The organism is Pedococcus soli, from assembly GCF_054782575.1.
On the sequence record NZ_BAAGSF010000006.1, the window covers coordinates 1 to 57,671 of the forward strand.

54 protein-coding genes (1 of these 54 running past the window's edge) are annotated in these 57,671 nt (G+C 72.4%); 46 read left to right on the plus strand and 8 right to left on the minus strand.

Annotation, left to right across the window (positions count from 1 at the left end; genetic code table 11):
* The first annotated feature begins 678 nt into the window (after positions 1–678).
* The 17 genes from ACYVKF_RS15295 (at position 679) to aspS (ending at position 18,483) form a co-directional block, all read left to right on the plus strand.
* On the plus strand, positions 679–1,554 hold the full coding sequence (locus ACYVKF_RS15295; RefSeq protein ID WP_460967539.1) for a tetratricopeptide repeat protein: 876 nt from the start codon (positions 679–681) through the stop codon (positions 1,552–1,554).
* Positions 1,555–2,568, plus strand: coding sequence for an HAD-IIA family hydrolase (locus ACYVKF_RS15300; RefSeq protein WP_460967540.1), 1,014 nt, complete (start codon positions 1,555–1,557; stop codon positions 2,566–2,568).
* 49 nt (positions 2,569–2,617) lie between these two features.
* The gene (locus ACYVKF_RS15305) at positions 2,618–3,328 is read left to right on the plus strand and encodes a hypothetical protein (RefSeq protein WP_460967541.1); all 711 of its coding nucleotides are present in this window, start codon (positions 2,618–2,620) and stop codon (positions 3,326–3,328) included.
* 122 nt (positions 3,329–3,450) lie between these two features.
* On the plus strand, positions 3,451–3,624 hold the full coding sequence (locus ACYVKF_RS15310; RefSeq protein ID WP_460967543.1) for a hypothetical protein: 174 nt from the start codon (positions 3,451–3,453) through the stop codon (positions 3,622–3,624).
* The gene (locus ACYVKF_RS15315; RefSeq protein ID WP_460967544.1) at positions 3,621–4,436 is read left to right on the plus strand and encodes a TlyA family RNA methyltransferase; all 816 of its coding nucleotides are present in this window, start codon (positions 3,621–3,623) and stop codon (positions 4,434–4,436) included. Before ACYVKF_RS15310 ends, ACYVKF_RS15315 begins: the two co-directional genes overlap by 4 nt.
* A complete protein-coding gene (locus tag ACYVKF_RS15320; RefSeq protein ID WP_460967546.1) occupies positions 4,433–5,386 on the plus strand; it encodes an NAD kinase in 954 nt (317 codons plus the stop codon). Before ACYVKF_RS15315 ends, ACYVKF_RS15320 begins: the two co-directional genes overlap by 4 nt.
* A gap of 9 nt (positions 5,387–5,395) precedes the next feature.
* Positions 5,396–6,115, plus strand: coding sequence for a VOC family protein (locus ACYVKF_RS15325; protein WP_460967547.1), 720 nt, complete (start codon positions 5,396–5,398; stop codon positions 6,113–6,115).
* Between the two features lie 61 nt (positions 6,116–6,176).
* A complete protein-coding gene (recN, locus tag ACYVKF_RS15330; protein ID WP_460967548.1) occupies positions 6,177–7,898 on the plus strand; it encodes a DNA repair protein RecN in 1,722 nt (573 codons plus the stop codon).
* An 84-nt stretch (positions 7,899–7,982) separates the two neighbouring features.
* Positions 7,983–9,167, plus strand: coding sequence for a putative cytokinetic ring protein SteA (steA, locus tag ACYVKF_RS15335; protein ID WP_056918886.1), 1,185 nt, complete (start codon positions 7,983–7,985; stop codon positions 9,165–9,167).
* Complete coding sequence (locus ACYVKF_RS15340) at positions 9,164–10,102, plus strand: copper transporter (protein WP_056914215.1); 939 nt, start codon at positions 9,164–9,166, stop codon at positions 10,100–10,102. Before steA ends, ACYVKF_RS15340 begins: the two co-directional genes overlap by 4 nt.
* Before the next feature lie 8 nt (positions 10,103–10,110).
* Positions 10,111–10,941 (plus strand): hypothetical protein, encoded by an 831-nt coding sequence (locus tag ACYVKF_RS15345; RefSeq protein WP_460967551.1) that lies wholly within the window; start codon positions 10,111–10,113, stop codon positions 10,939–10,941.
* Positions 10,938–12,653: a murein biosynthesis integral membrane protein MurJ gene (gene murJ, locus ACYVKF_RS15350; RefSeq protein WP_460967553.1), complete on the plus strand. Its 1,716-nt coding sequence runs from the start codon at positions 10,938–10,940 to the stop codon at positions 12,651–12,653. The genes ACYVKF_RS15345 and murJ overlap by 4 nt, the downstream gene beginning before the upstream one ends.
* Complete coding sequence (locus ACYVKF_RS15355; RefSeq protein ID WP_460967555.1) at positions 12,650–13,759, plus strand: glycosyltransferase family 4 protein; 1,110 nt, start codon at positions 12,650–12,652, stop codon at positions 13,757–13,759. The genes murJ and ACYVKF_RS15355 overlap by 4 nt, the downstream gene beginning before the upstream one ends.
* 11 nt (positions 13,760–13,770) lie before the next feature.
* On the plus strand, positions 13,771–15,483 hold the full coding sequence (locus ACYVKF_RS15360; RefSeq protein WP_460967557.1) for a CTP synthase: 1,713 nt from the start codon (positions 13,771–13,773) through the stop codon (positions 15,481–15,483).
* The gene (locus tag ACYVKF_RS15365) at positions 15,480–16,139 is read left to right on the plus strand and encodes an NUDIX domain-containing protein (RefSeq protein ID WP_056914220.1); all 660 of its coding nucleotides are present in this window, start codon (positions 15,480–15,482) and stop codon (positions 16,137–16,139) included. The genes ACYVKF_RS15360 and ACYVKF_RS15365 overlap by 4 nt, the downstream gene beginning before the upstream one ends.
* A 1-nt stretch (position 16,140) precedes the next feature.
* Positions 16,141–16,551 carry a YchJ family protein gene (locus tag ACYVKF_RS15370; RefSeq protein WP_056914221.1) on the plus strand — a complete coding sequence of 137 codons (411 nt, stop codon included), beginning with the start codon at positions 16,141–16,143 and terminating at the stop codon, positions 16,549–16,551.
* 108 nt (positions 16,552–16,659) lie between these two features.
* Positions 16,660–18,483: an aspartate--tRNA ligase gene (gene aspS, locus ACYVKF_RS15375; protein WP_460967560.1), complete on the plus strand. Its 1,824-nt coding sequence runs from the start codon at positions 16,660–16,662 to the stop codon at positions 18,481–18,483.
* A 75-nt stretch (positions 18,484–18,558) separates the two neighbouring features.
* Here the strand turns inward: aspS and ACYVKF_RS15380 are convergent, their stop codons facing one another.
* The 4 genes from ACYVKF_RS15380 to ACYVKF_RS15395 form a co-directional block, all read right to left on the minus strand.
* Positions 18,559–19,395 carry an alpha/beta fold hydrolase gene (locus tag ACYVKF_RS15380; protein WP_460967562.1) on the minus strand — a complete coding sequence of 279 codons (837 nt, stop codon included), beginning with the start codon at positions 19,393–19,395 and terminating at the stop codon, positions 18,559–18,561.
* Between the two features lie 97 nt (positions 19,396–19,492).
* On the minus strand, positions 19,493–20,335 hold the full coding sequence (locus tag ACYVKF_RS15385) for a DUF427 domain-containing protein (protein ID WP_460967565.1): 843 nt from the start codon (positions 20,333–20,335) through the stop codon (positions 19,493–19,495).
* Positions 20,336–20,390: 55 nt separating this feature from the next.
* Positions 20,391–21,176 (minus strand): GNAT family N-acetyltransferase, encoded by a 786-nt coding sequence (locus tag ACYVKF_RS15390; protein ID WP_460967567.1) that lies wholly within the window; start codon positions 21,174–21,176, stop codon positions 20,391–20,393.
* Positions 21,173–23,377, minus strand: a complete 2,205-nt coding sequence (locus tag ACYVKF_RS15395) for an MMPL family transporter (RefSeq protein ID WP_460967569.1) — start codon at positions 23,375–23,377, stop codon at positions 21,173–21,175. Before ACYVKF_RS15395 ends, ACYVKF_RS15390 begins: the two co-directional genes overlap by 4 nt.
* A gap of 142 nt (positions 23,378–23,519) precedes the next feature.
* On the opposite strand from ACYVKF_RS15395, the gene ACYVKF_RS15400 reads away from it, so the two are divergent.
* Positions 23,520–24,815: a replication-associated recombination protein A gene (locus ACYVKF_RS15400; RefSeq protein WP_460968764.1), complete on the plus strand. Its 1,296-nt coding sequence runs from the start codon at positions 23,520–23,522 to the stop codon at positions 24,813–24,815.
* 83 nt (positions 24,816–24,898) lie between these two features.
* On the opposite strand, the gene ACYVKF_RS15405 is transcribed toward ACYVKF_RS15400, so the two are convergent.
* Positions 24,899–25,834, minus strand: coding sequence for a type IV toxin-antitoxin system AbiEi family antitoxin domain-containing protein (locus ACYVKF_RS15405; RefSeq protein ID WP_460967571.1), 936 nt, complete (start codon positions 25,832–25,834; stop codon positions 24,899–24,901).
* Positions 25,835–26,022: 188 nt separating this feature from the next.
* Here ACYVKF_RS15405 and ACYVKF_RS15410 point away from each other — a divergent pair, with 188 nt between their 5' ends.
* The 10 genes from ACYVKF_RS15410 to aroB all read left to right on the plus strand — a co-directional run bounded on the left by ACYVKF_RS15410 (position 26,023) and on the right by aroB (position 35,727).
* Positions 26,023–26,406 carry a DUF948 domain-containing protein gene (locus ACYVKF_RS15410; RefSeq protein ID WP_056917035.1) on the plus strand — a complete coding sequence of 128 codons (384 nt, stop codon included), beginning with the start codon at positions 26,023–26,025 and terminating at the stop codon, positions 26,404–26,406.
* Positions 26,407–26,411: 5 nt separating this feature from the next.
* Positions 26,412–26,735 (plus strand): DUF6167 family protein, encoded by a 324-nt coding sequence (locus tag ACYVKF_RS15415; RefSeq protein ID WP_056914227.1) that lies wholly within the window; start codon positions 26,412–26,414, stop codon positions 26,733–26,735.
* Between the two features lie 108 nt (positions 26,736–26,843).
* Positions 26,844–29,546: an alanine--tRNA ligase gene (alaS, locus tag ACYVKF_RS15420; RefSeq protein ID WP_056918893.1), complete on the plus strand. Its 2,703-nt coding sequence runs from the start codon at positions 26,844–26,846 to the stop codon at positions 29,544–29,546.
* Between the two features lie 14 nt (positions 29,547–29,560).
* Complete coding sequence (gene ruvX, locus ACYVKF_RS15425) at positions 29,561–30,088, plus strand: Holliday junction resolvase RuvX (RefSeq protein ID WP_082553073.1); 528 nt, start codon at positions 29,561–29,563, stop codon at positions 30,086–30,088.
* Positions 30,085–31,275, plus strand: coding sequence for an endolytic transglycosylase MltG (gene mltG, locus ACYVKF_RS15430; RefSeq protein WP_460967573.1), 1,191 nt, complete (start codon positions 30,085–30,087; stop codon positions 31,273–31,275). The genes ruvX and mltG overlap by 4 nt, the downstream gene beginning before the upstream one ends.
* Positions 31,245–32,084 carry a shikimate dehydrogenase gene (locus tag ACYVKF_RS15435; protein WP_460967575.1) on the plus strand — a complete coding sequence of 280 codons (840 nt, stop codon included), beginning with the start codon at positions 31,245–31,247 and terminating at the stop codon, positions 32,082–32,084. The genes mltG and ACYVKF_RS15435 overlap by 31 nt, the downstream gene beginning before the upstream one ends.
* Positions 32,081–32,776, plus strand: a complete 696-nt coding sequence (locus ACYVKF_RS15440) for a prepilin peptidase (RefSeq protein WP_460967577.1) — start codon at positions 32,081–32,083, stop codon at positions 32,774–32,776. Before ACYVKF_RS15435 ends, ACYVKF_RS15440 begins: the two co-directional genes overlap by 4 nt.
* Before the next feature lie 37 nt (positions 32,777–32,813).
* Positions 32,814–34,037, plus strand: a complete 1,224-nt coding sequence (gene aroC / locus ACYVKF_RS15445) for a chorismate synthase (RefSeq protein WP_460967579.1) — start codon at positions 32,814–32,816, stop codon at positions 34,035–34,037.
* Positions 34,034–34,627: a shikimate kinase gene (locus ACYVKF_RS15450; protein ID WP_460967581.1), complete on the plus strand. Its 594-nt coding sequence runs from the start codon at positions 34,034–34,036 to the stop codon at positions 34,625–34,627. Before aroC ends, ACYVKF_RS15450 begins: the two co-directional genes overlap by 4 nt.
* On the plus strand, positions 34,624–35,727 hold the full coding sequence (aroB, locus tag ACYVKF_RS15455; protein WP_460967583.1) for a 3-dehydroquinate synthase: 1,104 nt from the start codon (positions 34,624–34,626) through the stop codon (positions 35,725–35,727). Before ACYVKF_RS15450 ends, aroB begins: the two co-directional genes overlap by 4 nt.
* A gap of 12 nt (positions 35,728–35,739) precedes the next feature.
* Here the strand turns inward: aroB and ACYVKF_RS15460 are convergent, their stop codons facing one another.
* Positions 35,740–37,068, minus strand: coding sequence for a lamin tail domain-containing protein (locus tag ACYVKF_RS15460; RefSeq protein WP_460967585.1), 1,329 nt, complete (start codon positions 37,066–37,068; stop codon positions 35,740–35,742).
* A gap of 184 nt (positions 37,069–37,252) precedes the next feature.
* Here ACYVKF_RS15460 and ACYVKF_RS15465 point away from each other — a divergent pair, with 184 nt between their 5' ends.
* On the plus strand, positions 37,253–38,143 hold the full coding sequence (locus tag ACYVKF_RS15465; RefSeq protein WP_460967587.1) for a peptidase associated/transthyretin-like domain-containing protein: 891 nt from the start codon (positions 37,253–37,255) through the stop codon (positions 38,141–38,143).
* Here the strand turns inward: ACYVKF_RS15465 and ACYVKF_RS15470 are convergent.
* Positions 38,127–38,705 carry a GNAT family N-acetyltransferase gene (locus ACYVKF_RS15470; RefSeq protein ID WP_460967589.1) on the minus strand — a complete coding sequence of 193 codons (579 nt, stop codon included), beginning with the start codon at positions 38,703–38,705 and terminating at the stop codon, positions 38,127–38,129. The two genes, ACYVKF_RS15465 and ACYVKF_RS15470, sit on opposite strands and share 17 nt — an antisense overlap.
* A gap of 11 nt (positions 38,706–38,716) precedes the next feature.
* Positions 38,717–39,658, minus strand: coding sequence for an aldo/keto reductase (locus ACYVKF_RS15475; protein WP_460968766.1), 942 nt, complete (start codon positions 39,656–39,658; stop codon positions 38,717–38,719).
* 206 nt (positions 39,659–39,864) lie between these two features.
* Between ACYVKF_RS15475 and efp the strand changes: the two genes are divergently transcribed.
* From efp to ACYVKF_RS15560, 17 genes are all read left to right on the plus strand, one after another.
* Complete coding sequence (gene efp / locus ACYVKF_RS15480) at positions 39,865–40,425, plus strand: elongation factor P (protein WP_056914237.1); 561 nt, start codon at positions 39,865–39,867, stop codon at positions 40,423–40,425.
* On the plus strand, positions 40,426–40,839 hold the full coding sequence (nusB, locus tag ACYVKF_RS15485) for a transcription antitermination factor NusB (RefSeq protein WP_056914238.1): 414 nt from the start codon (positions 40,426–40,428) through the stop codon (positions 40,837–40,839).
* A gap of 188 nt (positions 40,840–41,027) precedes the next feature.
* Positions 41,028–41,639 (plus strand): bifunctional pyr operon transcriptional regulator/uracil phosphoribosyltransferase PyrR, encoded by a 612-nt coding sequence (gene pyrR, locus ACYVKF_RS15490; RefSeq protein WP_082553074.1) that lies wholly within the window; start codon positions 41,028–41,030, stop codon positions 41,637–41,639.
* Positions 41,636–42,622 carry an aspartate carbamoyltransferase catalytic subunit gene (locus tag ACYVKF_RS15495; RefSeq protein WP_056914239.1) on the plus strand — a complete coding sequence of 329 codons (987 nt, stop codon included), beginning with the start codon at positions 41,636–41,638 and terminating at the stop codon, positions 42,620–42,622. The genes pyrR and ACYVKF_RS15495 overlap by 4 nt, the downstream gene beginning before the upstream one ends.
* Positions 42,622–43,932: a dihydroorotase gene (locus tag ACYVKF_RS15500; RefSeq protein ID WP_460967592.1), complete on the plus strand. Its 1,311-nt coding sequence runs from the start codon at positions 42,622–42,624 to the stop codon at positions 43,930–43,932. The genes ACYVKF_RS15495 and ACYVKF_RS15500 overlap by 1 nt, the downstream gene beginning before the upstream one ends.
* A complete protein-coding gene (locus tag ACYVKF_RS15505) occupies positions 43,929–44,537 on the plus strand; it encodes a PH-like domain-containing protein (protein ID WP_460967594.1) in 609 nt (202 codons plus the stop codon). Before ACYVKF_RS15500 ends, ACYVKF_RS15505 begins: the two co-directional genes overlap by 4 nt.
* The gene (gene carA / locus ACYVKF_RS15510) at positions 44,534–45,724 is read left to right on the plus strand and encodes a glutamine-hydrolyzing carbamoyl-phosphate synthase small subunit (protein ID WP_460967596.1); all 1,191 of its coding nucleotides are present in this window, start codon (positions 44,534–44,536) and stop codon (positions 45,722–45,724) included. Before ACYVKF_RS15505 ends, carA begins: the two co-directional genes overlap by 4 nt.
* 2 nt (positions 45,725–45,726) lie before the next feature.
* Positions 45,727–49,050 (plus strand): carbamoyl-phosphate synthase large subunit, encoded by a 3,324-nt coding sequence (gene carB / locus ACYVKF_RS15515; protein WP_056914243.1) that lies wholly within the window; start codon positions 45,727–45,729, stop codon positions 49,048–49,050.
* Positions 49,047–49,952 carry a dihydroorotate dehydrogenase electron transfer subunit gene (locus tag ACYVKF_RS15520; RefSeq protein WP_460967599.1) on the plus strand — a complete coding sequence of 302 codons (906 nt, stop codon included), beginning with the start codon at positions 49,047–49,049 and terminating at the stop codon, positions 49,950–49,952. Before carB ends, ACYVKF_RS15520 begins: the two co-directional genes overlap by 4 nt.
* On the plus strand, positions 49,952–50,974 hold the full coding sequence (locus ACYVKF_RS15525; protein WP_460967601.1) for a dihydroorotate dehydrogenase: 1,023 nt from the start codon (positions 49,952–49,954) through the stop codon (positions 50,972–50,974). The genes ACYVKF_RS15520 and ACYVKF_RS15525 overlap by 1 nt, the downstream gene beginning before the upstream one ends.
* Positions 50,974–51,882: an orotidine-5'-phosphate decarboxylase gene (pyrF, locus tag ACYVKF_RS15530; protein ID WP_460967602.1), complete on the plus strand. Its 909-nt coding sequence runs from the start codon at positions 50,974–50,976 to the stop codon at positions 51,880–51,882. Before ACYVKF_RS15525 ends, pyrF begins: the two co-directional genes overlap by 1 nt.
* Positions 51,883–52,022: 140 nt before the next feature.
* On the plus strand, positions 52,023–52,340 hold the full coding sequence (gene mihF, locus ACYVKF_RS15535; RefSeq protein ID WP_056882257.1) for an integration host factor, actinobacterial type: 318 nt from the start codon (positions 52,023–52,025) through the stop codon (positions 52,338–52,340).
* A complete protein-coding gene (gene gmk / locus ACYVKF_RS15540; RefSeq protein ID WP_460967604.1) occupies positions 52,337–52,921 on the plus strand; it encodes a guanylate kinase in 585 nt (194 codons plus the stop codon). The genes mihF and gmk overlap by 4 nt, the downstream gene beginning before the upstream one ends.
* A gap of 40 nt (positions 52,922–52,961) precedes the next feature.
* Positions 52,962–53,225, plus strand: coding sequence for a DNA-directed RNA polymerase subunit omega (gene rpoZ, locus ACYVKF_RS15545; protein ID WP_056914246.1), 264 nt, complete (start codon positions 52,962–52,964; stop codon positions 53,223–53,225).
* Positions 53,226–53,256: 31 nt separating this feature from the next.
* Positions 53,257–54,543, plus strand: coding sequence for a bifunctional phosphopantothenoylcysteine decarboxylase/phosphopantothenate synthase (locus tag ACYVKF_RS15550; RefSeq protein ID WP_460967606.1), 1,287 nt, complete (start codon positions 53,257–53,259; stop codon positions 54,541–54,543).
* 79 nt (positions 54,544–54,622) lie between these two features.
* Entirely contained in the window at positions 54,623–55,843 is a 1,221-nt protein-coding gene (metK, locus tag ACYVKF_RS15555; protein ID WP_056914248.1) for a methionine adenosyltransferase, read from the plus strand.
* An 83-nt stretch (positions 55,844–55,926) separates the two neighbouring features.
* Positions 55,927–57,671: the 5' portion of a primosomal protein N' family DNA-binding protein gene (locus ACYVKF_RS15560; RefSeq protein WP_460967608.1), read on the plus strand. Its footprint extends 307 nt past the window's final position; only the first 1,745 of its 2,052 coding nucleotides appear in the window; its start codon is at positions 55,927–55,929; the stop codon falls past the right edge of the window.

Sequence of the window (57,671 nt, forward strand, 5' to 3'; positions counted from 1 at the left end):
GTGGGAGAGTAGGACGCAGCCGGACATACTTTCAAAAGGGCCTTCCCACACGGGAAGGCCCTTTTGGCTTTTGCGGTGCTTTGCGCACCCGCACACGAGAACACCGTTCATCGCAGTCACAGCCCAGGGGGCACCGGGAGTGCCCGGGTCCGGACGAGTCCGTAGACTGCGAGTCGATTACTGCACAGCGAGGAGCATTTCGTGTCCGAGAACCAGTCAGGTCGTGACGGCCAGGGCCGTCGTCCATCCTCGGGCGGCGGACGTCCTGGTGGCGCCGGAGGCTCGCGCGGTGGTCAGGGCGGCGCAGGCGGTGGGTACCGCGGTGGCTCCTCCGGTGGTGCCGACCGCGGCGGCTATCGCGGTGGTTCCTCTGGCGGCTCCTCGGGCGGTTCCGGTGGTGCTGACCGCGGCGGCTATCGCGGTGGTTCCTCTGGCGGCTCCTCGGGCGGTTCCGGTGGTGCTGACCGCGGCGGCTATCGCGGTGGTTCCTCTGGCGGCTCCTCGGGCGGTTCCGGTGGTGCCGACCGCGGCGGCTATCGCGGTGGCCCCTCCGGTGGGTCCGACCGGGGTGCGGAGCGTGGTGGCTCCGAGGGCGGCTACCGCGGCCAGGGTGGTGGACGTCCGGGCGGCGGCCGTCCCGGTGGTCGCCCGCCGGGTGGCTCCGAGCGTCGTGGCGGCGTGGGCCATCGGGACGACCGTGACGCCGGCAGCTTCGACAACAGCGAGCGTCGTGGTGGGCCGCGCCTGGCTCCGAAGAAGCCCAAGCTCCCCGAACCCCGCATCGCCGAAGGCGTCACGGGCAAGGAGCTCGACCGTTCCATCCACGTGCAGCTGCGCACCCTGAGCAAGGAGAACGCCGAGGGGGTCGCCCAGCACCTCGTGATGGCTGCCGCGCTCCTCGAGGTCGACGACTTCATCGGGGCCGAGGCCCACGCCGAGACCGCTGTCCGGCGGGCCGGCCGGGTGCCGGCCGCCCGCGAGGCGCTGGGACTGGTCGCCTACCGCAAGGGGGAGTGGGCGCGGGCCCTGAGCGAGTTCCGTACGGCTCGCCGCCTCAGCGGCTCCTCGCACATGTTGGCCCTCATGGTCGACTGCGAGCGGGGCCTGGGTCGCCCGGAGCGCGCGCTGGAGCTCGCGATGTCGCCCGAGGCGCGGTCCCTGGCCGTCGAGGACAGGGTCGAGCTGGCCATCGTCATCTCCGGCATCCGCCGTGACCTGGGTCAGCTCGATGCTGCCCGTCTCGCCCTGGAGATCCCGCAGCTCAAGGGTTCCAGCCGCAAGCCGTGGGCCGCCCGCCTGTCGTACGCCTACGCCGAGACGCTGCTCGCCACGGGTCGCGAGGAGGACGCGCGTGAGTGGTTCGCCCGCGCGGCCGACGCCGACCACGAGCTCGAGACCGACGCCGCCGAGCGGCTGGCCGAGCTCGACGGGGTCATCCTCACCGACCTGCTCGAGGGTGAGGACGACGACACCGACGTCTCCGACCCCCGTGACCGCGGTGCTGACCGGTCCGAGGTCGAGGGTGGCCGTGGACGCGACGAGGACGTCCGCTAGGTGGCGAGCCTGATCGAGCGGTACGCCGCGGTCGTCTGTGACCTCGACGGTGTGGTCTACCGCGGCCCCGATGCTGTCGACCACGCGGTCGGCGCGCTCTCGGGCCTCACCGTGCCGATCGTCTACGCGACGAACAACGCGTCCCGTCCTCCCGAGGAGGTCGCGGCGCACCTGACCGACCTCGGTCTCCACGCGAGTGGCCGAGACGTGGCCACCAGCTCGCAGGCCGGTGCCGAGGAGCTCGCTGCGCACCTGCCCCACGGCGCGCGGGTGCTCGCCGTCGGTGGCGTGGGTGTGCGGGAGGCGTTGCAGGCCAAGGGGTTCCGTGTCCTCCAGGCCGCCCAGGTGCGCGACGACCCCGGCCAGCGGGTGGCCGGCGTGCTGCAGGGCTACGGCCCCGACGTGACCGCTGCCGACCTCGCCGAGGCCGCGTATGCCGTGGCCGCGGGAGCCATGTGGGTGGCCACCAACACCGATGGCACCCTCCCGACGCACCGCGGCACCGCCCCGGGCAACGGCACCCTCGTGGCAGCCGTTCGCCGTGCGGTGAACCGGGACCCCGTCGTGGTCGGCAAGCCCGAGGCGCCGCTGTACCACCTGTGCGCCGGGCGCCTCGGGATCGAGGTCCGTCGGGTGCTGGCCGTCGGGGACCGTCTGGACACCGACATCGCCGGTGCGGTCAGCGCGGGGATGGACTCTGTCCTGGTGCTCACGGGCGTCGACTCGGTGACCACGCTCGCGACGGCACCCAGGCAGCTGCGACCCACCTACCTCGTCGAGGACCTGCGGTCACTGCAGGACGAGTACGACGACGCCGAGACCGACTACTCCTGGTGGGTATGCGGGAACGACCGGCGACGGGTCGTCGACGGTCGGTGGGAGGTGGCGAGCCAAGGGGCCGCGATGGAGGCGGCTCGGGCCGGGATCGCCGCGCTCCACCAGGGGCTCGACGACGGTGACCTCGACACCGAGACGGTGCGACGTCTCGTGCGGGACCTCGACGACTGGCAGTAGCGTGAACGACCAGCAGCGGCGTCCAGCCGCTCCACCCAGGAGGTTTCCCATGGCATTCGAGTCACTGCGCGGCTACATCCAGCTCGCGACCGGACTGGGGGAGCTGACCATGGCCAAGGCGATGGAGGCGGCCCAGGGCCTGCTGGCCCTGCCCGGTGCCGATGAGGTGACCCGCAAGGTCGTCCAGGCCTCCACCGTGGCCGAGGAGCTGCTCGACGTGGCGAAGTCCAACCGCGCCAACCTCGTGGCCCTGATCCAGGGCGAGGTGGAGACGGCGCTCAAGCGTGCCGACGTGGCTCGGGTGGGCGACCTCGACGCGGCGCGGACCGCCCTCGCCGGGGTGAGCAAGGAGCTCGCAGACCTGCGAGCCCTCGTGGTGACCACCGGCGCCTCGGCCGTCGCCGGTGCCTCCCGCGGAGGCCTGGGCAGGTCCGGTGCGGTGTCCACCTCCGCCCGACCCGTCGCGCCTGCCACCAGCACGCCGTCACCCGCCACGCCTTCGGCCAAGAAGGCTGCTGCGAAGAAGGCTGCGCCGGCCAAGAAGGCTGCTGCGAAGAAGGCTGCGCCGGCCACAAAGGCAGCTCCCGCGACAAAGGCTGCTGCGACGACGAAGGCGGCTCCCGCGACAAAGGCTGCTGCGACGACGAAGGCGGCTCCCGCGACAAAGGCTGCGCCGGCCAAGAAGGCGGCACCGGCCCGCAAGGCGACGGCGACGAAGAGCACGACCCGCAAGACCGCGACCAAGAAGGCGACCTCGTGAGCGAACCCACTCCTGCCAGCACGCCGACCCCGGTCCCGGGTCCGCCGGTCCCCGGCCCGCCCGGGCCCAATGCGCCCGCGCCCAGTGCACCCGCGCCGCCTGCACCTGGACCCGGTGCGCCGGTGCAGACCGACGCTCCCGACCTCGGTGAGCACGGCACCGGTGACATCGTCATCGACTCCGCCCTGCAGGACCTGCGGGACGCCCCGGCGGACGACCTGGACGCCCAGATCGAGGCCGGCCGTCGGGTGCACCAGACGCTCCAGGGTCGGCTGTCCCACCTCGGCGGCGAGTGAGCGACACCACCCGGCTCGACGTCGAGCTCGTCCGCCGCGGGCTGGCGCGGTCGCGCGGCCATGCCCGGGCGCTCGTCGAGGCCGGGGACGTCCACGTCAACGGCACCGAGGCAGCCAAGATCTCCACCCCGGTGCGCCCCGGCGACGACATCGACGTCCGCGAGGCCGGGCCGCGCTGGGTGAGCCGCGCGGCATACAAGCTCGTGGGGGCCTTCGACGTGTTCGGCGGGCAGGGGCTGACGGCGGCGGGCAAGCGGTGCCTGGACGTCGGAGCCTCGACGGGTGGGTTCACCCAGGTGCTGCTCCACCAGGGGGCGGCGCACGTGGTGGCGTTGGACGTCGGGCACGGACAGCTCGTCGCCGAGCTCGCGGACGACGCACGGGTCACCGAGCGCAGCCGGACGACGGTCCGAGGACTGGAGCCCACCGACATCGGTGGACCGGTCGACCTCCTGGTGGCCGACCTCAGCTTCATCTCCCTGACCCTGGTCCTCGCGACCTTCCGTGCGCTCGTCCAGGACTCGGGGGACGCCCTCGTGCTGGTCAAGCCGCAGTTCGAGGTGGGTCGGACCCGCCTGGGCAAGGGCGGGATCGTCCGCAGCCAGGGGGACCGCGCCTGGGCGGTGACCGAGGTGACCCGGGCGGCGATCGAGGCGGGGCTGCACCCGAAGGGCCTGGCCGAGAGCCCGATCCGCGGGGGAGAGGGCAACGCCGAGTACCTGTTGTGGCTGACCCCGCGCGCCGAGGAATCCCTGGGATGGGAGGCTCTGGTGAGAACCGCAGACCTGGTGAGCCTGAAGGGAGCCCCGTGAGCACTGCAGACCAGCGCCGGATCCTGCTCGTCGCCCACCCGCGCCGGCAGGAGGCCCACGACATCGCCATCGACGTGGTGAAGCGGCTGCACGCGGCGGGCATCGAGGTCGTCATGCAGCCGGAGGAGGCCCAGCTGCTCGGGTTGGGCGACCACCCCGGCGTTCGGCTCGCGACGGCGGACAACCCCGCGGAGGGCTGCGAGCTGATCTGCGTGCTCGGCGGCGACGGCACGATCCTGCGCGGGGCGGAGATGTCCCGTGGCACGGGCGCACCGCTGCTCGGTGTGAACCTCGGCCACGTGGGGTTCCTCGCCGAGGCCGAGCGCGAGGACCTCGGCTCGACCGTCGAGCACATCGTCGCCCGTACCTACACCGTGGAGGAGCGGATGACCCTGGAGGTCACCGCCCACGTCGACGGGACGCCCGTCTACTCCAGCTGGGCCCTCAACGAGGTGACCGTCGAGAAGGCCAACCGCGAACGCATGCTCGAGGTCGTGGCCGAGGTCGACGGCCGGCCGCTCACGACCTGGGGATGCGACGGGGTGGTCGTCGCGACGCCGACCGGCTCGACGGCCTACGCCTTCTCGGCCGGTGGCCCGGTCGTGTGGCCCGACGTCGAGGCCCTCCTGCTCGTGCCGATCAGTGCGCACGCCCTGTTCGCCCGTCCGCTCGTCCTCGGGCCCCAGTCGCACCTGGCGCTCGAGGTGGTGCCCGACACGCTCGGCACCGGTGCGCTGTGGTGCGACGGCCGCCGCGCCGTGGACCTGCCGCCCGGAGCCCGGATCCAGGTGGTCCGGTCCGAGACGCCGGTCCGCCTGGCCCGGCTCAGCACCTCGCCGTTCACCGACCGCCTCGTGGCCAAGTTCGACCTGAACATCCACGGTTGGCGCGGTCAGGCCCGTCGCGAGGAGGCCGCCCGCGCCGGGCGGGGTGTCGCCTCCGAGTCCTAGGGTGGGCGCATGTTCCTGGAGAACCTCGTCTTCGACGCCGTCGAGCCCCAGCGCACAGGGCGGTTCTGGGAGGCCGTGGTGGGCGGGGAGCGCCTCACCGACGAGCCCGACGGGTTCGAGACCCGCCTGACCATCGACGGCGGCCCCGTGCTCGACCTGTGCTTCCAGCGCGTCCCCGAGTCGCCGTCCGAGCCGCTGCGGCTGCACCTCGACCTCCTCGGCGGCGACCGTCAGGCGGCCGAGGTCGAGCGGCTGCTGGGGCTGGGCGCCCGCCACCTCGACATCGGGCAGCAGGACGTGCCGTGGGTCGTGCTGGCCGACCCGGAGGGCAATCCCTGCTGCGTCATGGAGGAGCGTTCGGTGTATGCCGACACCGGCCCCATCGCGGCGCTGCCGCTCGACTCGACCGACCCCGGGCGGGACGCGGAGTTCTGGGCCTGGCTGACCGGCTGGGTCCCTGCGCCGGGTGCGGCTCCGCAGACTCTGCGCCACCCGTCGCTGCGCGGACCGCTCCTCGAGCTGTGCACCGAAGCGGAGCCCAAGGGACCCGGGAAGAACCGGGTGCACCTCGACGTCCGCCTCGAGGCCGGTGAGGACCCCGACGAGATCGAGTCCCGGATCGTCGAGCGGGGAGGGAAGCGGTGGCACCCCGGCTGGGGCGACCTGCCGTGGCGCAGCTACACCGACCCCTCCGGCAACGAGTTCTGCGTCCTCCCTGCCCGGTCGTGACCTCGACGCGACGTGGGACGCGTGGCGCGGTGGCGTCGTGGGCGCGTGAGAGGGTGGCCCCGTGCTGCAGGAACTGAGGATCCAGCGACTCGGCGTCATCGACGACGCCGTGCTCGACCTGCACCCCGGGCTCAACGTGCTCACGGGTGAGACCGGCGCCGGCAAGACCATGGTCGTCACCGGCCTCGGTCTGCTGCTCGGTGCCCGCGCGGACGCCGGCCTGGTCCGCGCCGGGGCGGCGTCTGCCGTGGTCGAGGGCCTGGTCGAGGTCGGGCCGGACCATCCCGCGTCGGTGCGTGCCGCCGAGGCCGGCGCCGAGGTCGGTGACGGACTGGTCCTCATCCGTTCGGTGTCAGCCGAGGGTCGCTCGCGCGCCCACGTGGGCGGGCGCAGTGCCCCCGTCGGCGTCCTCGCCGAGGTGGGGGAGCACCTCGTCGCGGTCCACGGCCAGGCCGACCAGTGGCGGCTGCGGCACGGCGATCAGCACCGGGCCATGCTCGACCAGTTCGGAGGGGCCCCGGTCGCCAAGGCGCTGGTCCGCTACACCGAGCTCCACGACGAGCACGAAGCCGCCCGCGCGGAGCTCGCCCACCTGCGCGAGCAGGCCCGTGACCGGGCCCGCGAGGTCGAGGTGCTCCAGCACGGGCTCGAGCAGCTCGAACAGCTCGACCCGCAGCCCGGCGAGGACGCCGACCTGCGCATCGAGGACGAGCGACTCAGCCACGCCGAGGGTCTGCGGACGGCTGCTGCCCTGGCGCACGACCACCTCGGTGGCGCCCAGGAGTATGCAGCGGAGCCCAGTGCCAGCGCGGTCGAGACGATCGCGGCCGCACGCCAGGCCCTCACCGGTGAGGTCGGGCACGACCCGGCCCTGCGCGAGCTCGACCGCAGGCTCGCCGACATCGGCTACCTCGTGGCGGACCTGGCCGCCGACCTGAGCTCGTACCTCACCGACGTCGACGTCGACCCCGCCCGCCTCGCCTGGGTGCAGCAGCGGCGCGCCGACCTCACTGCGGTGACGCGCAAGTACGGGGAGACCGTCGAGGACGCCCTGGAGTGGGGTCGCTCGGCGGCGCAGCGGCTGGACCTGCTGCTCGGCTCCGACAGCCGGATCTCCGAGCTCGAGCCACGGGTGGCCGAGCTCGACCGTGAGCGCACGGTCGCCGCGGCGGCCCTCACCCGGGCGCGGAGCAAGGCCGCCGCGAGGCTGGCCAAGGCCGTGACGACCGAGCTGTCCCACCTGGCCATGGGTCAGGCGACCGTCGAGGTCGCCGTCACGCCGCGCACTGCGGGGCTCGGTCGGCACGGCGCCGACGACGTCGAGATCCTGCTCGCCGCCAACCCCGGCAGCCCGGCGCGGACGGTGGCCAAGGCTGCGTCGGGTGGTGAGCTCTCGCGCGTCATGCTCGCCCTCGAGGTCGTCACCGGCGCTGCCGGCGGTGCCGACGTCCCGACGTTCGTGTTCGACGAGGTCGACGCAGGAGTCGGCGGGTCCGCCGCCCTCGACGTGGGCGCGCGCCTCGCCGCCCTGGCCGAGCACGCCCAGGTCGTCGTCGTCACCCACCTGCCGCAGGTCGCGGCATACGCGGACCGGCACCTCGTGGTGCGCAAGGCGAGCGACGGGCACATCACGTCGAGCGGGATCCACGCCCTCGAAGGCGACGAGCGGTTGCGCGAGCTGGCCCGGATGATGTCCGGTGGCGAGAGCGAGGCGGCCCTGGACCACGCCCGTGAGCTCGTCGCCAGCACGTCCGCACGGCGCACCGCGGCCGCAGCCTCCTGAGCCTCCCGACCCGTCCCGGTCGACCGGCGCCACCCCCGCGTGGGGCGCGCTGAACAGCGCTGCCGCCGTGGGAGGATGGCCGCGATGCCCCTGAAGATTCCCCGCCAGCGAGCCCGCGAACCCGAGAGCCCCGGGGTCCGTGGGCTGGCCCGCGTCGACGCCCGGACCAAGAACCTCACCAAGCGGTTGCGTCCCGGCGACATCGCCGTGATCAACCACCAGGACATCGACAAGGTGAGCGCCGAGGCGCTGCTGGCCTGCAAGCCGGCCGCCGTCGTCAACGCCGCCCCGTCGATCTCCGGGAGGTACCCGAACCTCGGGCCCGAGATCCTCATCGATGCCGGGATCCCGTTGCTGGACAACGTCGGTGCCGATGTCATGCACGACCTCCAGGACGGCCAGCAGGTCCGGCTGGACGGCGACGACCTGTGGCTGGGCGACCAGGTCGTGGCCAGCGGCCAGGCGTTCGACCACGAGATCGTCGCAGCCGCCATGACCGAGGCGCGGGCCGGGCTCGCGGTGCAGCTCGAGGCGTTCGCCGCCAACACGATGGAGTACCTCCGTCGTGAGCGGGACCTGTTGCTCGACGGTGTCGGGGTCCCCGACATCACGACCGAGATCGACGGCCGGCACGCGCTGATCGTCGTCCGCGGGTACCACTACAAGGAGGACCTGCAGACGCTGCGGAGCTACATCCGCGAGTACCGCCCGGTCCTCATCGGTGTCGACGGCGGCGCCGACGCGCTCCTCGAGGTCGGCCTCAAGCCCGACCTCATCGTCGGCGACATGGACTCCGTGTCGGACGCGACGCTGCGGTGCGGTGCGGAGGTGGTCGTCCACGCCTACCGCGACGGCAACGCCCCCGGCCTCGAGCGCGTCCGGCGCCTCGGGATCGAACCCGTCGTCTTCCCGGCCACCGGCACCAGCGAGGACGTCGCCATGCTCCTCGCCGACGACAAGGGCGCCGAGCTCATCGTCGCCGTCGGAACCCATGCCACCCTGGTCGAGTTCCTCGACAAGGGTCGCAGCGGCATGGCCAGCACCTTCCTCACCCGGCTGCGGGTGGGTGGCAAGCTCGTCGACGCCAAGGGCGTCAGCCGGCTCTACCGCTCCCGCATCTCCAACCTCACCCTCACGTTCATGCTGCTCGTCGGCCTGAGTGCCCTGTTCGCGGCGCTCTGGTCGACGACGGGTGGGCGCGCCCTCCTGCAGGTCCTCGGCGCTCGCTGGGACGACCTGTGGTCCTTCGTCGTAGGAATTGTCACGTGATCGACTTCCGGTACCACCTCGTCTCCATCGTCTCGATCTTCCTGGCACTCGCCGTGGGCATCGTGCTCGGTGCCGGTCCCCTCAAGGAGGACCTGGGCAACACCCTGACGTCCGAGGTGAAGAACCTGCGCGCCGACAAGGCCACCTTGCGGGCGCAGCTCGACGCGGCCGACCGCGGCACCAAGGCGCGGGACGAGTTCACGACCGCGAGCAACCGCAGCCTGCTCGCGAGCCGCCTCACCGACACGACGGTCGCCGTGATCGTCCTGCCGGGTGCGGATGCCGGCCTCGTGAAGTCGACGACCGAGACGCTGACGGCTGCCGGGGCCAAGATCGGCTCCTCGATCCAGGTCCAGGACGCGTGGGTCGACCCCGACAAGGCGTCGTTCCGCGCCAGCCTCGGCCAGCAGCTCGCGAGCCAGGTCGGTGTGCCGCTGGACGCCCAGGGCAACGTCATCGACACCGTGCTCGCGCGTTCGGTCCTCACCAAGGCGGGTTCGGCCTCGACCGGTGCCGCGGCAGCGCTCGAGGTGATGCGCACGGGTGACCTCATCAAGTACAGCTCCGACGCCGTCACCCCCGCCAGCGTCGCCGTCGTCGTCTCCGGACCGGTCACCGGGTCGGACTCGGCAGCGCGCACGGCCCGGACCACCGCCCTCGCCCAGCTCTCGGTCGCGATGGACGCGGCCGGCGCCGGTGCCGTCCTGACCAGCACGACCAGCACCCCGGGCGCCACGGGCGTCTCCTCCGTGGTGACCGCGGTGCGCGACGACAACGACCTGTCCGACGTGCTGTCCACCGTCGATGACGGCGAGCTGCCGATGGGCCAGGCGAGCGTGGTGTTCGGCATCCTCGAGCAGGAGGCGGGCAAGGCCGGGGCGTACGGCCTGGCCGGCGACGCCACCGCGGCCTTCCCGCAGCTGGCGACGAAGTAGGCCCTGCCGTGCGTGCGCTGCACCCCCTGGTGACCGGTGCGGTCGCCGGCGTCGTGTCCGCCGGCGCGCTGGCCCTGCTGCGGGCGGTGCCCCCCGGTGGCGCGGACCGGTGGGACCGCACCAACCACGCGGGTGGAACGGTGACCCTCCTCGAGGGCCCCGCGTATGCCGCCGGTGCCGCCTGCGCGGCAGCCCTCGCCGGCGGGGGGCCTGGGCCGGTGGTCGCGGCCACGGCGGCGGCCGGCCTCGGTGCGCTCGACGACCTCGTGGGCGACTCGTCGAGCAAGGGCTTCAAGGGCCACCTCGGTGCCCTGGCCCGCGGCGAGGTGACCACCGGCGCGGTGAAGATCCTCGGGCTGGGGCTGACCGGGCTGGCCTCGGCCGCCCTCGTCGACCGGCGCGCGCGCAGGCTCGGCCCCGGCTCCGTGGCACCGACGGTCGTCGACACCCTCGTGGGTGGGGCCGTCGTCGCGGGTTCGGCGAACCTCCTCAACCTGCTGGACCTGCGCCCCGGGCGCGCGCTCAAGGTGACCCTGCTCTGGGGTGCGCTCGCGGCGACGCGTCCACGCGGGGCCTCTGCGGCCGCCGCGGCCGCGGGTGCAGCCTCGGGGCTGCTGAAGCCCGACCTGGCCGGCGAGGCCATGCTCGGTGACACCGGGGCCAACAGCGCGGGCGCCCTGCTCGGCACAGCGCTCGTCCAGTCGACCGGGCGCCGGGGCCGGCTCGCCGCCCTCGCGGCCCTGACCGCGCTGACCCTCGCCTCGGAGAAGGTGTCCTTCACCTCCGTGATCGAGTCGACCCCCGTCCTGCGCGACCTCGACGCCCTGGGCCGCCGGTGACCTCCGCCGCGCCCGGTTCCGCCGACCGCTCGGACGCCCGCTCCGACGATCGCCCGGAAGAACGCTCGAACGCCCGGTCGGTCGGTCTGTCCGTCGCGAAGGCCGCGGGGGTGATCGCCCTCGTCACCTTGGCAGCCCGCGTGGTGGGTTTCGGCCGGACCCTGGTCTTCTCCAAGGGTGTCGGCACCACCGAGGTCGGCGACATCTACCAGACCATCAACATCCTCCCCAATGTCGTCTACGAGGTGGCAGCCGGCGGGGTCCTCGCGGCGGTGGCCGTGCCACTCATCGCCGGCCAGCTGGGGCTGGGTCGCACCGAGGAGGCCGACCGCACCGCGTCGGCACTGCTCGGCTGGGCCGTCGTGGTCCTTGCGCCATTGAGCCTGCTGCTCGGTGTGCTCGCCCCCTGGCTGAGCCGAGCACTGCTCGGGGCCGGCGCGACCTCCGGCGACGTCGCGCTCGGCTCGCACATGCTCGTCCTCTTCGCCCCCCAGGTCCTGCTCTACGGCGTGGGGATCGTCCTGTCCGGCGTCCTCCAGGCGCGACGCAGGTTCTTCGCCGCGGCCCTGGCGCCGCTCCTGTCGAGCCTCGTCGTGATCGGGGCCTACATCGCCTATGCGGTCATGGTCGACCACGCCACCTCGCCGTCCGACGTCCCGGACCCGGCGGTCTGGGCCCTCGCCGGCGGCACCACCCTCGGGGTGGTCGTCCTGAGCCTCCCGCTGCTCGTCCCCGTGCTGGGGTCGGGGGTGCACCTGCGCCCCACCCTGACCTTCCCCGACCGGCTGGCCCGCCGGGCCCGCTCGCTCGCGGGCGCCGGGGTGGTGGCGCTCATCGCCCAGCAGGCCTCCGTCCTGACGGTCCTGTGGATCACCCACCACCGGACCGACGTGGTGGGCACGGTCAACGTCTACACCTACGCCCAGGCCGTCTACCTGCTCCCGTATGCCGTGCTGGCCGTCCCGATCGCGACGTCGGCCTTCCCGGCGCTGGCCCATACCGCGGCCGAGGAGTCGGCCGGCTTCGCGGGAACGGCGTCCCGCGACACCCTCGCGAGGGCGCTGCAGGGCATCATCCTGCTGACCGCCGGTGCAGCAGCCGTCCTCATGACCGTGGCCCCGGCGGTCGGGGTGTTCTTCGACCACCTCGACCGCGGTGCCCGCGCCGGCGGTGGCGTGGCTCTCGCGGCCCTGCCGGGGACGCTGTCGGCGTACGCCCCCGGCCTCCTGGGCTTCGGCGTCGCAGCCCTCCTGACACGGGCGCTGTACGTCCGGGGGCGTCCGTCGCTCGCCGCCGCGGCCGTGGCCGCCGGGTGGGCGATCTCCGCGCTCCTGCCGCTGGGCCTGCTGCCGGAGGGTTCGGGTGCCGGAACCACGCTGGGCATCCTGGGGGTCTCGTCGTCGGTCGGCATGACCGTCTCGGCCGTCCTGCTCGGCGTGCTCGTGCGCCGGGCCTGGGGCGCCGAGGCCACCCACGGCAGCGGCCGGACGCTGGGCGCTGCGGTCGTCGCTGTCGCCGTCGCGCTGGCCATCGGCGACGTGGTCAGCCGGGCGATTCCCGCCACCTCCCTCTGGAGCGCGCTGGGCAGCGGGTTCGTCGTGGCCCTGACCACCCTCGGGACCTACCTGCTCGTCATGGCGGTGGCCGACCGGAGCACCGTCAAGACCCTGCGCGACCGGGGCCGCAGCCGTCGGCGGGGGAGCGCCGCGTGAGGGTGGCCATGGTGGTCGGTCGCTCCACCGGGGGCATCGGCCTGCACGCCGTCGACCTCGCGACGCACCTGCGGGCCATGGGCGACGAGGTGGTCTTCGTCACCGACGACCTCACGGCCGACCGGTTCGAGCTGCCCGGGGCGCTGCGCTGGTGGCCGTCGCGCGCGGGTGGCCTCCCCTCGGCGGTCCGGTCGCTGTGGCGGCTGCACGGGCTGGCGCGGACGTCCGACGTCGTGCACGCGCACGGCCACCAGGCAGGACTGCTCGCCGTCCTGGCGGCGACCGGCACGGGCACCCCCGTGGTCGTCAGCCAGCACAACGCCGTGCTCGGCGCCCGGGGCCCCCGGAGGGTGATCTCGAACGTCCTGCAGTCGCTCGTCGCCCGGCACTCGGCCCTCGTCACCGGGGCCTCGAGCGACCTGGTCGAGGAAGCCGCCGCGCACGGGGCGCAGGGCGCGCGGCTGGCGCCGGTGCCGTCCCCACGGGTCCCGGCCCTGGTGGCGGCGCCGCTCGCCGACGTGGCCGCACGCCGGGCCGCGGCCGACGCGCTGTTGGAGGCCCACGGCATACCCGGACCGGGCGCGCTCGTGCTCACGATCTCGCGCATCGCCCCCCAGAAGAACCTCGACGTGCTCGTCGAGGCGGCCGGCCTCGTGGCCGCGCCCGTGGCGTGGGTCGTCGTCGGTGACGGCGACGACGTGCTGCTGTCCGAGCTGCGGCGGCGCGCGGCCGACGACGGCGCCCCGGTGCACTTCGTCGGGGCGGTCGCGGACCCGACATCGTGGCTGCGGGCCGCCGAGGTGTTCGTCCTGCCGAGCCGGTGGGAGGCGCGGGCGCTCGTGGTTCAGGAGGCGATGGCCGCCGGTGTGCCCGTGGTGGCCAGCGACACCGGCGGCCTGCACGACGTGGTGGAGGGTGCCGGTGTGCTCGTCCCGGTCGGCGACCCGCCCGGGTTCGCGGCCGCCGTCGACGAGATCCTCGGGGACGAGGAGCGGCGCGGGAGGCTCTCCCAGCAGGGGCGGGAGCGCGCCACATCCTGGGACGACGGGCTCGCGACCGCGCGTCGCTGGCGCGAGTGGTACTCAGGCCTGCCCGGGATGACGTAGGCTTGAATCCCGTGGTGGAGCAGACGAAACACATCTTCGTAACCGGGGGCGTTGCCTCCTCTTTGGGCAAGGGTCTGACGGCGTCGAGCCTCGGCCTTCTTCTGCGGTCGCGTGGTCTACGCGTCACGATGCAGAAGCTCGATCCGTACCTCAACGTGGACCCCGGGACGATGAACCCGTTCCAGCACGGCGAGGTCTTCGTGACCGACGACGGGGCCGAGACGGACCTCGACGTGGGGCACTACGAGCGGTTCCTCGACAGCAACCTCGTGGGCAGCGCCAACGTCACGACGGGCCAGATCTACAACCAGGTGATCGCCAAGGAGCGTCGCGGGGAGTACCTCGGCGACACCGTCCAGGTCATCCCGCACATCACCAACGAGATCAAGGAACGCATGCGGGCGCAGGCCGCCGGCAGCCCCGGCGTCCCGCAGTCCGAGGCGCCGGACATCATCATCACCGAGATCGGTGGCACGGTCGGCGACATCGAGTCGCTGCCGTTCCTCGAGGCCGCCCGCCAGGTCCGCCACGACGTGGGCCGCGACAACGTCTTCTTCCTCCACGTCTCGCTGGTCCCGTACCTCGCCCCCAGCGGTGAGCTCAAGACCAAGCCCACGCAGCATTCCGTCGCAGCCCTGCGCCAGGTCGGCATCCAGCCCGACGGGCTCGTGCTCCGTGCCGACCGTGAGATCCCCGACGGCATCAAGCGCAAGATCTCGCTCATGTGCGACGTCGACACCGAGGCCTGCGCCGCTGCCGTCGATGCCCCGAGCATCTACGACATCCCGAAGGTGCTGCACAAGGAGGGCCTCGACGCGTACGTCATCCGTCGCCTGGGCCTGAACTTCCGGGACGTCGACTGGCACGACTGGGACGAGCTCCTGCGCCGGGTGCACAGCCCCGAGCACACCGTCGAGATCGCCCTGGTCGGCAAGTACATCGACCTGCCCGACGCGTACCTGTCGGTCACCGAGGCCATGCGTGCCGGTGGCTTCCAGAACGACGCGAAGGTGCACATCCGCTGGGTCGCCAGCGACGAGTGCCAGACCGAGGCCGGCGCGCAGCGTGCGCTGGGCGGCGTCGACGCGGTGCTCGTGCCCGGCGGCTTCGGCGTCCGCGGCATCGAGGGCAAGCTCGGCGCCCTGCGCTGGGCCCGCGAGAAGCAGGTGCCGACGCTCGGCATCTGCCTGGGCCTGCAGTGCATGGTCATCGAGTACGCGCGCAACGTCGCCGGGATCGAGGGTGCGAGCTCCACGGAGTTCGACCCGCAGACCCCGGCCCCGGTCATCGCGACCATGGAGGAGCAGAAGGCGTTCGTCGAGGGTGCCGGCGACCTGGGCGGCACGATGCGCCTGGGTGCCTACCCCGCCAAGCTCGCCGAGGGCTCGGTCATCGCCGAGGCGTATGGCGCCGTGGCCGTGGACGAGCGCCACCGGCACCGCTACGAGGTCAACAACGGGTACCGCAAGGAGCTCGAGGAGGCCGGTCTGGTGTTCTCCGGCCTGTCCCCGGACGGCAACCTCGTCGAGTTCGTCGAGCTGCCGCGCGAGGTGCACCCCTACTACGTCTCGACCCAGGCGCACCCGGAGTTCAAGTCCCGCCCGCACCGCGCCCACCCGTTGTTCGCCGGTCTCGTCGAGGCCGCGATCAACGCGCAGCGCGCTGCCCGGCTGGTCGAGGTCGAGCGCCCGCGGGCGGCTGCCGACGCGACCGCCACGGCGTGAGCGGGTCCCCGCTCGAGTCGCTGGCCGACCGGTTCGAGGCGCGCCCGGTGGTGGCCTCCTCGACGGTCTTCGAGGGACGCGTGTGGGACGTCGTCAGCGAGACGGTCGACCTCGGCGCGGCCGGTGAGGTGACGCGCGAGTTCGTGCGCCACCCCGGGGCCGTCGCGGTCGCCGCCGTCGACGAGCAGGGGCGGCTGTGCCTGATCCAGCAGTACCGCCACCCGATCCGGGCGTTCGAGTGGGAGATCCCGGCCGGGCTGCTCGACGTCGACGGGGAGCCGCCGCACGTCGGGGCCGCCCGCGAGCTGCACGAGGAGGCCGACCTCGTCGCCGCCACCTGGCACGTGCTGGCCGACTACGTCAGCTCGCCCGGAGGGCTCGACGAGGCCCTGCGCATCTACCTCGCCCGTGACCTCTCCGCGGTGCCCCACGACGAGCGGCACGACCGCGACGGCGAGGAGCTCGGCATGCCGCTGCGCTGGGTGCCGCTCGAGCAGGTGCGCGACGCGTTCCTGGCCGGTCAGCTGCACAACGCGACCATGGGCATCGCCGCCCTGGCCGCCCTCGCCTCCCGCGACCAGGGGTGGACGACGCTGCGCCCCGTCGACGCGCCCTGGCCCAGCCACCCGGCGCACCGCGACCCTGCCGGCTCCTGACGTGGCCGGCACGTTCGGTGTCGGTGCGTCGGGGGTCACTGCCGCCGGTGACTGCCCCTGCGGCACCGGTGAGCCCTATGCCGCCTGCTGCGGCCCGCTCCACGCCGGCGAGTCCGTGGCCACCACGGCCGAGCAGCTCATGCGCAGCAGGTATGCCGCGTACGTGCGTGGCGACGCGCCATACCTCGTGCGGACCTGGCACCCCCGCCACCGGCCGGACCCGCTCGAGGTCGCTCCCGACCCCGGCTGGTTGCGGCTCGAGGTGCTCGACGTCGTCGGCGGTGGGGAGGACGACGGGACCGGAGAGGTCGAGTTCGTCGCGACGCACGTGGACGGGCCCCTGCACGAGCGCAGCAGGTTCGTCCGTCGGGCCGGCCGGTGGGTCTACCTCGACGGTGTCGTCCGCGACTGACGAGTCGTCCGCCGGGGAGGCGGAAACCGATTCGTGGGGGTTGCGACTCGGTCCGTAGGATGGGCGGGCTCGTCAGAGCGTTCTGTCCCCGACCTCGAAGGATCTCCTGTGCTTCGCACCCACGAGGCCGGCACGTTGCGTGCCGACCACTCCGGCCAGACCGTCACGCTCACGGGCTGGGTCGCCCGTCGGCGCGATCACGGCGGAGTCGCGTTCCTCGATCTGAGGGACGCCAGTGGCGTCGCGCAGGTGGTCGTCCGTGACGAGGTGCTCGAGCAGGGTGGCGCCCACGACCTGCGCAACGAGTACTGCGTGCGTGTCGTCGGCGAGGTGCGGACCCGTCCCGAGGGCAACGCCAACGCCGACCTGCCCACCGGCGAGATCGAGGTCATCGCCGGCGAGATCGAGGTGCTCAACGCCTCCGCGCCGCTGCCGTTCCAGATCGACGAGCGCGTCACCGTCGGCGAGGAGGCCCGCCTCAAGCACCGCTACCTCGACCTGCGTCGCCCGGGTGCCTCGTCGGCCGGGGCCGCGGTCCGCCTGCGGTCCAAGGTCAACGCCGCGGCCCGCTCGGTGCTCGGTGCCCGCGACTTCGTCGAGATCGAGACCCCGACCCTGACCCGGTCCACCCCCGAGGGTGCCCGCGACTTCCTCGTGCCCGCACGCCTCGCGCCCGGTTCCTGGTACGCCCTGCCGCAGAGCCCGCAGCTGTTCAAGCAGCTGCTCATGGTCGCCGGTATGGAGCGCTACTACCAGATCGCCCGCTGCTACCGCGACGAGGACTTCCGCGCCGACCGCCAGCCGGAGTTCACCCAGCTCGACATCGAGATGTCGTTCGTCGAGCAGTCCGACGTGCTCGAGCTCGGTGAGGAGATCGTGCGCGAGGTCTGGAAGCTGATCGGCGTGGAGCTGCAGACGCCGTTCCTGCAGATGACCTATGCCGACGCGATGCGCCGGTTCGGCTCGGACAAGCCCGACCTGCGGTTCGGCAACGAGCTCGTCGAGTGCACCGAGTACTTCAAGGACACCCCCTTCAGGGTCTTCCAGGCGGAGTACGTCGGGGCCGTCGTCATGCCCGGGGGCGCCTCGCAGCCGCGCAAGCAGCTCGACGCCTGGCAGGACTGGGCCAAGAGCCGCGGAGCCAAGGGCCTGGCCTACGTGCTCGTCCAGGAGGACGGCACGCTCGGCGGTCCGGTGGCCAAGAACCTCACCGACGCCGAGCGCGACGGGCTGGCCGCCCACGTGGGCGCCAAGCCCGGTGACTGCGTCTTCTTCGGCGCGGGCACGACCAAGGCGTCCCGGGCGCTCCTCGGCGCGGCCCGCCTCGAGATCGGCAAGCGCTGCGAGCTCATCGACGAGGACGCCTGGTCGTTCCTGTGGGTGCTCGACGCCCCGCTGTTCGAGCCGACCTCCGAGGCCGTCGCCGCCGGTGACGTCGCCGTCGGTGGAGGCGCCTGGACCGCGGTGCACCACGCCTTCACCTCGCCCAAGGCCGAGTTCCTCGACACCTTCGACACCGACCCCGGCCCTGCCCTGGCGTACGCCTACGACATGGTCTGCAACGGCAACGAGATCGGTGGCGGGTCGATCCGTATCCACCGCCGCGACGTGCAGGAGCGGGTCTTCAAGGTCATGGGCCTGTCGGAGGAGGAGGCGCAGGACAAGTTCGGCTTCCTCCTCGACGCCTTCGCCTTCGGCGCCCCGCCGCACGGCGGCATCGCCTTCGGGTGGGACCGCGTCGTCACCCTGCTCGCAGGAACCGACTCGATCCGCGACGTGATCGCCTTCCCGAAGTCCGGTGGCGGCTACGACCCGCTGACCGCCGCGCCGGCGCCGATCACCCCGGAGCAGCGCAAGGAGGCCGGCGTGGACGCCAAGCCGGCCGCCCCCACTGCCCAGGGCGCCGAGGCGGCGACCTCCGCCACCAGCTGATCCGAGCCCGCTCGGGGCACGACGAAGGGCGGGGACCACACGGGTCCCCGCCCTTCGTCGTGCCCGGGGTGCTGGCTACTTCGCGAGGAAGGTCAGCAGTGCGCTGTTGAACTCGTCCTTGTGGGAGACGTTGATGCCGTGCGGGCCGTCCTTGACGACGTGCAGCTCGCTGCCGGCGACCGCGTCGTGGGTCCGCTGCCCGGAGACCTCGAACGGCACCGTGCCGTCGCTGTCGCCATGGATGACCAGCGTCGGCACGTCCACCTTGGCGAGGTCGTCGCGGAAGTCCTCGACCCAGGCGGCGATGCACTGGGCGGCGGCCTCGGGGTCGGCCTGGGCAGCCAGGCCCAGTGCCTCCTGGCGCTGGGCCTCGCTCACCTTGAGCTCGTCACCGGCGCTGAAGAACCCGGTGGTGAAGCCGTCGAAGAACGCCGGCGGGTCCTTGCGCAGGTCGTCCTGCATGCCGGCCACGGTGTCCTTGTCGAGGCCACCGTCGGGGTGGTCGTCGCTCTTGAGCAGGAACGGCGGGATGGCTGCGGCGAAGACGGCGCTGTGCACCCGGTCGGTGCCGTGCCTGCCGATGTAGCGGGCGACCTCGCCGCCACCCATCGAGAACCCCACGAGCGAGGCATCACGCAGGTCCAGCTCCTCGACGACCGCCTTGAGGTCGTCGGCGAAGGTGTCGTAGTCGTAGCCCTTCTCGGGCTTGTCGGACTCGCCGAAACCGCGGCGGTCGTACGTCACCACGCGGTAGCCGGCCTCGGTGAGCGCGGGCACCTGGTCGGCCCAGGACCTGCCGCTGAGCGGCCAGCCGTGGATCAGCACGACGGGGCGGCCGGTGCCGCCGGTGTCCTCGTAGTGCAGCTCGACGTCCTTGGACAGCAGGCCGGAGGATCCCTTGACGGTGGGCATGTGGTTCACCTTTCAATCGAATGCTGGACCATTCGACCCTAAGCACATTCGGGGGTCTCTGCAGATCTGCGGACCTCCCGCACCCGTGGGGCTGCCGTCACAGGCTGCCGGCCGCCGGGCGCTCGGCGTCCGGCATCCCACCGGTGAGGCGCTCGCCGTCGACGAGCACCTCACAGCGCTCGGACCAGAACGCGACGTGGTCCTGCAGTCGGACGGCGTCGTCGAGCGGGTCGGGGTAGAACCACGCGATGTCCGCGCCGACGTCGTCCCCGGTGCCGAGGTAGCTCGCCCGCCCCTTGTAGGCGCAGACGGTGTGCGTCTGCGACGGCGTGAGGAGGTCCATCCGGACGTCGTCGACGGGCAGGTACCAGCGGGTCGGCAGGGCGGTCTCATAGACGGCGAGGGCCCTGCGGGACTCGGCGAGCACCGTCCCAGCCAAGCTGACCACGACGTGCCGGTCGCTGCGCAGCACGTCGATCCGCTTCCACGGGTCGTGCGCGTGGCCCATGACCGGTTGGTCCTCCTCCACCCAGTCGAACAGGGCGAAGTCGAGGACGACACGACCACCCAGGTCCGGGTCGTCGGGGCGGAAGCCCACCTCGACGAGCCCACCGGCATCGTCGTCGGGTGCTCCCTCCCGCACGGCCACCGGGGTCCCAGGGCACGTGTGCAGCTCGAAGTGCAGCGGCCCGAGGACCGGGGGCAGCCCGTCGGGGAGCTCACGACGGGGGAGGTCCACCAGCTCGATCCCGTTGGCTGCGAAGGTGTCCGGCGGCACGGCATACTCCGGGACCACCCGGCGCGGCTCCCACACCAGCAGGGCATCGGTCGTGTCGACGAGGAGGTGACCGTGCCGGGAGGCGCGCAGCCGCTTCGTGGTGCGGGTGAGGCGCAGCTCGGACAGGCCGCGGAACCACTGGTCGTGCAGGTCGAGTGCCATGGGTCCACGATCCTCGCCCGGCACCGGGTGGGCAACGGTCCGTGCAGCCGCCCGCTCAGGCGGTCGCCAGGCGCCGGCTCGACCAGAGGTGTGCCTCGCCGTACCCGAGGCCCGTGTAGAGGCGGCGGGCCACGTCGTTGTCGGAGTACATCCCGAGGGTGCACACCCCGGCGCCGCGGACGGCCTCGCGCGTGAGCCGGGCCGTCACCGCGAGGCCCAGACCGGTGCCACGCGCCGTCGGGTGGACCGTGATGCCGGACAGGTGCGGGTGGCCGGCCACGTTGGGTTCGCGGACGCCGCAGGCCAGCAGGCTGCCGTCGTCGGCGCGGACCCCGACCCAGTGCTGGTCGGCCCGCTCGAACGGCCTCGCTTCGGTGCGCTGGTTGGCCAGCGCCAGCAGGGCACGGATGGGGGCCTCGTCGGCGTCGCCGAGGACCTCCAGCCGGTCCTCGGCAGGGACCTGCGACGGTGGCTGCGTCGCGCATAACCACTCCCACTCGTTGCCCTCGGTGACCGGGAGGTGGCGGGCGACCGAGGTCAGCGACCCGCGCTCGACCGTCACCGAACCCAGCGGATCAGGCAGCAGCCGGGCCGCCACCAGCTCGCCCATGAGCGCGTCGACGTCCGTGGGCGGACCCATGACGAGCAGCCCGTGGCGGCGGGTGTGGGTCTGGCGGGGGAGGGCCATCGCGGCACCGAGGCAGTGGGCGGCGCCCACGAGGGGCGAGGGGATGTCCCACCGCAGGAACGCGCTCCCACCGCTGAACGCCAACAGCTCCTCGTGGCTCGAGATCTCCTGCAGCACAGCGTTGTTCGCGCAGGAGCCGGACGCGTGCGTCACTCCGTGATCCCGAACCGCGCGTGCCACCTCTTCAGCCGCGCCGGCGCCCACCAGTTCCAGTCGCCGAGCAGGGCCATCGTCGCCGGCACGAGCAGCATGCGGACGAGGGTGGCGTCGAGCAGCACGGCCACGGCCAGGCCGACACCCGTCTCCTTGATGATGAGCAGCTGCCCCGCCACGAACCCCGAGAACACGATGACGACGAGGATCGCCGCCGACGTGATGATCCGCCCGGACCGCTGCAGCCCGGCGATGACGGCGTGGTCGTTGTCCGCGCCGCGCTCGTGCAGCTCGACGATGCGCGACAGCAGGAACACCTCGTAGTCCATCGACAGCCCGAACCCGAAGGCCAGCACGAGCATCGGGATCGTCGACTCGATGCCCCCGACCGAGTCGAACCCCAGCAACCCCTGGAGGTGCCCCTGCTGGAAGACCCAGACGACGATCCCGAGGCTGGCGCCGAGCGAGACGACGTTCATGAGCAGGGCCTTGACGGGGATGACCACCGAGCCCGTCATGAGGAACAGCAGCACGAGCGTCGCGAGGGCCACGAGCGCAAAGGCGTATGGCACGCGCTCGCGCAGGGAGTCGGTGAAGTCGCGCAGGCCGGAGGCCTGCCCGATCACCTTGGTGGGGAAGTCCGGTCGGTCCGCGCGCAGGGCGGTGACGGCGTCGCGGGCGCCGTCGTCCAGGGGGCCGCCGGGGGTGTCGATGGCGATGACGCTGAGCCGGTCGGACACCGCCTCGACCCGGCCGGTGAGGCGGGTGCCGCCGACGACGGGCAGCGCCGCGGCATACGCCTGCGCCTGCTCGGGGCTCGCGGTGGCCACGACCTGGACGTCGGGGCCGGCCAGGCCCGGGTAGCGGGCCTCGAGGGTCGTGAAGAACTCGCGTTGGGGGGCGCTCACGGGTAGGAGCTCCTTGCCCGACGAGGTGAGCCGCAGGTCGAACGCCGGCGCCGCGAGGGTGCCGAGGACGGCGAGGACGGCGAGGATCACCAGGAGGGGGTGGCGGAAGACGCGGGTCGCGAGCCGCGAGAACACGCCCTCCTCCGGCGCCTGCTCGGTGCCGCGCTTGAGCAGTCGCCTGGCGCCCAGGACGCACAACGCCGGGACCAGGGTGAGGGCGACGAGCATCGCGACGAGGACCACCGACAACCCGGCCGAGCCGATCGCCTTGAGGATCGACGCCTCGAAGACGAGCAGGCCCCCGAGCGAGATGGCGACCGTGAGCCCGGAGAAGACCACGGTGCGGCCGGCCGAGTCGACGGTCCGGACGATGGCGGCGAGCACCTCCTCCTGGGTGATCTCCGACGCCGGGCGGCCCTGCACCCGCCTGCGCAGCTCCTCACGGAACCGGCTCACCGTGAGCAGTCCGTAGTCGATGCACAGGCCCAGGCCGAGGACGGTGACGACGTTGACCACCGTCGCGTCGAGGTCGATCACGTGCGAGAAGCCGAGGAGGGAGGCGAGTGCGCCGGCGATCGAGGCGATGGCGCCGATGATCGGCATGCCTGCCGCGACGAACCCGCCGAACACCAGGACCATGACGAGGAAGCTGATCGGCAGGGCGATGCCCTCACCGGCCCGCAGGTCCTTCTCGACCTGCGAGGTGATGGCGTGGATGAGGTCGGCCAGGCCGCCGGTCGTGCCGTGCGCGCCGGGGATGGCTGCCACGAGGGCGTCGAGCTGCTGGTCGACCTGCGCCTGGGCGCGGTCCCGCGCATCGCCCTCGAGCCCGGGGTCGAACGTCACCACGGCCGCGAACCCGTCACCCGACGTCGGCAGCAGGGTCTTCGCCTGGGGGCTGTCGAGCCCTGCCGGCACCAGCTGGGGTGCGGCGACCGAGGCGACACCGTCGATGCCGCTGATCGCGCTCGCAGCAGCCTTCACCGCAGCGACGGTCGCCGGGGCGGCGGCGTCGGCGTCCGTGACCTGGAGCAGGTGGGTGCTCGTCGCGGAGCGACCCGCCGCGACGAGCTGGTCACGGCCCTGGAGGTTCTCCCCGGCGACGGACGGGTCGCCGGACTGGAGGCGCTCGAACAGCGACTGGTTGCCGAACGCCCCAGTGGCCCCGGCGAACGACGCGACCACGGCCAGGAGCCAGATGAGGACCACGGTGCGCGGGTGGCGCCCGACGAGGCCGCCGAGGTGGGACAGGGCTGAGGTCGACCGGTCGGGGTGGTCGGGCGCGTCGGTCACGCGGGATAGCCTGCCATCCGTGGTGACAGGCGATGGCGACGACCTCTTCGCGGCGGCCAGCGGGACCGCAGGTGGTCCCGGTGCGGCCGTCGACGGGGCCCGCCTGCCGTCGGGTGCGGCGCTGCCCCCGCTCGCCGTCCGGATGCGGCCGGCGAACCTCGACGAGGTGCGGGGCCAGTCCTCGGTGCTGCGCCCGGGGAGCCCGCTGCGACGCCTGATCGAGGGCTCGGCCGGAGCTGCCGGGCCGCTGTCGGTGATCATCTGGGGCCCGCCGGGCACGGGCAAGACCACGCTGGCGCACCTCGTGGCGACGGCGGCCGGTCGCCGGTTCGTCGAGCTGTCGGCGGTGACGGCAGGCGTCAAGGACGTGCGCCAGGTCATGGACCAGGCTGCCCGCGACCGCGACATGTACGACCGGCAGACCGTGCTCTTCCTCGACGAGATCCACCGGTTCACCAAGGCCCAGCAGGACGCGCTGCTGCCGGGCGTCGAGACCCGGCAGATCATCCTCGTGGCGGCGACGACGGAGAACCCGTCCTTCTCCGTCATCGCGCCCCTGCTGTCCCGGTCGATGCTCATCACCCTGGGCTCCCTCTCGGACTCGGAGGTCGCCGAGGTGCTCGTCTCGGCCGTCGCGGACGAGCGTGGGCTGGCGGGGGAGTTCAGCCTGGCCGACGACGCCAGCGCCCACCTGGTGCGGATCGCCGGCGGGGACGCGCGGCGAGCCCTCACGTCGCTGGAGGCCGCGGCAGGCGTCGCCCTGGACGAGATCGCCCCGGGTGCCGAGGTCGACGGCCCGGTCGAGATCACCCTGGCGCACACCGAGCAGGCGGTCGCCTTCGCCAGTGTGCGCTACGACAAGACCGGCGACCAGCACTACGACGTCGCCTCGGCGCTGATCAAGTCGATGCGCGGCTCCGACGTCGATGCCGCCCTGCACTACCTCGCGCGGATGCTGGAGGCGGGGGAGGACCCGCGCTTCATCGCCCGCCGCATCGTCATCTCCGCCAGCGAGGACGTCGGCATGGGCGACCCCACGGCGCTGCAGACCGCCGTCGCCGCGATGCACGCCGTCGCCCAGATCGGCATGCCCGAGGCGCGCATCATCCTGGCCCAGGCGGTCGTCCACAACGCCCTCGCACCCAAGAGCAACGCGGCATACACCGGCATCAACGAAGCCATCGCGGACGTGCGCGCGGGACGCGGCGGGGCGGTGCCCCCGCACCTGCGTGGCAGCGGGTATGCCGGCGCGGCCCGCCTCGGGCACGGCGACGGCTACGTCTACGCCCACTCCGAGCCGGACGGCGTCGCCCAGCAGGCGTACCTGCCCGACGACCTCCAGGGCAAGACCGACTACTACCGGCCGACCGACCGCGGGTTCGAGGAGCGCCTCGGTCCGCGGTGGGCCTGGCTGAAGTCCAGGATCCGCGGCACCTGAGCCGGTCCGCCCGACCGCAGGGCCCGGGTTGCAACGTGCAGTGCCAGTCCCGGTGTCCTCGCCGCAGCGGGCCGGCGGGGAGGTCACCCGGGCACTGCACGTCGTTCTTCCTGCGGCTGCGGGGGCGCGACCGCCCCGGTGAGCTCGGCGACCAGCACCTGCAGCGTCCAGCGCACCCACTCGGGCCGGTGCACGACGTCGTCCCACGTGTAGCGCAGCACCCGCCAGCCGTGCATGACGAGCTCGGTGTAGCGACGACAGTCGCGTTCGAGGCCGTGCCGGGTCCCGTGGAACTCGAACCCCTCGGCCTCGAGCGCGACCCGAGCCCTCCGGTCGCCGAGGTCGACCGTTGCGAACAGCCCGACGTCGGCAACCACGAGCTGGGGCGTCAGGTCCAGGCCATCGACGCCGAGGGCGATGGCTCGCAGGGCGGACTCGAACGGGTTCGCCGCGCGCCTGTCCGCCGCCGCCGCGACACGACGAGCTCGTGACGACCCGGTGCCCCGCAGTTCGCGTGCGGCCTCGACCAGCTCGACCCGGTCGACGTCGCCGGACCGCAGCGCCGAGTCCGCCACCGCGAGCGCCTGGTCGAAGGGCAGCTTGACCGCACAGTCCAACACGGTGCGGATCGGACCCGTGATGCCGCGCCTGCGCTCGCGGGCGGTGAGGTCGCGGTAGGTGACGGAGACGCCGCGACGCTCGTCCCGGCTGACCTTGCGGTTGCGGGGCACGGTGACCCAGGGCCGGGCGGGCTGCCGCAGGACGGGCCAGCCGTGCGCCAGTGCCGCGGACAGGTGGGACAGGACTGCGCTGCGGGCGTGCGCCGCCCGGCGGTGGGCGGAGACGGACGGCAGCACGTAGCGACCGCGCCGCAACCGCACGACCGACCCGTCACCCACGGCGTCGCGCAGGGCCGACTCGCTGACGACCGCCCGCAGGGTGGACCACGTCGCGCAGCCGCCGGCGCTGGCGACCGCGGTGGCCACCGACATCCGCGGTGACTGCTCCGGGAGGTCCACGCCCCAAGCCTCGCGTGCGCGCCGGGGCGAACCGGCGTCGTCCACAGGTCAGCCTCACGGGGTGCGACGTGCAGTGCCGCTCTCGGTGTCCTCGCCGCAGCGGACCTGCGGGCGGGTCACCCGGGCACTGCACGTCGCCGCCGCGGGGCGGCGCGGCGCCATACCCGGGTAGGGTTGCCGACATGGATGTGAGTCTGGGCGACATCGCCGGAATGATCGCGGCCCTGGCGTTCGCGTTCCTGGTCTTCAGACTGGGCAGCGTGATCGGCAAGGCCGGCAAGATCCTCGACGAGACGCGGATCGGTCTGCGGACGACCACCGAGAACGTCCAGCCGACGCTGATCAAGCTCACCGACACGGTCAGCCTCACCAACGAGCAGCTGGCCCGGGTCGACGGCATCACGACCAACGTCTCGGCCATCACCACGAACGCCAGCGCCCTCACCGCCCTCTTCGCGGCGACGCTCGGCAGCCCGGTGGTCAAGGTCGCGGCCTTCACGTACGGCGTCCGGTCGGCCCTGAGCGGGGCTGGCACCAAGTCGACCGGTGGCCGTCGCCGCCGCAGGGGCTGATCGCCGTGGCACGACTGTTCTGGCTCGGGCTGGGCGCGGCCGCCGGTGTCTACGCGGTGCGCAAGGTCGGCAAGGCCGCCCAGGCGTACACGCCCGCCGGCGTGGCCGACGGCCTGTCCGACTTCGGTGACGGCCTGCGCGAGCTCGCCGCCGCCGTCCGCGAGGGCATGGCCGAGCGCGAGGGCGAGCTGCGGCTGGCCCTCGGCATCGACGCCGGGACCGCCGACGACCCCGAGGCCAGCGCCGCACGCCTCGACGCCGCCTCTGCACGGGCGCTCCTGGACGACCCCATGGGCCGCCGCGCCGACCGGGACTTCCGAGCTCGGTAGGGGCGTTCGCGCACCCGCGCGTCCCGTCCCCGCACACCGCTCACCCCTACCCGTACGATTCGTCATGCCCGCCCACCCCTCCAGGGCATGCGCAAAGGACTGAGTTCCATGGAAACCGCCGAGATCAGGCGCCGCTTCCTCTCGTTCTACGAGAGCAAGGGCCACACGGTCGTCCCGTCGTCCCCGCTGGTCTACGACGACCCCAACCTGCTGTTCGTCAACGCAGGCATGGTGCCGTTCAAGCCGTACTTCCTCGGGCAGCAGACCCCCCAGTGGGACCGTGCCACGTCGGTGCAGAAGTGCGTCCGCACCGGTGACATCGAGGAGGTCGGCAAGACCTCCCGCCACGGCACGTTCTTCCAGATGAACGGCAACTTCTCCTTCGGGGACTACTTCAAGGAAGGCGCCATCCGGTTCGCCTGGGAGCTCATCACCACCTCCCAGGACCAGGGTGGCTACGGCCTCGACGCCGACAAGATCTGGCCCACCGTCTACGAGGACGACGACGAGGCCTACGACCTGTGGCACCGCACCATCGGGGTGCCCAAGGAGCGGATCACCCGCCGCGGCAAGCTCGACAACTACTGGCACATGGGTGTTCCCGGTCCCGGTGGCCCGTGCAGCGAGCTCTACCTCGACCGGGGCCCGGACTACGGCCGCGAGGGTGGGCCCGCCGTCGACGAGGACCGCTACCTCGAGTTCTGGAACCTCGTCTTCATGCAGTACGAGCTGTCGGCCGTGCGCGCCAAGGACGACTTCGACATCGCCTCGGAGCTGCCGAAGAAGAACATCGACACCGGCATGGGCCTCGAGCGCATGGCCACCCTGCTCCAGGGCGTCGACAACCTCTACGAGATCGACGAGGTCTACCCGGTCCTCGACCGCGCGGCCGAGCTGACGGGCAAGAAGTACGGCGCGCACTCCGGTCACGCCGCCAGCGAGTCCCACCCCGACGACGTGCGCCTACGCGTCGTCGCCGACCACGTCCGCTCGAGCCTCATGCTCATCGGCGACGGCGTCACCCCCGGCAACGAGGGTCGTGGTTACGTGCTGCGCCGCATGTTGCGTCGCGCGGTGCGTTCCATGCGCTTGCTCGGGTATGACGAGCCCAGCCTCCCGCTGCTGCTCCCCGTCTCCGTCGAGCGGATGAAGAACTCCTACCCCGAGCTCGAGGCCGGGTTCGACCGGATCTCGCAGATCGCGTACGCCGAGGAGGAGGCGTTCCGCCGCACGCTGGCCTCGGGCACGACGATCCTCGACACGGCCGTGTCCCGCACCAAGGACTCCGGCGGCACGACGCTGCCGGGCGACCAGGCGTTCCAGCTGCACGACACGTACGGCTTCCCGATCGACCTGACCCTGGAGATGGCGCAGGAGCAGGGCCTCGAGGTCGACCGGGCGGGCTTCACGCGGCTCATGCAGGAGCAGCGCGAGCGCGCCAAGGCGGACGCGAAGTCCAAGAAGGGCGGGCACGCCAACACCGAGGTGTGGCGGGACCTGCGCGCGCTCGGCGCGACCGACTGGCGGGCCTACTCGCAGCTGACCAGCGAGGCGAAGGTCGTCGGCCTCGTCGTCGACGGCGTGCGCGTCGAGGAGCTCGAGCCCGGCCAGCGTGGCCAGGTCGTGCTCGACCGCACCCCCTTCTACGCCGAGTCCGGTGGCCAGGTCGGTGACGAGGGCATCATCACCGCCGACGGCGCGCACCTGCGGGTCGTCGACGTCCAGCGGCCCGTCAAGGGCCTGGTCGCGCACACCGTCGAGGTGCTCACCGGGCCGGTCCGCACCGGCCAGGAGGTGTCGGCCGAGGTCGACCCGGAGTGGCGCATCTCGGCGTGCCAGGCGCACTCGGGCACGCACGTCGTCCACGCCGCCCTGCGCCAGGTGCTCGGCCCGACGGCCCTGCAGTCCGGCTCCTACAACAAGCCCGGCTACCTGCGCCTCGACTTCGCCTGGGGCCAGTCCCTGTCGAGCGAGACGCGCAGCGAGATCGAGGAGGTGGCGAACCTCGCGGTCCGCCAGGACCTCCCCGTGTCGGCGCAGTTCATGACCCTGCCGCAGGCGCGCGAGTTCGGGGCGCTGGCGCTGTTCGGCGAGACCTACGACGAGCAGGTCCGAGTCATCGAGATCGGTGGCCCGTGGTCGCGTGAGCTCTGCGGTGGCACGCACGTCGGCCACTCCTCGCAGATCGGTGCCCTCTCGGTGACCGGCGAGTCGTCCGTGGGCTCGGGTGTCCGTCGCCTCGAGGCGTTCGTCGGCATGGACGCCCTGCGCTACCTCGCCAAGGAACGCGCCCTCGTCGCGGAGCTCACGGAGATCGTCAAGGTCCAGCCGGGCGAGCTCAAGGAGCGCGTCGCGGCCCTCGTGGCGCGGGTGCGCGACGCCGAGCGCGAGCTCGAGAAGGTCCGTCGCGAGCAGGTGCAGGCCCAGACCGGCAAGCTCGTCGAGTACGCCCGTGACCTCGGTGGCATCCGGGTCCTCACCCACGACGCGGGTGACGGCGCCAGCGCCGACGACCTGCGCACCATGGCCCTGGACCTGCGTGGCCGCCTTGGCGAGGCGACCCCCGTGGTCGTCGCGCTCACCGGCGTGGCCAAGGGCCGGCCCGGTGTCGTCGTGGCGACCAACGCCGGAGCGCGTGCGCGCGGCGTCAAGGCTGGTGCGCTCGTGCGCGTCGCGGCCCAGACGCTCGGCGGCGGCGGAGGTGGCAAGGACGACCTCGCCCAGGGTGGTGGCACCGATCCGGCCAGGACCGGTGACGCGCTCGGCCGCATCGACGCCGCGGTGCGCGAAGCCGCCGGCATCACCGGCTGACCGCGGACGACATCGTGACGCAGGCGGTCACCAGGACCGGGGTGCGGGTCGGCGTCGACGTCGGTAGCGTCCGGGTCGGGGTGGCCGCCAGCGACCCGTCGGGGTTGCTGGCGACCCCGGTCCGCACCGTGGGCCGTGACCGGCAGGAACCCCCGGCCGCCGAGCCGACGGACCTCGAGGAGATCGCCGGCATCGTCGACGAGACGTCGGCGATCGAGGTCGTGGTCGGCCTGCCGCGGACACTCGCGGGGGCCGAAGGTGCCGCCGCCGAGACCGCCCGCACGTATGCTGGGCGGCTGGCGGTCCGTATCGCCCCCGTGCCGGTGCGCCTGATCGACGAGCGACTGACCACGGTCGATGCGCACCGTTCCCTCCGTGACAGCGGGGTCGACGGCCGCAAGCAGCGCGCGGTCATCGACCAGGCGGCGGCGGTCCTGATCCTGCAGGCCGCCCTCGACGCGGAGCGAGCCTCCGGGCGACCGCCCGGTGAGCTGGTCAGGACTGGCGGGCGCAAGCCCCGGACGAAGGACAGGCACCGATGACCGAGCCCCATCTGGAGCACTCGATCTTCGGGGGACAGCCGGACGAGGGCCACGACCCGCACGGGGACGCGGCCGGACGACCGGTCAGCCGCGCCCAGACGCGTCAGCAGGCCCGGCCGCGTCGCCGCAGGCGCGGACGTCGCCGGGGCATCCTCGTCGTCGCCCTGGTGATCGTGGCCCTGGCCGGCTTCGCGGCATACACCGTGCTGCGTCCGGTGGTCGACGGCTTCCTGGAGAGCAACGACTACGCCGGCCCCGGCGCGGGCGAGGTGAAGGTCGTCGTCAACGACGGCGACACCGGCCGCGCCATCGGGACCACCCTGGAGAAGGCCGACGTCGTGAAGTCGGCGAAGGCCTTCCTCGACGCGGCGTCCGCGGACAGCCGGTCGGCCGGGATCCAGCCCGGCACCTACACGTTGAAGAAGCAGATGTCGGCCAAGGGCGCCCTCGCGCTGCTCGTCGACTCGGCCAACCGCAGCGTCCCCCGCGTGACGATCCGTGAGGGGCTCTGGAAGAACGAGATCTTCGCCGCGCTGTCCAAGGGCACCGGGGTTCCCGTGGCGGAGTACACCGCCGCGATCAAGGACCCGCAGGCGATCGGCCTCCCGGCCGTGGCGAAGGGGAACGTCGAGGGGTACCTCTTCCCGTCGACGTACGAGTTCCCCGCGAAGGCGACCGCGACCACGCAGCTCAAGACCATGGTGGCCAAGACCCTGAGCGAGCTCGACCAGGCCGGTGTCGCCGAGGCGGACCGGGAACGGACCCTCATCGTCGCGTCCATCGTCGAGGGCGAGGTGAGCGGCGACGCCGACCGCGGCAAGGTCGCCCGCGTCATCGAGAACCGCCTGCGCACCAAGGGCGCGCCCAACTACGGCCTGCTCCAGATGGACTCGACGGTCCACTACGCGGTGCAGAAGCGCGGCCGCGCCGGCACGAGCAACACCGACCGGCAGAGCCCGAGCCCCTTCAACACGTACAAGAAGCAGGGCCTCCCGCCGGCACCGATCAACAGCCCCGGCGCCGCGTCGATCGAGGCAGCCGCCTCACCCACGGCAGGCTCGTGGCTCTTCTTCGTCACGGTCGACCCCGACACCGGTGAGACCAAGTTCGCGACGACGAAGGCCGAGCACGACCAGAACGTCAAGGAGTTCCAGGCGTGGTGCAGGGACCACTCGGACCGGTGCTGAACGCCGCCGTCCTCGGGCGACCCGTCGCCCACTCCCTGTCACCCCTGCTGCACACCGCCGGCTACCGTGCGCTGGGCCTGCGCGACTGGACGTATGGCGCGCACGACCTCGGCGCCGACGAGCTGGCTCCCTGGGTGGCCGACCGTGACGAGGGGTGGCGTGGCCTGAGCCTCACGATGCCGCTCAAGGAAGCTGCCTTCGCGGTGGCCGCCACGGTGTCGGAGACCGCGCGGCTCACGGGCGCCGTCAACACGCTCGTCCGCCGCGAGGACCTCGGGTGGGACGCCCACAACACCGATGTCCACGGCCTGGTGGCCGCGCTGGCGCACGTCGACCACGGCGGGGCGGCGACCCTGCTCGGGGCCGGCGCGACGGCAAGGTCGGCCGCCGTCGCCCTGGCGGAGCTGGGGGTCTCGCGCGTCCGGGTCGCGGCACGCAACGTCGTGACGGCGACCGAGGTGGTCGCGCTGCTGGACTCGCTCGACGTCCACGCCCTGCCCGTGTCTCTCGGGGAGTGGGCCGCCGGCACGGGGGGAGTGGTCGTGTCCACCCTGCCCCCGCCCGCGGCCGAGGCCGCTGCCGTGCACCTCCCGCCGGACGGTGACCTGGCGGGCACCACCCTCCTCGACGTCGTCTACGCCGACTGGCCCACCCCGTTGGCCCGCGCAGCGGAAGCGGCCGGCGCCGACGTCGTCAGCGGCCTGGAGATGCTCGTGCACCAGGCGGCTCGCCAGTTCGAGCTGTTCACCGGGCAGTCCGCCCCCGTCGAGGTCATGCTCGCTGCCGGCCGAGAGGCGTTGGGCCGGTGATCGCCCGTTCCGCCGGTGTGGGCGCCCCCGTCTGGGTCGTCGCCGTCCTCGCCCTGGCCGGTCTCCTCCTCGGCGGGCTCACCGGACGCAGGCTGTCCGAGGGTGGGTACCGCACCGAGTACGACGAGGCGGGTGCGCTGCCGCGGGTCTGGTGGTGGCCCGCACCCGTGCTCGCCCTACTGTGGGGCTTCCTCGCGTGGCGGATCGGTGACTACGCGGGGTGGGCGGCGCTGCCTGCCTTCCTGCTGTTCGCGTGGCTCACCGTCGCCCTGGTGTGGATCGACGCCGACGTGCACCGCCTGCCCGACGGGCTCGTGCTCCCGGCCTACCCCGCACTCGGGGTCCTGCTGCTGGTGGCCACGCTGGGCCTGGGGGACTGGCACGCCGCCGTGCGGGCGCTGCTGTGCCTCGCCGCGGTCTTCACGCTGTTCTTCCTCATGAACCTGGTCTCGCCGGCCTCGCTCGGCTTCGGGGACGTCAAGCTGTCCGGGTTGATCGGGCTGCTGCTCGGCTGGCTCGGGGTCCAGCAGGCCGTGAGCGGCATCGTGGCCGGGTTCGTCGTGGGTGGTGTCGTGGCCCTGCTCATGCTCGTCGGGCAGCGGGTCGGGCTGCGCTCGCACATCGCGTACGGCCCCTCGCTGCTCGTCGGCACGTTCCTCGCGCTGGCGTTCGAGTACCAGCTGGTGGCCTAGCGGAAGCGGCCCACGGGCTGCGTGGGAGGATCGAGCCATGCTTCGCTGGTTGACCGCAGGTGAGTCCCACGGCCCGGCCCTCCTCGCGACGATCGAGGGCCTGCCCGCTGGTGTGGAGGTGACCTCCAAGGACGTCGCCGCCGCCCTCGCCCGCCGTCGCCTCGGCTTCGGTCGTGGGGCCCGGATGAAGTTCGAGCAGGACGAGGTCGAGTTCCTCGGCGGGTTGCGCCACGGCGTGACGATGGGCTCGCCCCTGGCGATCCGCATCGGCAACACCGAGTGGCCCAAGTGGGAGACCGTCATGTCCCCCGATCCCGTCTCCGACGAGGCGTATGCCGCGTCCGACGACGTGAACGCGGAGAAGGAGGTCGCCCGCAACCGGCCCCTGACCCGGCCGCGTCCGGGGCACGCCGACCTCGTGGGGATGCAGAAGTACGGCTTCGACGACGCCCGCCCGGTGCTCGAGCGGGCCTCGGCCCGCGAGACCGCCGCCCGCGTCGCACTGGGCGAGGTCGCGGCCCGGTTCCTCGAGCAGGCGTACGGCATCCGGCTGGTCTCCCACACGGTGGCGATCGGCACGGCCGGTGTCTCCGACGACGCCGAGCTGCCCACCCCGGACCAGGTCGAGCAGATCGACGCAGACCCCGTGCGGACGCTCGACGCCGACGGCTCCGCGGCGATGGTGGCCGAGGTCGAGGCGGCGAAGAAGGACGGCGACACCCTCGGCGGCGTGGTCGAGGTGCTGGCCTACGGGCTGCCCCCGGGCCTGGGCTCGCACGTGCACTGGGACCGCCGGCTGGACTCCCAGCTGGCAGGCGCCCTCATGGGGATCCAGGCGATCAAGGGGGTCGAGGTCGGCGACGGCTTCCGCACCGCCGCCCGCCGCGGCTCGACCGCCCACGACGAGATGGAGCGCGACGCCGACGGAACCATCCGCCGCAGGACGGGGCGGGCCGGCGGCACCGAGGGCGGCATGTCCACCGGGCAGGTGCTCCGCGTCCGGGCCGCGATGAAGCCCATCTCCACGGTCCCGCGCGCGCTCGACACGATCGACACCACCGGCGCCGAGGCGGCCAAGGCGATCCACCAGCGCTCCGACGTGTGCGCCGTGCCCGCTGCGGGCGTCGTGGCCGAGGCGATGGTCGCGCTCGTCCTCGCGCAGGCCTGTGTCGAGAAGTTCGGCGGCGACTCGGTGACCGAGACGGCCCGCAACCACGCGGCATACCTCGCGGCGATCCCTGAGGCGATGCGGACGTGGTGACCTCCTCCCACGACGAGGGCGCCACGGCGCGCCCCGTCGCCGTCGTCATCGGTCCGCCCGGCGCGGGCAAGAGCACGATCGGTCGTCGCCTCGCTGCGGCGCTCGGAGTGCGTTGGCACGACACGGATTCGGCGATCGAGGAGGCCCAGGGCGCTTCCATCTCCGACCTGTTCGTCGACCACGGCGAGGACCACTTCCGCGCCCTCGAACGCGCCGAGGTCGCACGCGCCCTGCGTGAGGGTGACGTGGTCGTCTCCCTCGGCGGCGGCGCGCCCATGGACGCGCAGACGCAGGAGCTGCTCGCGGGGCACACCGTGGTGTTCCTCGACGTGGGCATCGCCGACGCGTCACGCCGGATCGGGTTCGAGGGGAACCGTCCGTTGTTGATGGTCAACCCGCGGGCCACCTGGACCAAGATGATGAACGAGCGCCGCGCCACCTACGAGCGACTGTCGACCGTCCGCGTCGACACCGCCGGCCGCAAGCCCGCCGAGATCGTGGCGGAGGTCGTCGCCGCGCTGGGCCACACCCCTGCCGGTGCCGCGCCCGCCCGCGTCACGCCCCCCACCGACCCGGAGGAGCAGTCATGAGTGACGCCACGCGGATCAGCGTCGGCGGGCAGTACGACGTCGTCATCGGCACCGGTCTCCTCGACGAGCTGCCGGGCCTGGTGGGGGAGGGCGTCCAGCGCGTCCTCGTCATCCACCCCCGTGCCCTGGCGACCACGGGCGAGGCAGTGCGGGAAGACCTGGCCGCCAAGGGTTTCGAGGCGTATGCCGCGGAGGTTCCCGATGCGGAGGAGGCCAAGACCGCGCAGGTCGCCGCGTTCCTCTGGGGTGTCCTCGGGCAGGCGGGTTTCACCCGCTCCGACGCCGTCGTCAGCGTGGGCGGGGGAGCGACGACCGACCTCGCCGGGTTCGTCGCCGCGACGTGGCTGCGGGGCATCCGCGTCGTGCACGTGCCGACGACGCTGCTCGGCATGGTCGACGCCGCGGTGGGTGGCAAGACCGGCATCAACACCAGCGAGGGCAAGAACCTCGTCGGCGCGTTCCACGAACCAGCCGGGGTGCTCTGCGACCTCACGACGCTCGAGACCCTGCCGCAGCACGACTTCACGGCCGGACTGGCCGAGGTGGTCAAGTGCGGTTTCGTCGCCGATCCCGTGATCCTCGACCTCGTGGAGGCCGACCCGGTGGGGGTGCGTTCACCGTCAGGCGAGCACGTCCGCGAGCTGATCGAGCGAGCCGTCCGCGTCAAGGCCGACATCGTCGCGCAGGACCTCAAGGAGTCGTCGCTGCGCGAGGTCCTCAACTACGGCCACACGTTCGGCCACGCCGTCGAGCAGGTCGAGCGCTACGCGTTCCGGCACGGCGCCGCGGTCTCGATCGGCATGGTCTACGTCGCCGAGCTGGCCCGGCTCGCCGGGAAGCTGGACGACGACCTCGTCGACCGGCACCGGGCCGTCCTGACCTCGCTCGGCCTCCCCGTCACCTACCGCGGTGACCGCTGGCCGCAGCTGCTCGACGCGATGAAGCGCGACAAGAAGTCCCGGGGCTCGCTGCTGCGGTTCGTCGTGCTCACCGGGCTCGCGAAGCCGGCCCGCCTCGAGGGACCGGACCCCGCGATCCTGCAGGCCGCCTACGCCGAGGTCAGCTCCGAGGTCGCTCGTGGTGGGGCGATCTCGCTCTGAGGGCGTCGGCCGTCAGCAGCGCCCGGTGCCCCAGGCCTTGCAGGCGATCCGCACGGCCTCGGCGGTGCGCAGCTCGACGAAGCTGCCGGTGTTCGACAGGATCGGCTTGGTGCTGCCCCAGTAGTTCGTGAGCCGTGAGTTCGTGCCCTTGCCGACCCGCAGGGTGTAGACCTCGCCGGGCCTGATGACGGTCCCGCGCAGGATCTCCCACGTGTACCCGTTGTTCGAGAGCGTCTGGTACGACACGTCGACCGAGTACGTGCCTGCCGAGCGGAGGCTGATGTACTCGCCGTTGAGGTTGTCCGCGTCGACCCCGGGAGCGTCGGGAGCGGCGTTGATCCGGACCTTGCCAGCGAGGGGGCTCGTGCACGCGGACATGCATGGGTACATGGACCAGGCGCGCAGGTCGCCGTCGCGGTCGAAGAGGTAGGCGCCGCTGCCGTGCCGGTTCGCGGCGATGCTCGCGTTCGGGAACTTCGGCGCGGTGCCGCCCCAGTAGAACGACGTCGTCGTGGCGGTGCCCTTGCCCACGTGCAGGGTCAGCAGCCCACCGGCCGGGACGACCGCGGTGGACGGGAAGGTGAACCAGTCCTGGCCGCCCGTGCGCATCTGCCAGCCGGCGACCGACAGGGTCGCGGTGCCGCTGTTGAGGACCCGCACCCACTCACCGTTGACGTTGCCGCCGTCGTCGCCGTTGGCGTCCCAGTTGACCCAGACCTTGAGGGGGGTGCCCTGGGACGGACCGGAGCGGCAGTAGTCGGTGTCCCACAGGTTCTTGCCGGCGCGGGCCGCCTGCTCCGCCGCGGTGAAGTACGCCTTCCAGCGGGTGTCGTCGTTGGCCAGGATGATCGGCAGGGCGTGCCCGGCCCTGAGCTGGGCCAGCTGGGTGTCGAGCCAGCCGGTGCTCGTCGAGACGTCGATGTGGCGCACCGGCCGACCGAGGCTGGAGGCGGTGGTCGAGTTGGTGGTCAGGCGCACCCGGCGACCGGCGACCATGCGGTCCATCGCCGCGGTCGCCTCGTCGGCGTGGCAGCTGCCGATCTCCATCGTCTGGATGCCGGTGTTGCGGATGTGTGGGGGAGTCAGGGAGCTGGGGTCGCCGTCGACGCGGATCGCCACGGTGTCCCCGTCGATCGTGTGGTCGTAGGTCCCGTAGGTGACCTTGGCCGACCAGACCTTCGAGGTGGTGGCTGCGGACGCCACCGAGCCGGTGGCGAGGAGGGCGGCTGCGCAGGTCAGGCCGAGCGCCGCGGCGACGGGCCCCCTGACGGCGCCACGCGCCATACGGCGGGGTCGGCCGGCGGGGCGGACGGAGAGGCGGGGGACGATGCGGTCTGGCACGAGGAGCTCCGGGGACTGGCGGGGTCGACGGTGGGGGGATGCGTCGACGGCAGCCATGGTGACATCGCGACGGCTCCCGTGGAGCACTCGCGGTCAAACGTGGCCAAACGGGGGAGGTCGCCCCACAGCAACCCCACAGCGACGGCACAGGGCACCACGGGGTGCGCGGGGCACCATCGTCGACATGAGCAACCACGAGGACCACGGAACCGACCACTTCGGGAACCCGCACGACGACCGCCACGACCGGGGCCTCGAGTTCGACGTCGCCACCCTCCTCGGGCGGCGCGGCATGCTCGGGATCCTCGGTGCGCTGGGAGCAGGAGCGGCGCTCGCGGCCTGCGGCACCGGGTCGGACACGGCCGCGACGTCGACGACGAGCAGCCCGGCGTCCTCGTCGTCGTCCGCCAGCAGCACGACGTCGACCTCGTCGGGGGCCGGCACGCCCGCGGCCGAGGTGCCGGACGAGACCGGCGGCCCGTACCCGGGGGACGGGTCGAACGGACCCGACGTGCTGGACGACTCCGGCATCGTCCGGTCGGACATCACCACCAGCTACGGCACGTCCACGACGAAGGCCGAGGGCATCCCCCTGACGATCAACCTCACCGTCACCGACGCGGGCAACGGCTACTCCGCCATGGAGGGCGCTGCTGTCTACCTGTGGCACTGCAACCGTGACGGCCAGTACTCGCTCTACTCCCCAGGGGTGGAGGACGAGAACTACCTGCGGGGCGTCCAGGCGACCAGCGCCTCGGGGGCGGCGTCCTGGACGAGCATCTACCCGGCGGCGTACGACGGCCGGTGGCCGCACATCCACTTCGAGGTCTACTCGTCAGTGGCCGATGCCACGAGCAGCGGCCAGATTGTCAAGACGTCGCAGATCGCCCTCCCCGAGGCCGCCTGCAAGGAGGTCTACGCGACCACCGGCTACGAGGCCAGCGTCGCCAACCTCGCCCGGACCTCCCTGACCCAGGACATGGTGTTCGGGAACGACGGCGGGATCCACCAGCTGGCGACGGTGACCGGGAACGTCACCGACGGGTACGTCGCGAACCTCACCATCGGGGTCTGATGAAGCGACGTTCCAGTCGTCCGGACGCCCCGTCGCGGACGACCTCGTCGGTGGGCAGCCACCCCGCGCGCTCGTACACGGCGATCGCCCGGGCGTTGTCGTCGATCACCCACAGCTCCAACGGCCGGTCGTCCTGGCGCGCGAGGTCGTCGACGGCTGCGAGGAGGGCGGTGCCGATCCCGCCGCCCCAGGCCTCGGGGTCGACCGCGAGATAGAACACCTCGGTGGCCCGTGCGTTCGGTGCGAACAGTGCGAAGCCGACCACCGCCTCATCCCGGTGGGCGAGCAGGATCCTCGCCCCCAGCAGGGCCAGGCGCCGCCGCACCCCCGCGCTCGCGCCCTCACAGTCCGCCGCCGACGGGGCTGCTGCACCGTCGCGGTGGTTGCGGGCACGGGCCCAGATCGCGGCCGCCTGCGTCACGACCTCGTCGGAGACGTCGGAGGCATCGGTCACGGCGACGGTCAGCATCGCCTGCACGGCGAGGCCTGGGTATGCAGCGACGTGCAGTGGCGCCCAGTGCCGTGGGCCGTCGTGCGTGGCCGGGGCAACCGGCGCAGCCACTGCACGTCGCCTCAGAGCTCGTCGAGGGCGGCGAGGTCGGCCAGGCTCGGCTGCCAGGCGACGGCACGGGCGTTGCGCTCGACCTGTGCGGCGCTCGTCACCCCGGAGATGACCGAGGCGACCTGCGGCTGGGCGGCCAGCCCGCCGATGGCGACGTCGAGCAGCTCGAGGCCACGGTCGGCGGCGAACGCCTGCAGGGCCTCGACGCGGTCCCAGTCGGCGTCGACGAGCCAGCTCGCACGGTCCGCTTCGAGGGCGGCTCGGGAACCCTCGGGCGCCGCGGCACCGCGCTGGTACTTGCCCGTGAGCAGGCCGCGGGCCAGGGGGAAGAAGGGCAGCAGGCCGAGGTCGAAGCGCTCGCACGCCGGCGTCACCTCGTTCTCGACCGCCCGGTCCAGCAGGGAGTACTCGTTCTGCACGGACACGAACGAGGCCAGCCCGGCCGTCGCCGAGGTCCACGATGCGTCGGCGACCTGCCACCCGTCGAAGTTGGAGCACCCGACATACAGGACCTTGCCCTCCCTCACGAGGTCGGTCAGGACCTCCAGGGTCTCGCCGATCGGGGTGAGCGGGTCCGGGCGGTGCAGCTGGTAGAGGTCGATGTGGTCGGTCTGCAGCCGGCGCAGGCTGGCCTCGACGGCCCGGCGGACGTAGCGCCGCGAGCCGCGGGCACCGAAGTCCTCACCGTTCGCGCCCTGCATGTCCATCCCGAACTTGGTCGCCACCACGAACTCGTCCCGCTGGCCGCGCAGCGCCTCGCCGAGCATCTCCTCGCTCTGCCCGGGGTGGCCGCCGTAGATGTCGGCCGTGTCCAGCAGCGTGACACCGGTGTCCCGTGCCGCCCGGAGGAGGTCGACGAGGCCGTCCTGGTCGACGCGTCGCCCGAACGCGTTGCAGCCGAGTCCGACCGCACTGACCATCAGGCCGCTGCCGCCCAGGGGGCGGTACTCCATGTCGCTCATGCCACCACCCTAGGTCGGCGCCGGGACCCCCACCCGGCAGGGCGGCGACCACGTCGCGACCCAGCCCGGGCCCCGCAGCGATTCGGGGGAGACCCGCCCCGGCGGCTAGACTGAACGGCGATTCCCACCCCGAACCTTCCGGAGCACTCGCGCGCGCCTGCGCCGCTGGGTACCGGCTCATCGAAAGCGATTGACACGTGGCATCGACCAACGAGCTCAAGAACGGCCTGGTCCTGAACCTCGAGGGACAGCTGTGGTCCGTCGTGGAGTTCCAGCACGTCAAGCCCGGCAAGGGCCCGGCGTTCGTGCGCACGAAGCTCAAGCACGTCCTGTCCGGCAAGGTCGTCGACAAGACGTTCAACGCCGGCCTCAAGGTCGAGACCGCCAACGTCGACCGTCGTGACATGCAGTACCTGTACAAGGACGGCACCGACTTCGTCTTCATGGACGGGACGACGTACGACCAGATCCACATCCCGGAGACGATCGTCGGCGACGCCGCCAACTACCTCCTGGAGAACCAGGTCGCGCAGATCGCCACGCACGACGGCAGCGTCCTCTACGTCGAGCTCCCGACCTCGGTCGTCCTGGAGATCACGTACACCGAGCCGGGCCTGCAGGGCGACCGCTCCACCGGTGGCACCAAGCCGGCCACCCTCGAGACCGGTGCGACGATCAACGTCCCGCTGTTCCTCGAGCAGGGCACGAAGGTCAAGGTCGACACCCGCGACGGCTCGTACCTCGGCCGAGTGAACTAAGTGGCTGCTCGTTCCAAGGCGCGCAAGCGCGCGATCGACATCCTCTTCGAGGCCGAGCAGCGCGGGCTCAACGCCCGCGACCTGCTCGCCGACCGGCTCGCGAAGCCGGTCACCGAGGCACCGCTGAACCAGTACACCGCCGACCTCGTCGAGGGCGTCGTGTCGCACTGGACCGACATCAACGAGCTGCTCTCGACCTACTCCCAGGGCTGGACGATCGAGCGCATGCCGAGCGTCGACCGCGCGATCCTGCGCCTGGGTGCCTACGAGATCCTCTACACCGACGACATCCCGGACGGTGTCGCGATCTCCGAGGCCGTCGAGCTGGCCACGTCGCTGTCCACGGACGACTCGCCGAAGTTCGTCAACGGCCTGCTGGGCCGCCTCGCCGAGGTCAAACCGACCCTGGCCTGAGACCCCTGTCGTCCCGCTTTGGGTGCCTGGACGGTCGGAATTCCGACCGTCCAGGCACCCAAAGTCGCAGAGGGGGAGCGTGCGGCGAGCCCGGTGTGCGTCCGCAGGGGATCGGCCGCTACAGTGGCCAGCGATCGACATCCTTTAACGACCTGTCCTGTGAGGCAGGGAAGGAGGTCCTGACGCCCGTGCGTCCTGACTCAGCCGTACCCGTCCCGGTCGACGCCTCCCCGGCTCCCGGTGCCCCGACCCCGTCACCGTCGCGCACGGTGCTCTCGGCCAGCGACATCTCCCGCGCCCTGCGCCGCGTGGCCCACGAGATCCTCGAGCACAACAAGGGTGGGACCGACCTCGTCATCCTCGGCATCCCGAGCCGCGGCGTCGTCCTCGCCCAGCGGCTCGCCGCCGTGATGGAGAGCGTCGAGGGCAAGCCGGTCCCGGTCGGCGCGCTCGACGTGACGATGCACCGCGACGACCTGCGCCGCCAGCCCACCCGCAGCCCCCGGCACACCGACATCCCCGGCGGCGGGATCGACGACAAGGTGGTCGTGCTCGTCGACGACGTCCTGTACTCGGGCCGTACCGTGCGCGCCGCCCTCGACGCCCTGTCGGACCTCGGCCGTCCCCGCGCCGTGCGGTTGGCCGTGCTCGTCGACCGCGGTCACCGCGAGCTGCCGATCCGCGCCGACCACGTGGGCAAGAACCTTCCCACCTCGAGCGCGGAGCGCGTCTCGGTGCGCCTCAGCGAGCACGACGGCGTCGAGGACCAGGTCACCATCGCCGGAGGAGAGTCGAGATGACCATCGCCCTGTCCCGCGAGGCGACCACGCGGCACACCCGTCGTCACCTGCTGTCCTCGGCGGACCTGGACCGCGCGCAGGTCCGCGAGATCCTCGACACCGCCGCCGAGATGCACGGCGTGCAGCAGCGTGAGGTGAAGAAGCTCCCGACCCTGCGGGGGCGCACCGTGGTCAACCTGTTCTTCGAGGACTCGACCCGCACCCGCAGCTCGTTCGAGATCGCCGGGAAGTGGCTCTCGGCCGACGTCATCAACATCAGCGGCAAGGGGTCCTCGACCTCCAAGGGTGAGTCGCTGCGTGACACGGTCCTCACCGTGGCGGCCATGGGCGTCGACGCGCTCGTCATCCGCCACCACGCCAGCGGCGCCGCCCAGCAGGTCAGCCAGTGGGTCGACGCGCACGTGGTCAACGCCGGCGACGGCACCCACGAGCACCCGACGCAGGCCTTGCTCGACGCCTACACGATGGAGCGGCGTCTCGGCGACCTCGAGGGTCGCCACGTCGCGATCGTCGGCGACCTGACCCACTCCCGGGTGGTCCGGTCGAACCTCATCACGCTGCGCACCCTCGGGGCCCGCGTCACCCTGGTCGCGCCGCCGACCCTGATGCCCAGCGGCATCGGTGCGTGGGCAGCGGCGGAGGGGTTCGCGCTGTCGAACGACTTCGACGCGGTGCTGCCGACCGTGGACGCCGTGATGATGCTGCGGGTGCAGCGGGAGCGCATGAGCGGAGGGTTCTTCCCGACGCCGCGCGAGTACACCGTGGGGTACGGCCTGACCCGGCCGCGGCTCGACGTGCTCATGGCCGCCAACCCCGACGCCGTCATCTGCCACCCCGGCCCGATGAACCGTGGCCTCGAGATCTCGCCGGACGCCGCGGACGCCGCCGCGTCGCTGGTGCTCGACCAGGTCAGCGCCGGGGTCGCGGTGCGGATGAGCGTGCTCTACCACCTGCTCGCCGGCGGCGAGGGAGAGGACAGCTGATGGCCAGCCTGCTCATCACCGGAGCCGACCTCGTCGGCCGCGACACCGACGGACGCTCCGACGGACGCGCCGACATCCTCGTCGAGGACGGCGTCATCACCGAGGTCGGCTCGATCCGCTCGGCCAAGGGGGCCGACGTCCTCGACGCCGACGGGCTCGTGGCGCTCCCCGGACTGGTCGACCTGCACACCCACCTGCGCGAGCCCGGCCGCGAGGACGCGGAGACGATCGCCTCCGGTGCCGCGGCCGCCGCGGTGGGTGGGTTCACCGCGGTGCTCGCCATGGCCAACACCAACCCCGTCACCGACACGGCAGAGGCCGCGGAACGCATCCTCGACCTGGGACGGGCCACCGGCCTGGTCGACGTCGTGCCCGTGGGTGCGGTCACCAAGGGCCTGGACGGTGAGGAGCTCGCCGAGCTCGGTCTCATGCACCGCTCCCGTGCACGCACCACCTTCTTCTCCGACGACGGCAGGTGCGTCCACAACGCACGGGTGATGCGCCGCGCGCTGGAGTACGTCCGCGCCTTCGGGGGCGTCGTGTCCCAGCACGCCCAGGACCCGAACCTCGCCGGTCCGCAGGCCTGCGCCCACGAGGGCGAGCTGTCCGGTCGACTCGGGCTGCCCGGCTGGCCGGGCATCGCCGAGGAGTCGATCGTCGCCCGTGACGTCATGCTCGCCCGCCACACCGGCTCGCGCGTCCACGTCGCCCACGTCTCCACCGCGGGCACGGTCGAGGTGATCCGCTGGGCCCGGGCGCAGGGGATCGACGTGACCGCCGAGGTCACGCCCCACCACCTCGTGCTGACGACCGACCTGCTGGCCGGCTACGACCCCACCTTCAAGGTCAACCCGCCGCTGCGGCCCCAGGAGGACGTCGACGCCCTGCGCGCCGCGCTCGCCGACGGCACCATCGACGCGGTCGCCACCGACCACGCCCCGCACGCCCGGCACGACAAGGAGCACGCGTTCGTCGACGCGGCGTTCGGGATGCTCGGCCTCGAGACCGCGTTGTCCGTGGTGAGCGAGGTCATGGTCCACGGCGGGTTCCTCGACTGGGCCGGCGTCGCGCGCGTCATGTCGCAGAACCCGGCCCGCATCGCCGGGCTCGCGGCCCACGGGTCGGCGCTGACGGTCGGCGACGCGGCCCACCTGACGCTGGTCGACCCCTCCGCCGAGGTGACCGTCGACCGCAGCGCGAGCGTGTCCCTGTCCCGCAACAACCCCTGGCACGGCCGGACCCTGCGCGGTGCGGTCCACGCCACCGTCTTCGGTGGCCGGGTCACCGCCCAGAAGGGAGCCCTCGCGTGACGCGACTCCAGGCCGTCGGGGTGCTCCTCGTGGCGCTCGGCCTCATCTACGCGCTCCTGTATGCCGCGTGGCTGCGCAAGCGCCGCCGTCACGCCTCGGCGGCCATCGTCGCCGAGCGCGAGCGCACCCGGAGCGGTGAGGTCACCGACGACGGCAAGGAGCCGAAGGCTGCGGCAGCCCGGCTGTCGGTCGAGGGCACGTACGTCAGCACCACCACGGCCGTCAGCCGGCTCGAGCGGGTCACCGTCGAGGGACTCGGCAACCGCGCCAGGGCGACCCTGGTCATCAACCGTGGGACCCCCGAGGACCTGGTTCGCATCGAGCGCCAGGGCGAGTCGACCGTGGTCATCACCGGACCTCGCCTGGTGGCGGTGCGCCGTGACCGCGGCATGGTCGGCAAGTTCGTCGGTAGCAACAAGATGCTCGTCCTGCAGTGGCGGGCCGATGACGACGCGCTCTACGAGACCGGGTTCCTGCCGCGCTACAAGGCCGACCTCGACCGGGTCGAGTCCGCCCTGTGGTGGCACACCGGCGAGTCCCGCGAGTCGGAGAACCCGGCTCACGACCCCGATTCCCCTGCGACAGAAGGACGATCCACATCATGACCAGTCCCGCCCACCTCGCGCCGCGCGGTGCCGCCGTCCTCGTCCTCGAGGACGGGCGGGCCTTCCACGGTGAGGCCTACGGCGCCACCGGCCAGACCGTCGGCGAGGCGGTGTTCTCCACCGGCATGACCGGGTACCAGGAGACGCTCACCGACCCGAGCTACCACCGGCAGGTCGTCGTCATGACGGCCCCCCACGTCGGGAACACCGGCGTCAACGACGAGGACGGCGAGTCCCGCAGGATCTGGGTCGCCGGCTACGTCGTGCGCGACCCCGCGCTGCGGCCGTCCAGCTGGCGCTCGCAGAAGTCGCTCGAGGACGACCTGCGCGAGCAGGGGGTCGTGGGGATCAGCGGCATCGACACCCGGGCCCTGACCCGCCACCTGCGTGAGCGCGGCGCCATGCGCGTCGGGATCTTCTCCGGCGACCGGGCCGACCAGTCCGTCGCGCAGCTCACCTCGACCGTGCAGGAGGCGCCGCTCATGGCCGGTGCCGCCCTGGCCGCCGAGGTCACCACCGAGGCGGCGTACGTCGTGCCGGCGGTGGGGGAGAAGCGCTACACGGTCGCGGCCCTCGACCTCGGCATCAAGGCGATGACGCCGACCCTGCTCGCGCAGCAGGGCATCGAGGTGCACGTGCTCCCGGCCACCTCGACCTTCGAGGAGATCCGCGCGATCGGCGAGGACGGGCCGGACGGGGTGTTCTTCTCCAACGGTCCCGGTGACCCGTCCACCGCGGACGCCGAGGTCGCCGTGCTGCGCCAGGTGCTCGACGCGCGCATCCCGTTCTTCGGGATCTGCTTCGGCAACCAGCTGCTCGGGCGCGCGTTGGGCTTCGGCACCTACAAGCTCAAGTACGGCCACCGCGGCATCAACCAGCCGGTGATGGACCGCACCACCGGCAAGGTCGAGGTCACCGCGCACAACCACGGCTTCGCGGTCGACGCGCCCCTGGACGGGGAGGTGACCGCCCCCGCGGACGCCGACGGCACGGCATACGGGCGGGTGCGGGTCTCGCACGTCTGCCTCAACGACGACGTGGTCGAGGGCCTCGAGTGCCTCGACCTGCCGGCCTACTCCGTGCAGTACCACCCGGAGGCAGCAGCCGGTCCCCACGACGCGGGCTACCTGTTCGACCGGTTCGTCGAGCTCATGAAGGCCAACCAGCAGAAGGGACACGGTCTCTAGACATGCCGAAGCAGGAAGACATCAAGAGCGTCCTCGTGATCGGCTCCGGGCCGATCGTCATCGGCCAGGCGTGCGAGTTCGACTACTCGGGCACCCAGGCGTGCCGCGTCCTGCGCGAGGAGGGCATCCGCGTCATCCTCGTCAACTCCAACCCGGCGACGATCATGACCGACCCGGAGTTCGCCGACGCGACGTACGTCGAGCCGATCACCCCTGAGGTCGTCGAGTCGATCATCGCCCGCGAGCGTCCCGACGCCGTGCTGGCGACCCTGGGCGGCCAGACGGCGCTCAACTGCGCGATCTCGCTGCACGAGGCCGGCGTCCTGGAGAAGTACGGCTGCCCGCTCATCGGCGCCAACGTCGAGGCCATCCAGCTCGGTGAGGACCGCGAGAAGTTCAAGGGCGTCGTCGAGCGCTGCGGCGGTGAGTCGGCCCGCTCGCTCATCTGCCACACCATGGACGAACTGCTGGCAGCCGCCGACGACCTGGGCTACCCGGTCGTGGTGCGCCCCTCGTTCACCATGGGCGGCCTGGGCTCCGGCTTCGCCTACGACGAGACCGACCTGCGCCGCATCGGCGGGGCCGGCCTGCAGTACAGCCCCACGACCGAGGTGCTCCTGGAGGAGTCGATCCTCGGCTGGAAGGAGTACGAGCTCGAGGTCATGCGCGACCACGCGGACAACGTCGTGGTGGTCTGCTCGATCGAGAACCTCGACCCCATGGGCGTCCACACCGGTGACTCGATCACGGTCGCGCCCGCCCTGACCCTCACCGACCGCGAGTACCAGCGACTGCGCGACCTCGGGATCGCGATCATCCGCGAGGTCGGCGTCGACACCGGTGGCTGCAACATCCAGTTCGCGGTGAACCCCGCCGACGGCCGGATCATCGTCATCGAGATGAACCCGCGCGTCTCGCGGTCGAGCGCCCTGGCGTCCAAGGCGACCGGCTTCCCGATCGCCAAGATCGCCGCGAAGATGGCCATCGGCTACACGCTGGACGAGGTCCCCAACGACATCACCCGCGAGACGCCGGCGTCGTTCGAGCCGTCCCTCGACTACGTCGTGGTCAAGGTGCCGCGCTTCGCGTTCGAGAAGTTCCCTGCTGCCGACCCGACCCTCACGACGACGATGAAGTCCGTCGGCGAGGCCATGTCCATCGGCCGCAACTTCACCGAAGCCCTCCAGAAGGCGTTGCGCTCCATGGAACGCAAGGGCAGCAGCTTCCACTGGGACGGCCCGAAGCCCAGCGTCGAGCAGGCCCGGACCTACCTGCACACCGCGAAGACGCCGACCGACGGCCGCATCGTCACGGTCCAGCAGGCGATGCGCGGGGGGCTGTCCGTCGAGGAGGTCCACGAGGCGACGGGCATCGACCCATGGTTCCTCGACCAGATGGAGCTCATCAACGCCATCGCCGAGCAGGTCGCCGCGGCGCCCGAGCTGACCCCGGCGCTGCTGCGCCTGGCCAAGCGGCACGGGTTCTCCGACACCCAGATCGCGTCGTTGCGAGCCATGCCCGAGGCGGTCGTGCGCGGGGTGCGCCACGCGCTGGGCGTGCGTCCCGTCTACAAGACGGTGGACACCTGTGCCGCGGAGTTCGCGGCCCTGACGCCGTACCACTACAGCACCTACGACGAGGAGACCGAGGTCCAGCCCCGCGAGAAGCCGGCCGTCCTCATCCTCGGCAGCGGCCCCAACCGCATCGGCCAGGGTGTCGAGTTCGACTACTCCTGCGTGCACGCCAGCTTCGCCCTGCGGGACGCCGGCTACGACACGGTGATGGTCAACTGCAACCCCGAGACGGTCTCCACCGACTACGACACCAGCTCGCGCCTCTACTTCGAGCCGCTGACCCTCGAGGACGTCCTCGAGGTGGTGCACGCCGAGCAGCAGGCCGGTCCGGTCGCCGGCGTCATCGTCCAGCTGGGCGGCCAGACGCCGCTCGGGCTCGCGAAGGCGCTCAAGGAGGCCGGTGTGCCGATCGTCGGCACCAGCCCCGAGGCCATCGACCTCGCGGAGGACCGCGGTGCCTTCGGCCGCGTCCTCGCGGAGGCGAACCTTCCGGCCCCTCGTCACGGAACCGCATACAGCGCAACCGAAGCCGTCGCCGTCGCCCAGGAGATCGGCTACCCGGTCCTCGTGCGCCCCTCCTACGTCCTCGGTGGGCGCGGCATGGAGATCGTGTATGACGACGAGACCCTCTCGGGGTACGTCACCCGCGCGACCATCGCCAGCCCCGAGCACCCGGTGCTCGTGGACCGGTTCCTCGACGACGCGATCGAGATCGACGTCGACGCCCTCTACGACGGCACCGACATGTACCTCGGCGGGATCATGGAGCACATCGAGGAGGCCGGCATCCACTCCGGCGACTCGGCCTGCACCCTGCCGCCGGTGACGCTCGGTGTCGCCGAGCTGCAGCGGGTCCGCGAGGCGACGCTCAAGCTCGCCGAGGGCATCGGCGTGCGTGGACTCATGAACGTGCAGTTCGCCCTCGCCCAGGACGTCCTCTACGTCCTCGAGGCCAACCCCCGTGCGTCGCGCACGGTGCCGTTCGTCGCCAAGGCGACCGGTGTGCCCGTCGCCAAGGCGGCTGCCAGGGTCATGCTCGGCGCGAGCATCAAGGAGCTGCGCGCGGAGGGCATGCTGCCGCCGTTCGGCGACGGCGGCACCATGCCGAGCCACGCGCCGGTCGCCGTCAAGGAGGCGGTGCTGCCGTTCAAGCGGTTCCGCACCAAGGACGGCCAGGTCGTCGACAGCCTGCTCGGCCCGGAGATGCGCTCCACCGGTGAGGTCATGGGCATCGACCAGGACTTCGGGACGGCGTTCGCGAAGGGGATGCTCGCGGCCGGGTCGGGGCTGCCGCGCGAGGGCAAGATCTTCGTGTCGGTCGCCAACCGCGACAAGCGCGCCATGATCTTCCCGGTCAAGCGCCTCGCCGACCTCGGTTTCACGATCGTGGCGACCACCGGCACCGCGGACGTGTTGCGCCGCAACGGGATCGCCTCGCAGGTCGTGCACAAGCACAGTGAGCGGGCCACGGCGGAGGGCAGCATCGTCGACCTCATCCTCGACGGTGAGATCGCCATGGTCGTCAACACGCCGAGCGGCCCGAACGCCCGTGCCGACGGCTACGCGATCCGGGCGGCGACCACCTCGATGGACCGCCCGATCGTCACCACGGTGCAGGAGCTCGCCGCAGCCGTGCAGGGCATCGAGGCCCAGATGAAGGGGGAGTTCACCGTGAAGCCGTTGCAGGAGCACGCCCGCGACCTCGACCTCTACGGCCGGACCCAGGCCGACCTGGACGGTGGTGTGGCGTGAGCGAGGCCACCACGCGCCATACCCGTCCCGGTGGGGGAGTCGTGCAGGTGACCGGTGAGCTCATCGCGACCCGGCGCGCCGGCGCCTACCACCACCTCACCTTCGTGGCGCCGGGCATCGCCGAGCTCGCCCGGCCCGGCCAGTTCGTCGCCCTCGCCGTGGGCGGGCCGACGAGCGCGAACCTGCTGCGCCGCTGCTTCTCGATCCACAAGGTCAGCCCCTCCGGGACCTACGGCGGGACGGTGGACGTCGTCGTCGCGGCGCACGGCCCGGGCACCCAGTGGATCTCCGAGCTGCGCGCCCATGACGAGGTCGACATCGTCGGACCGCTCGGCCGCGCCTTCCCGCTGCCCAAGGAGCCGGTGCCCTGCGTCCTCGTCGGCGGCGGGTACGGCAGCGCCCCGCTGTTCTGGCTGGCCGAGGCGCTGCGGGCCCGCGGCTGCCACGTCGAGGTCGTCCTCGGCGCGGCGACCGAGTCCAGGCTCTTCGGCGTCGTCGAGGCGCGCCGCTACGCGGACGGGGTCACAGTGACCACGGACGACGGGTCCATGGGCACCAAGGGTTGGGTCTCCGACGTGCTGCCCGACGTGATCCGCCGCACGGGCGCCGCCGTCGTGTACGGCTGCGGACCGATGGCCATGCTCAAGTCGATCACCGACGTGGCCACGGCCGAGGGTGCGGTGGCCCAGGTCGCGGTCGAGGAGTCGATGGCCTGCGGTGTCGGCGTCTGCATGACCTGCGTCATGCCGGTCGTCGACGCGTCGGGCGTCACCAAGATGGTGCGGTCCTGCGTCGAGGGACCGGTGTTCCGCGGAGACCGGGTGCGCTGGGACGCGTTCTCCGACGGACTGTGCCGGGTGCCCGACGACGCCGTCGGTGCGCCGAGGGCAGGAGGCCACTGATGACCACCACCACCACCACCACCGTGCCGGCCACGCCCGCGATGTCCGCAGCGTCCGGCGTGTCCGCCGTGAACATGTCGGTCGACCTCGCCGGTCGGCACCTGCCGAGCCCGATGATGACCGCCTCCGGCTGCGCCGCCAACGGCCGCGAGCTCGGCCGGTTCTTCGACGTCGCCGAGCTCGGGGCGTTCGTCACCAAGTCCGTCATGGCCGACCCGCGGTCCGGCCGCGGCACGCCCCGCATGGCCGAGACGCCGTCCGGGATGCTCAACTCGATCGGCCTGCAGGGCCCGGGCATCACCTCGTTCGTCGAGAACGACCTCGCCTGGCTCAAGCAGGCCGGGGCCAGGACGCTGGTCTCCATCGCCGGCAACACCAGCGGCGAGTTCGCCGACGTCGCTGCCACGCTGCGGGCCAGCGACGCGTTCGACGCGGTGGTCGGTGTCGAAGTCAACATCTCCTGCCCGAACGTCGCGAACCGCGGGCTCGTCTTCGCCTGCGACCCGTTGGCCTCGGCCAAGGTGATCGCCCTGGTGCGGGAGCAGCTGCCGCGGGACGTGCCGATCTTCGCCAAGCTGACGCCCGACGTCACCGACATCGTCAGCGTCGCGCAGTCCTGCGTGAAGGCGGGTGCCGACGGCCTCACGATGATCAACACCCTGCTCGGCATGGTCATCGACACCGACCTGCTCCGACCGCAGGTCGCGGGGGTGACCGGTGGGCTGTCCGGCCCGGCCGTCCGGCCCGTCGCCGTCCGCGCGGTCTGGCAGACCCGCGCCGCGATGCTCGAGGGGCGGCTGCCGTTCGTCCCGATCATCGGCGTCGGGGGAGTGCGCACCGGGCGCGACGCGCTCGAGCTCGTCGCTGCCGGCGCGAGTGCCGTGCAGGTCGGCACCGCGACGTTCAACGACCCGTCGGCGCCGGTGCGGGTCGGTCGAGAGCTCGCGGGACTGTTGCACGACAAGGGATTCGAGCGACTTGCCGACGTGGTCGGCATCGCCCACGAGAGGGTGGCACGCTGATGGCGGACCAGGCGCGGCAGGACCAGACACAGGACCAGGCGCACGACCAGGCGCACGAGCGGGTGACGTTCGGCCAGCGGCTGCGGGCCACCACCGACCGGTTCGGACCGCTGTGTGCCGGGATCGACCCGCACCGCGCCCTGGTGGAGTCGTGGGGCCTGACGTACGACGTCGAGGGGCTGACCCGGTTCACCGAGACGTGCGTCGAGGCCTTCGCCGGGCACGTCGGCGTGGTCAAGCCGCAGTCCGCCTTCTTCGAGGTCTTCGGGTCCCGAGGCGTCGCCGTCCTCGAGCGCGCCATCCTCGCCCTGCGCGAGTCCGGCACCCTGGTCATCCTCGACGCCAAGCGCGGCGACATCGGCTCGACGATGTCGGCCTACGCCGAGGCCTACCTGGGCGACGAGGCCGTGGCGCCCGCCGACGCCCTCACCGCGAGCCCCTACCTCGGGTTCGAGTCCCTGCGCCCCGCACTCGACCTCGCGGCGCAGACCGGTCGTGGTGTCTTCGTCCTCGGCCTCACCTCGAACCCCGAGGGACGCACCGTGCAGCACGCCACCCTGCGCGACGTGAGCGTCGCGGAGAGCATCGTGGACGGCGCCGCCACGGAGAACGCAGCGGCCCGGTCGCACGGCGACCTCGGCTCGGTGGGGCTCGTGGTCGGGGCGACCGTCGGGTCCGCCGTCCAGGAGCTCGGCCTGGACCTTGCCGGCTGCAACGGCCCGCTGCTCGCCCCGGGCGTCGGGGCGCAGGGTGGGACGAGCGAGGACCTGCGGCGCGTCTTCGGTGACGCCCTACCGAACGTCCTGCCGTCCTCCAGCCGTGAGGTCCTCTCGGCCGGACCGGACGTCGTCCGGCTCCGGGAGCAGGCCGTCCGCACCAGCGAGCACCTCGCCGACCTGCTCCGCTGACGCGGTCCACCCTCGCCGCTGCGGCTTGCCGCGGCCTGCCCACCTCGACGAGAAACGAGCTCGTTCGGTTGCTAGAGTCGAGTGAAACAGTGAACGACGTTCGCACGACCCCTCCCGCACGCCTCACAAGGAGTACAGCTGTGGCACTTCCCCCGTTGACGCCCGAGCAGCGAGCAGCGGCCCTGGAGAAGGCCGCCGTGGCCCGCCGCGAGCGCGCCGCCGTCAAGAACCGCCTGAAGTACGCGCAGGGCTCCCTCAAGGAGGTCATCGCGGACGGCAAGGGCAACGACGTCGTCGGCAAGATGAAGGTCTCCGCGCTGCTCGAGTCCATGCCCGGCGTCGGCCGGGTGCGTGCTCGCCAGATCATGGAGGAGGTCGGCATCTCCGAGAGCCGCCGCGTCCGTGGCCTGGGCGCCAACCAGATCTCCGCGCTGCTCACCCGCTTCGACGAGGCGTGAGCCGCCCCGTACCTGCCGGCGAGGAACGCCCCCGGCGCCTCGTCGTCCTGGCCGGACCCACCGCGGTCGGCAAGGGCACCCTCTCCGCCTACGTCCGCGAGCACTTCCCCGAGGTGTGGCTGTCGGTGAGCGCCACCACCCGGGCTCCCCGACCTGGTGAGGTCGAGGGAACGCACTACCACTTCGTCGACCAGGCCGAGTTCGCCCGCATGGAGCAGGACGGCGAGCTCATCGAGTCAGCCGTGGTGCACGGCCGCAACCACTACGGCACGCCGCGCGGGCCGGTGGAGCAGGCCCTGGCCGAGCACCGGATGGCCCTGCTGGAGATCGACCTCCAGGGGGCGCGCCAGGTCAGGGCCACGATGCCCGAGGCGCTGTTCGTGTTCCTCGCCCCGCCGAGCTGGGACGAGCTGGTCCGCCGGCTGGTCGGCCGGGGCACCGAGGACGAGGAGGAACGCACCCGCCGCCTGGAGACCGCGAAGGTCGAGCTGGCCGCCGAGGACGAGTTCGACGTGACCATCGTCAACGACGATGTTCGTCGGGCTGCCGAAGAACTCGTATCATTGATGCGAACCCACTGACTTCTTGCGCCCCGAAACAACAACAGGAGTGATTTCCCCCGTGTCCGGAACTGTCGCGAACCCGATCGGCATCACCAACCCCCCGATCGACGACCTCCTCACCAAGGCCGACTCCAAGTACGCCCTGGTCATCTACTCCGCCAAGCGCGCCCGCCAGATCAACGCGTACTACAGCCAGCTCCAGGAGGGCCTGCTCGAGTACGTCGGACCGCTCGTCGACAGCCAGGTCCACGAGAAGTCGATGTCCATCGCCCTGCGCGAGATCAACGAGGGCCTGGTCACCTCCGAGCCGATCGAGAGCTGAGCCCGGCGGGGGAGCAGGGAGCGACAGCGCGATGGCGCGCATCGTCCTCGGTGTCAGTGGTGGCATCGCGGCGTACAAGGCCTGCTCCCTGCTGCGCCTGTTCACCGAGGCCGGCCACGACGTGACCGTGGTGCCGACCGAGTCGGCCCTGCACTTCGTGGGTGCCCCCACGTGGGAGGCGCTCTCCGGCAAGCCGGTCGCGACCGGGGTCTGGGAGTCCGTGCACGAGGTGCCGCACGTGCGCCTCGGCCAGTCGGCCGACCTCGTCGTCGTGGCCCCGGCCACCGCCGACCTGGTCGCCAAGGCCGCGCACGGCCTGGCCGGTGACCTGCTCACCAACGTCCTGCTCACCGCACGCTGCCCGGTCGTGGTGGCGCCCGCGATGCACACCGAGATGTGGGAGCACGCAGCGACGCAGGCCAACATCTCGACGCTCATGGAGCGCGGGGTGCACGTCATCCCGCCGGCGTCCGGTCGCCTCACCGGCGCGGACACCGGTCCCGGCCGGCTCCCCGAGCCCGCCGACCTGTATGCCGTGTGCGAGCGGATCCTCGCCCACGGCACCGCCGCGGTGGTACCGCCCAAGTACGCGACCGAGCTCCGCGCCATACCGGAGGACGAGGGGCTCGCCGAGGGTGGCCTCGAGGGGCGCAGGGTCGTCATCACCGCCGGAGGGACCCGGGAGCCGATCGACCCGGTGAGGTTCCTCGGGAACCGCAGCTCGGGCAAGCAGGGGTTCGCGCTGGCCACGGTGGCCGCCCGGCGGGGTGCCGAGGTGGTGCTCATCGCCGCGAACACGACCCTGGCGGCTCCCGCGGGGGTCCTCGTCGTCCCGGTGCAGACCGCCCTCGAGCTCGAGACCGCCGTCGCCGCGGCTGCGCCCGGGGCCGATGTCGTCGTGATGGCCGCTGCCGTCGCCGACTTCCGCCCGGCGCACTACACCGACGCCAAGATCAAGAAGACCCACGACGCCGACGACCCGGACGCCGCGCCGACGATCGAGCTGGTGCGCAACCCCGACGTCCTGGCCGGGCTGGTCGCCCGCCGCGGTGACGACGCGAGCCCCGTCATCGTCGGGTTCGCCGCGGAGACCGGCGACGAGGACGGCAGCGTCCTCGACCACGCGCGCGCCAAGCTGGCCCGGAAGGGCTGCGACCTGCTCGTGGTCAACGAGGTCGGCACCGACAAGACGTTCGGGCTCGACGACAACACCGTCCACATCCTGCGGCTGGGTTCGAGCCACGTGATCGATGCGGGGCCCGCCCCCAAGGAGCAGATCTCCGCCGCAGTGTGGGATGCCGTCCAGCAGATCTTGTGACGTAGGTACACTCGCGAGGTCCGTGCGGCTCCGGCTCGCGGCCCCCAGTCAGCAGCCGCTGCCCCCGAAGGAGTTTTGAGTGTCCGCACGCCTGTTCACGTCCGAGTCCGTCACCGAGGGTCACCCGGACAAGATCTGTGACCAGATCTCCGACTCGATCCTCGACGCCATGCTGGCGGAGGACAAGGACAGCCGGGTCGCCGTCGAGACGATGGTGACCACCGGGCTGGTCCACGTCGCCGGCGAGGTCGACACCCGCAGCTACGTCCCGATCGCCCAGATCGTGCGCGACACCATCAAGGGCATCGGCTACGACTCGTCCGAGAAGGGCTTCGACGGCGCCTCCTGCGGCGTCTCGATCTCCATCGGCGAGCAGTCGCCGGACATCGCGCAGGGGGTCGACACGGCCCACGAGAACCGCACCGGTGGAGTCGACCCGCTCGACAAGCAGGGTGCCGGCGACCAGGGCCTGATGTTCGGCTACGCGTGCGAGGACACCGCCGAGCTCATGCCCCTGCCGATCTACCTCGCGCACCGGCTGGCCGAGCGCCTCACCGCGGTCCGCAAGTCCGGTCAGGTCGCCTACCTGCGCCCCGACGGCAAGACCCAGGTCACCATCGGCTACGAGGGTGACAAGGCCGTCCGCCTCGACACCGTCGTGCTGTCGACGCAGCACGCCTCCGACATCTCGCTCGACGACCTGCTCGCGCCCGACATCGAGCAGCACGTCATCGCCCCGGTCCTGGCCGAGCTCGCCGAGACCGGCACCGACCTCGACATCTCGGGGTACCGCAGCCTGATCAACCCGACCGGCCGCTTCGAGATCGGTGGCCCGATGGGCGACGCCGGCCTCACCGGCCGCAAGATCATCGTCGACACGTACGGCGGCATGGCCCGCCACGGTGGTGGCGCGTTCTCCGGCAAGGACCCGTCGAAGGTCGACCGCTCGGCCGCCTACGCCATGCGCTGGGTCGCCAAGAACATCGTCGCGGCCGGCCTCGCCCGCCGCTGCGAGGTCCAGGTCGCCTACGCCATCGGCAAGGCCCAGCCGGTCGGTCTCTACGTCGAGACGTTCGGCACCGAGACCGAGCCGATCGACAAGATCCAGGCCGCGATCACCTCGGTGTTCGACCTGCGCCCGGGAGCGATCGTCGACCAGCTCGACCTGCTGCGCCCGATCTACAAGGCGACGGCTGCTTACGGCCACTTCGGCCGCACCTCGGTCGAGGGCGTCGACAACGCCTTCACCTGGGAGCGCACCGATCGCGTCGAGGCGCTGCAGCGCGCGGTCAAGGGCTGACCGGCTCCTCGCACCCAGCGTCCGGTCGACCCGGCCGACCCCTGCCCCGCAGGAGTGTCGGCCGGGTCGACTAGTTTTCACACGTGTCCGAACCGGGAGCCGTCGAGCAGCTGTCGCTGATCCGCGCCGCGCTGCCCAAGGCCCCGCGCCCGCCGAAGGCGACCGACACGGCCGAGGTCGACCCCGTCGCGGCGGTGGTCGTCGACACCGGGCTGGCCCACCTGGACCGCCCGTTCGAGTACCTCGTGCCGACCGCGCTCGGCGAGACCGCCGTGCCCGGCGCACGGGTCAAGGTGCGGTTCGCCGGCCAGGACCTCGACGGGTTCGTCGTCGAGCGCAAGGCGGCGGCCGAGCACGACGGCCGGCTGGCGCCGATTCGTCGGGTCGTGTCGCCCGAGCCTGTCCTGACCGCCCGCCAGCTGTCGGTGGCCCGGGCGGTCGCCGCCCGCTACGCCGGCACCCTCGGTGACGTCCTGCGCCTGTCCGTCCCGCCGCGCCACGCCGCTGCGGAGAAGGCCCTGGCCCTCGAGCCGCCGGTGCCCGACCTCCTGCCGGCCCTTTCCGGTCCCGGCCCCGCCTGGACCCGGTATGCCGCCGGGCCGGCCTACCTCACCCGGCTCACCTCGGGGGAGACCCCGGCCGCGTCGTGGCTGGCCCTGCCCTCGACCGACCCGGCAGAGGACTGGCCGGCGGCCCTCGCGACGGCTGCTGCGGCAACCGTCGCCGGTGGCCGCGGCGCGGTCCTCGTCGTCCCCGACCACCGGGACGTCACCCGGGTGGATGCCGCCCTGACCGCCGCCCTCGGACCGGGAAGGCACGTGCGGCTGACCGCGGACCAGGGCCCGCAGGCGCGCTACACCGCGTGGCTCAAGGTGCTGCGCGGGCACGTGTCCGTCGTCGTCGGCACCCGGGCCGCAGCCTTCGCCCCCGTGAAGGACCTGGGCCTCGTCGCCTGGTGGGACGACGGCGACGACAACCACGAGGAGCCTCGCGCGCCATACCCGCACGTCCGGGAGGTGCTGCTGACCCGGGCCGCCGTCGAGGGGGCGGCGGTGCTGTCCGGGGGGTTCACGCGGACGGTGGCCGTGCAGCAGCTGGTGGAGACCGGCGCGCTGCGCCCCATCGCCGCGGCCGGCGCGGTGCGCGCCGCGGTGCCGCGGGTGGTCGTCGCGGGAGAGGGCTTGGAGCTCGAGCGAGACCCGGCTGCGGCCAGCGCGCACCTGCCGTCCATCGCGTGGCGGACCGCCAAGACCGCCTTGGAGTCCGGGCCCGTGCTCGTGCAGGTGCCGCGGCGGGGGTACGTGCCGTCGCTCGCCTGCCAGACCTGTCGCGCCCCCGCTCGTTGCGCCCACTGCTCCGGCCCGATCGCCGTGACCGGGCGCGGTGCCGAGCCGGGGTGCCGTTGGTGCGGGCGGGGGGTCGGTCGGTTCGAGTGCCGCCAGTGCGGGGGACGTGAGCTGCGGTCGTCCGTCGTCGGCGCCCGGCGCACGGCAGAGGAGCTGGGACGGGCGTTCCCCGGCGTGCCGGTGCACACCTCGGGTGCGGGAGCGGTGCTCGAGCGGGTCGCGGCCGCGCCGTCGCTGGTCATCGCGACCCCGGGGGCAGAGCCCGTGGCCGAGGGTGGGTACGCCGCCACGCTGCTGCTCGACGCCTGGGCCTCGCTCGACCGCCCGACGCTCGACGCGGGGGAGGAAGCGCTGCGTCGGTGGCTGGCAGCTGCTGCGTTGACCCGGGGTTCGGCATCACGTGGGCAGGTCGTCCTGTGCGGGGCGCCCGGCCACACCACCCTGCCGGTCGTCGAGGCTCTGGTTCGCTGGGACCCGGCGTG

Bases quoted from the DNA above. Each gene is read 5' to 3' on its own strand.
- ACYVKF_RS15380 (WP_460967562.1), bottom strand. From the start codon at position 19,395: ATGCCCACCGTCAAGGGATCCTCCGGCCTGCTGTCCAAGGACGTCGAG.
- mltG (WP_460967573.1), top strand. From the start codon at position 30,085: ATGACCGAGCCCCATCTGGAGCACTCGATCTTCGGGGGACAGCCGGAC.
- ACYVKF_RS15305 (WP_460967541.1), top strand. From the start codon at position 2,618: ATGGCATTCGAGTCACTGCGCGGCTACATCCAGCTCGCGACCGGACTG.
- ACYVKF_RS15400 (WP_460968764.1), top strand. From the start codon at position 23,520: ATGCGGCCGGCGAACCTCGACGAGGTGCGGGGCCAGTCCTCGGTGCTG.
- steA (WP_056918886.1), top strand. From the start codon at position 7,983: ATGCCCCTGAAGATTCCCCGCCAGCGAGCCCGCGAACCCGAGAGCCCC.
- ACYVKF_RS15525 (WP_460967601.1), top strand. From the start codon at position 49,952: ATGACCACCACCACCACCACCACCGTGCCGGCCACGCCCGCGATGTCC.
- ACYVKF_RS15550 (WP_460967606.1), top strand. From the start codon at position 53,257: ATGGCGCGCATCGTCCTCGGTGTCAGTGGTGGCATCGCGGCGTACAAG.
- ACYVKF_RS15325 (WP_460967547.1), top strand. From the start codon at position 5,396: ATGTTCCTGGAGAACCTCGTCTTCGACGCCGTCGAGCCCCAGCGCACA.
- ACYVKF_RS15475 (WP_460968766.1), bottom strand. From the start codon at position 39,658: ATGGAGTACCGCCCCCTGGGCGGCAGCGGCCTGATGGTCAGTGCGGTC.
- ACYVKF_RS15500 (WP_460967592.1), top strand. From the start codon at position 42,622: ATGGCCAGCCTGCTCATCACCGGAGCCGACCTCGTCGGCCGCGACACC.
- ACYVKF_RS15385 (WP_460967565.1), bottom strand. From the start codon at position 20,335: ATGGCACTCGACCTGCACGACCAGTGGTTCCGCGGCCTGTCCGAGCTG.
- ACYVKF_RS15495 (WP_056914239.1), top strand. From the start codon at position 41,636: ATGACCATCGCCCTGTCCCGCGAGGCGACCACGCGGCACACCCGTCGT.
- alaS (WP_056918893.1), top strand. From the start codon at position 26,844: ATGGAAACCGCCGAGATCAGGCGCCGCTTCCTCTCGTTCTACGAGAGC.
- ACYVKF_RS15465 (WP_460967587.1), top strand. From the start codon at position 37,253: ATGAGCAACCACGAGGACCACGGAACCGACCACTTCGGGAACCCGCAC.
- pyrF (WP_460967602.1), top strand. From the start codon at position 50,974: ATGGCGGACCAGGCGCGGCAGGACCAGACACAGGACCAGGCGCACGAC.
- carB (WP_056914243.1), top strand. From the start codon at position 45,727: ATGCCGAAGCAGGAAGACATCAAGAGCGTCCTCGTGATCGGCTCCGGG.
- carA (WP_460967596.1), top strand. From the start codon at position 44,534: ATGACCAGTCCCGCCCACCTCGCGCCGCGCGGTGCCGCCGTCCTCGTC.
- aroB (WP_460967583.1), top strand. From the start codon at position 34,624: ATGAGTGACGCCACGCGGATCAGCGTCGGCGGGCAGTACGACGTCGTC.
- aroC (WP_460967579.1), top strand. From the start codon at position 32,814: ATGCTTCGCTGGTTGACCGCAGGTGAGTCCCACGGCCCGGCCCTCCTC.